General features: G+C 55.8%; 55 protein-coding genes and 1 riboswitch (2 of these 56 running past the window's edge). Of the genes, 31 read left to right on the forward strand and 24 right to left on the reverse strand.

What is annotated here, in order from left to right; translation table 11 throughout:
• From ACXAIA_RS02175 to iadA, 10 genes are all read right to left on the reverse strand, one after another.
• On the reverse strand, window positions 1–1,755 hold the 5' portion of the coding sequence (locus ACXAIA_RS02175) for an acyl-CoA dehydrogenase C-terminal domain-containing protein (RefSeq protein ID WP_475347898.1). 30 nt of this gene lie to the left of the window's left edge; 1,755 of the gene's 1,785 nt are visible here — the first part of the coding sequence; the start codon lies at window positions 1,753–1,755; the stop codon falls past the left edge of the window.
• Window positions 1,756–1,777: 22 nt separating this feature from the next.
• Window positions 1,778–4,114 carry a 3-hydroxyacyl-CoA dehydrogenase/enoyl-CoA hydratase family protein gene (locus ACXAIA_RS02180; RefSeq protein WP_475347899.1) on the reverse strand — a complete coding sequence of 779 codons (2,337 nt, stop codon included), beginning with the start codon at window positions 4,112–4,114 and terminating at the stop codon, window positions 1,778–1,780.
• Window positions 4,114–5,250, reverse strand: coding sequence for a thiolase family protein (locus ACXAIA_RS02185; RefSeq protein WP_475347900.1), 1,137 nt, complete (start codon window positions 5,248–5,250; stop codon window positions 4,114–4,116). The genes ACXAIA_RS02180 and ACXAIA_RS02185 overlap by 1 nt, the downstream gene beginning before the upstream one ends.
• Before the next feature lie 45 nt (window positions 5,251–5,295).
• Complete coding sequence (locus ACXAIA_RS02190) at window positions 5,296–5,700, reverse strand: MerR family transcriptional regulator (protein ID WP_475342912.1); 405 nt, start codon at window positions 5,698–5,700, stop codon at window positions 5,296–5,298.
• Between the two features lie 104 nt (window positions 5,701–5,804).
• Window positions 5,805–7,496: a long-chain-fatty-acid--CoA ligase gene (locus tag ACXAIA_RS02195; RefSeq protein ID WP_475347901.1), complete on the reverse strand. Its 1,692-nt coding sequence runs from the start codon at window positions 7,494–7,496 to the stop codon at window positions 5,805–5,807.
• Between the two features lie 96 nt (window positions 7,497–7,592).
• Window positions 7,593–8,903 (reverse strand): OmpP1/FadL family transporter, encoded by a 1,311-nt coding sequence (locus ACXAIA_RS02200; protein ID WP_475347902.1) that lies wholly within the window; start codon window positions 8,901–8,903, stop codon window positions 7,593–7,595.
• A gap of 55 nt (window positions 8,904–8,958) precedes the next feature.
• Window positions 8,959–9,627 (reverse strand): DUF6134 family protein, encoded by a 669-nt coding sequence (locus ACXAIA_RS02205; RefSeq protein WP_475347903.1) that lies wholly within the window; start codon window positions 9,625–9,627, stop codon window positions 8,959–8,961.
• Between the two features lie 33 nt (window positions 9,628–9,660).
• On the reverse strand, window positions 9,661–9,957 hold the full coding sequence (locus ACXAIA_RS02210) for an SCP2 sterol-binding domain-containing protein (protein ID WP_475342908.1): 297 nt from the start codon (window positions 9,955–9,957) through the stop codon (window positions 9,661–9,663).
• Window positions 9,958–10,337: 380 nt separating this feature from the next.
• Window positions 10,338–10,571 carry a hypothetical protein gene (locus tag ACXAIA_RS02215; RefSeq protein WP_475347904.1) on the reverse strand — a complete coding sequence of 78 codons (234 nt, stop codon included), beginning with the start codon at window positions 10,569–10,571 and terminating at the stop codon, window positions 10,338–10,340.
• 204 nt (window positions 10,572–10,775) lie between these two features.
• Entirely contained in the window at window positions 10,776–11,945 is a 1,170-nt protein-coding gene (iadA, locus tag ACXAIA_RS02220) for a beta-aspartyl-peptidase (protein WP_475347905.1), read from the reverse strand.
• A gap of 160 nt (window positions 11,946–12,105) precedes the next feature.
• Between iadA and ACXAIA_RS02225 the strand changes: the two genes are divergently transcribed.
• The 8 genes from ACXAIA_RS02225 to ACXAIA_RS02260 all read left to right on the forward strand — a co-directional run bounded on the left by ACXAIA_RS02225 (window position 12,106) and on the right by ACXAIA_RS02260 (window position 20,517).
• The gene (locus ACXAIA_RS02225) at window positions 12,106–12,741 is read left to right on the forward strand and encodes a LysE family translocator (protein WP_475347906.1); all 636 of its coding nucleotides are present in this window, start codon (window positions 12,106–12,108) and stop codon (window positions 12,739–12,741) included.
• A 79-nt stretch (window positions 12,742–12,820) separates the two neighbouring features.
• Window positions 12,821–14,077 carry a CynX/NimT family MFS transporter gene (locus tag ACXAIA_RS02230; RefSeq protein ID WP_475347907.1) on the forward strand — a complete coding sequence of 419 codons (1,257 nt, stop codon included), beginning with the start codon at window positions 12,821–12,823 and terminating at the stop codon, window positions 14,075–14,077.
• Between the two features lie 194 nt (window positions 14,078–14,271).
• On the forward strand, window positions 14,272–14,439 hold the full coding sequence (gene hemP / locus ACXAIA_RS02235; protein ID WP_475342903.1) for a hemin uptake protein HemP: 168 nt from the start codon (window positions 14,272–14,274) through the stop codon (window positions 14,437–14,439).
• Window positions 14,440–14,560: 121 nt separating this feature from the next.
• Window positions 14,561–16,612, forward strand: a complete 2,052-nt coding sequence (locus ACXAIA_RS02240) for a TonB-dependent hemoglobin/transferrin/lactoferrin family receptor (RefSeq protein WP_475347908.1) — start codon at window positions 14,561–14,563, stop codon at window positions 16,610–16,612.
• Window positions 16,613–16,672: 60 nt separating this feature from the next.
• Window positions 16,673–17,746 carry a hemin-degrading factor gene (locus ACXAIA_RS02245; RefSeq protein WP_475347909.1) on the forward strand — a complete coding sequence of 358 codons (1,074 nt, stop codon included), beginning with the start codon at window positions 16,673–16,675 and terminating at the stop codon, window positions 17,744–17,746.
• Between the two features lie 7 nt (window positions 17,747–17,753).
• Window positions 17,754–18,611, forward strand: a complete 858-nt coding sequence (locus ACXAIA_RS02250) for a heme/hemin ABC transporter substrate-binding protein (RefSeq protein WP_475347910.1) — start codon at window positions 17,754–17,756, stop codon at window positions 18,609–18,611.
• 5 nt (window positions 18,612–18,616) lie between these two features.
• Window positions 18,617–19,693 (forward strand): FecCD family ABC transporter permease, encoded by a 1,077-nt coding sequence (locus tag ACXAIA_RS02255; RefSeq protein ID WP_475347911.1) that lies wholly within the window; start codon window positions 18,617–18,619, stop codon window positions 19,691–19,693.
• The gene (locus tag ACXAIA_RS02260) at window positions 19,690–20,517 is read left to right on the forward strand and encodes a heme ABC transporter ATP-binding protein (protein ID WP_475347912.1); all 828 of its coding nucleotides are present in this window, start codon (window positions 19,690–19,692) and stop codon (window positions 20,515–20,517) included. The genes ACXAIA_RS02255 and ACXAIA_RS02260 overlap by 4 nt, the downstream gene beginning before the upstream one ends.
• A 13-nt stretch (window positions 20,518–20,530) precedes the next feature.
• Here ACXAIA_RS02260 and gcvA read toward each other — a convergent pair whose 3' ends face one another.
• Window positions 20,531–21,463 (reverse strand): transcriptional regulator GcvA, encoded by a 933-nt coding sequence (gcvA, locus tag ACXAIA_RS02265; RefSeq protein ID WP_475342897.1) that lies wholly within the window; start codon window positions 21,461–21,463, stop codon window positions 20,531–20,533.
• 278 nt (window positions 21,464–21,741) lie between these two features.
• Between gcvA and ACXAIA_RS02270 the strand changes: the two genes are divergently transcribed.
• From ACXAIA_RS02270 to ACXAIA_RS02290, 5 genes are all read left to right on the forward strand, one after another.
• Window positions 21,742–22,929 carry an NAD(P)/FAD-dependent oxidoreductase gene (locus tag ACXAIA_RS02270; RefSeq protein WP_475347913.1) on the forward strand — a complete coding sequence of 396 codons (1,188 nt, stop codon included), beginning with the start codon at window positions 21,742–21,744 and terminating at the stop codon, window positions 22,927–22,929.
• 31 nt (window positions 22,930–22,960) lie between these two features.
• Window positions 22,961–24,277, forward strand: coding sequence for an aspartate aminotransferase family protein (locus ACXAIA_RS02275; RefSeq protein ID WP_475347914.1), 1,317 nt, complete (start codon window positions 22,961–22,963; stop codon window positions 24,275–24,277).
• 60 nt (window positions 24,278–24,337) lie between these two features.
• Complete coding sequence (gene amaB / locus ACXAIA_RS02280) at window positions 24,338–25,837, forward strand: L-piperidine-6-carboxylate dehydrogenase (protein WP_475347915.1); 1,500 nt, start codon at window positions 24,338–24,340, stop codon at window positions 25,835–25,837.
• A gap of 124 nt (window positions 25,838–25,961) precedes the next feature.
• Entirely contained in the window at window positions 25,962–26,219 is a 258-nt protein-coding gene (locus tag ACXAIA_RS02285; protein ID WP_475347916.1) for a CopG family ribbon-helix-helix protein, read from the forward strand.
• Window positions 26,216–26,494 carry a type II toxin-antitoxin system RelE/ParE family toxin gene (locus tag ACXAIA_RS02290; protein ID WP_475347917.1) on the forward strand — a complete coding sequence of 93 codons (279 nt, stop codon included), beginning with the start codon at window positions 26,216–26,218 and terminating at the stop codon, window positions 26,492–26,494. Before ACXAIA_RS02285 ends, ACXAIA_RS02290 begins: the two co-directional genes overlap by 4 nt.
• A gap of 69 nt (window positions 26,495–26,563) precedes the next feature.
• On the opposite strand, the gene ACXAIA_RS02295 is transcribed toward ACXAIA_RS02290, so the two are convergent.
• The 5 genes from ACXAIA_RS02295 to ACXAIA_RS02315 all read right to left on the reverse strand — a co-directional run bounded on the left by ACXAIA_RS02295 (window position 26,564) and on the right by ACXAIA_RS02315 (window position 32,043).
• Window positions 26,564–27,169: a superoxide dismutase gene (locus ACXAIA_RS02295; RefSeq protein WP_475347918.1), complete on the reverse strand. Its 606-nt coding sequence runs from the start codon at window positions 27,167–27,169 to the stop codon at window positions 26,564–26,566.
• 297 nt (window positions 27,170–27,466) lie between these two features.
• Complete coding sequence (locus ACXAIA_RS02300; protein WP_475347919.1) at window positions 27,467–27,805, reverse strand: hypothetical protein; 339 nt, start codon at window positions 27,803–27,805, stop codon at window positions 27,467–27,469.
• A gap of 118 nt (window positions 27,806–27,923) precedes the next feature.
• Complete coding sequence (thiE, locus tag ACXAIA_RS02305) at window positions 27,924–28,568, reverse strand: thiamine phosphate synthase (RefSeq protein ID WP_475347920.1); 645 nt, start codon at window positions 28,566–28,568, stop codon at window positions 27,924–27,926.
• Window positions 28,565–29,374 carry a hydroxyethylthiazole kinase gene (gene thiM, locus ACXAIA_RS02310; protein WP_475347921.1) on the reverse strand — a complete coding sequence of 270 codons (810 nt, stop codon included), beginning with the start codon at window positions 29,372–29,374 and terminating at the stop codon, window positions 28,565–28,567. Before thiM ends, thiE begins: the two co-directional genes overlap by 4 nt.
• A gap of 70 nt (window positions 29,375–29,444) precedes the next feature.
• A riboswitch (TPP riboswitch) is annotated at window positions 29,445–29,550 on the reverse strand.
• Window positions 29,551–29,673: 123 nt separating this feature from the next.
• A complete protein-coding gene (locus tag ACXAIA_RS02315; RefSeq protein WP_475347922.1) occupies window positions 29,674–32,043 on the reverse strand; it encodes a Tex family protein in 2,370 nt (789 codons plus the stop codon).
• Window positions 32,044–32,289: 246 nt separating this feature from the next.
• Here ACXAIA_RS02315 and ACXAIA_RS02320 point away from each other — a divergent pair, with 246 nt between their 5' ends.
• Entirely contained in the window at window positions 32,290–32,553 is a 264-nt protein-coding gene (locus ACXAIA_RS02320; protein WP_475347923.1) for a DUF1674 domain-containing protein, read from the forward strand.
• An 86-nt stretch (window positions 32,554–32,639) separates the two neighbouring features.
• Here the strand turns inward: ACXAIA_RS02320 and rpe are convergent, their stop codons facing one another.
• Window positions 32,640–33,305, reverse strand: coding sequence for a ribulose-phosphate 3-epimerase (rpe, locus tag ACXAIA_RS02325; protein ID WP_475347924.1), 666 nt, complete (start codon window positions 33,303–33,305; stop codon window positions 32,640–32,642).
• 132 nt (window positions 33,306–33,437) lie between these two features.
• On the reverse strand, window positions 33,438–34,784 hold the full coding sequence (locus ACXAIA_RS02330; RefSeq protein WP_475347925.1) for an RsmB/NOP family class I SAM-dependent RNA methyltransferase: 1,347 nt from the start codon (window positions 34,782–34,784) through the stop codon (window positions 33,438–33,440).
• Window positions 34,785–34,989: 205 nt separating this feature from the next.
• Between ACXAIA_RS02330 and ACXAIA_RS02335 the strand changes: the two genes are divergently transcribed.
• From ACXAIA_RS02335 to purH, 4 genes are all read left to right on the forward strand, one after another.
• Window positions 34,990–36,000 carry an MraY family glycosyltransferase gene (locus ACXAIA_RS02335; RefSeq protein WP_475347926.1) on the forward strand — a complete coding sequence of 337 codons (1,011 nt, stop codon included), beginning with the start codon at window positions 34,990–34,992 and terminating at the stop codon, window positions 35,998–36,000.
• Window positions 36,001–36,127: 127 nt separating this feature from the next.
• The gene (locus tag ACXAIA_RS02340) at window positions 36,128–38,077 is read left to right on the forward strand and encodes a polysaccharide biosynthesis protein (RefSeq protein ID WP_475347927.1); all 1,950 of its coding nucleotides are present in this window, start codon (window positions 36,128–36,130) and stop codon (window positions 38,075–38,077) included.
• A gap of 222 nt (window positions 38,078–38,299) precedes the next feature.
• Window positions 38,300–39,712 carry a 2-oxoadipate dioxygenase/decarboxylase HglS gene (gene hglS / locus ACXAIA_RS02345; protein WP_475347928.1) on the forward strand — a complete coding sequence of 471 codons (1,413 nt, stop codon included), beginning with the start codon at window positions 38,300–38,302 and terminating at the stop codon, window positions 39,710–39,712.
• A gap of 342 nt (window positions 39,713–40,054) precedes the next feature.
• A complete protein-coding gene (purH, locus tag ACXAIA_RS02350) occupies window positions 40,055–41,632 on the forward strand; it encodes a bifunctional phosphoribosylaminoimidazolecarboxamide formyltransferase/IMP cyclohydrolase (RefSeq protein WP_475347929.1) in 1,578 nt (525 codons plus the stop codon).
• A gap of 76 nt (window positions 41,633–41,708) precedes the next feature.
• Here the strand turns inward: purH and ACXAIA_RS02355 are convergent, their stop codons facing one another.
• Both ACXAIA_RS02355 and ACXAIA_RS02360 read right to left on the reverse strand, forming a co-directional pair.
• Window positions 41,709–43,160, reverse strand: coding sequence for a heme biosynthesis HemY N-terminal domain-containing protein (locus ACXAIA_RS02355; protein ID WP_475347930.1), 1,452 nt, complete (start codon window positions 43,158–43,160; stop codon window positions 41,709–41,711).
• Complete coding sequence (locus ACXAIA_RS02360) at window positions 43,157–44,434, reverse strand: COG4223 family protein (RefSeq protein ID WP_475347931.1); 1,278 nt, start codon at window positions 44,432–44,434, stop codon at window positions 43,157–43,159. Before ACXAIA_RS02360 ends, ACXAIA_RS02355 begins: the two co-directional genes overlap by 4 nt.
• Between ACXAIA_RS02360 and ACXAIA_RS02365 the strand changes: the two genes are divergently transcribed.
• A complete protein-coding gene (locus ACXAIA_RS02365; protein ID WP_475347932.1) occupies window positions 44,433–44,762 on the forward strand; it encodes a hypothetical protein in 330 nt (109 codons plus the stop codon). The two genes, ACXAIA_RS02360 and ACXAIA_RS02365, sit on opposite strands and share 2 nt — an antisense overlap.
• Here the strand turns inward: ACXAIA_RS02365 and ACXAIA_RS02370 are convergent.
• Window positions 44,738–45,457, reverse strand: a complete 720-nt coding sequence (locus ACXAIA_RS02370) for a uroporphyrinogen-III synthase (RefSeq protein WP_475347933.1) — start codon at window positions 45,455–45,457, stop codon at window positions 44,738–44,740. The genes ACXAIA_RS02365 and ACXAIA_RS02370 overlap by 25 nt on opposite strands.
• Window positions 45,458–45,494: 37 nt before the next feature.
• Window positions 45,495–46,439: a hydroxymethylbilane synthase gene (gene hemC, locus ACXAIA_RS02375; RefSeq protein ID WP_475347934.1), complete on the reverse strand. Its 945-nt coding sequence runs from the start codon at window positions 46,437–46,439 to the stop codon at window positions 45,495–45,497.
• 289 nt (window positions 46,440–46,728) lie between these two features.
• Between hemC and tsaD the strand changes: the two genes are divergently transcribed.
• From tsaD to ACXAIA_RS02400, 5 genes are all read left to right on the forward strand, one after another.
• On the forward strand, window positions 46,729–47,787 hold the full coding sequence (gene tsaD, locus ACXAIA_RS02380) for a tRNA (adenosine(37)-N6)-threonylcarbamoyltransferase complex transferase subunit TsaD (protein ID WP_475347935.1): 1,059 nt from the start codon (window positions 46,729–46,731) through the stop codon (window positions 47,785–47,787).
• Between the two features lie 51 nt (window positions 47,788–47,838).
• Window positions 47,839–48,843, forward strand: coding sequence for an NAD(P)H-dependent glycerol-3-phosphate dehydrogenase (locus ACXAIA_RS02385; protein WP_475347936.1), 1,005 nt, complete (start codon window positions 47,839–47,841; stop codon window positions 48,841–48,843).
• Window positions 48,844–48,945: 102 nt separating this feature from the next.
• Window positions 48,946–49,224 (forward strand): YciI family protein, encoded by a 279-nt coding sequence (locus ACXAIA_RS02390; RefSeq protein WP_008888584.1) that lies wholly within the window; start codon window positions 48,946–48,948, stop codon window positions 49,222–49,224.
• 3 nt (window positions 49,225–49,227) lie between these two features.
• Complete coding sequence (locus ACXAIA_RS02395; protein ID WP_475347937.1) at window positions 49,228–49,641, forward strand: EVE domain-containing protein; 414 nt, start codon at window positions 49,228–49,230, stop codon at window positions 49,639–49,641.
• On the forward strand, window positions 49,638–49,973 hold the full coding sequence (locus ACXAIA_RS02400; RefSeq protein WP_475347938.1) for a Rieske (2Fe-2S) protein: 336 nt from the start codon (window positions 49,638–49,640) through the stop codon (window positions 49,971–49,973). The genes ACXAIA_RS02395 and ACXAIA_RS02400 overlap by 4 nt, the downstream gene beginning before the upstream one ends.
• 38 nt (window positions 49,974–50,011) lie before the next feature.
• On the opposite strand, the gene ACXAIA_RS02405 is transcribed toward ACXAIA_RS02400, so the two are convergent.
• Window positions 50,012–50,821 carry an alpha/beta hydrolase gene (locus tag ACXAIA_RS02405; protein WP_475347939.1) on the reverse strand — a complete coding sequence of 270 codons (810 nt, stop codon included), beginning with the start codon at window positions 50,819–50,821 and terminating at the stop codon, window positions 50,012–50,014.
• A 56-nt stretch (window positions 50,822–50,877) separates the two neighbouring features.
• Here ACXAIA_RS02405 and ACXAIA_RS02410 point away from each other — a divergent pair, with 56 nt between their 5' ends.
• The 4 genes from ACXAIA_RS02410 (at window position 50,878) to ACXAIA_RS02425 (ending at window position 54,289) form a co-directional block, all read left to right on the forward strand.
• Window positions 50,878–52,092, forward strand: coding sequence for a glycosyltransferase family 4 protein (locus ACXAIA_RS02410; protein ID WP_475347940.1), 1,215 nt, complete (start codon window positions 50,878–50,880; stop codon window positions 52,090–52,092).
• Window positions 52,089–53,087 carry a glycosyltransferase family 9 protein gene (locus ACXAIA_RS02415; protein ID WP_475347941.1) on the forward strand — a complete coding sequence of 333 codons (999 nt, stop codon included), beginning with the start codon at window positions 52,089–52,091 and terminating at the stop codon, window positions 53,085–53,087. Before ACXAIA_RS02410 ends, ACXAIA_RS02415 begins: the two co-directional genes overlap by 4 nt.
• 229 nt (window positions 53,088–53,316) lie before the next feature.
• Window positions 53,317–53,832 (forward strand): translation initiation factor IF-3, encoded by a 516-nt coding sequence (gene infC, locus ACXAIA_RS02420; RefSeq protein ID WP_062956905.1) that lies wholly within the window; start codon window positions 53,317–53,319, stop codon window positions 53,830–53,832.
• A 52-nt stretch (window positions 53,833–53,884) separates the two neighbouring features.
• Window positions 53,885–54,289, forward strand: a complete 405-nt coding sequence (locus ACXAIA_RS02425) for a response regulator (protein ID WP_475347942.1) — start codon at window positions 53,885–53,887, stop codon at window positions 54,287–54,289.
• 65 nt (window positions 54,290–54,354) lie between these two features.
• Here the strand turns inward: ACXAIA_RS02425 and ACXAIA_RS02430 are convergent, their stop codons facing one another.
• A complete protein-coding gene (locus ACXAIA_RS02430) occupies window positions 54,355–55,305 on the reverse strand; it encodes an AEC family transporter (RefSeq protein ID WP_475347943.1) in 951 nt (316 codons plus the stop codon).
• 253 nt (window positions 55,306–55,558) lie between these two features.
• Here ACXAIA_RS02430 and rpmI point away from each other — a divergent pair, with 253 nt between their 5' ends.
• From rpmI to pheS, 3 genes are all read left to right on the forward strand, one after another.
• On the forward strand, window positions 55,559–55,756 hold the full coding sequence (gene rpmI / locus ACXAIA_RS02435; RefSeq protein WP_008888575.1) for a 50S ribosomal protein L35: 198 nt from the start codon (window positions 55,559–55,561) through the stop codon (window positions 55,754–55,756).
• 17 nt (window positions 55,757–55,773) lie between these two features.
• Window positions 55,774–56,130, forward strand: a complete 357-nt coding sequence (rplT, locus tag ACXAIA_RS02440; protein WP_008888574.1) for a 50S ribosomal protein L20 — start codon at window positions 55,774–55,776, stop codon at window positions 56,128–56,130.
• A 114-nt stretch (window positions 56,131–56,244) separates the two neighbouring features.
• A protein-coding gene (gene pheS, locus ACXAIA_RS02445; RefSeq protein WP_475342866.1) for a phenylalanine--tRNA ligase subunit alpha crosses the window boundary here: on the forward strand, window positions 56,245–56,572 show its start. Its footprint extends 743 nt past the window's final position; only the first 328 of its 1,071 coding nucleotides appear in the window; it begins with the start codon at window positions 56,245–56,247; the stop codon falls past the right edge of the window.

The raw sequence follows: 56,572 nt of genomic DNA on the forward strand, positions 1-56,572 counted from the left end.
GGTCGAAGAGCCCGACATGATCTGGCTAAACAGGGCACCCGACTGCGGCAGAACCCGTTCCATATAGAACTTGGCCGTCACCAGCTTGCCCTTATAGAAGCCGTCTTCGTCATCACCCTGTTTGGCCAGTGCGATTTCCGCCATCCGCGCCCACATGAAACCAACGGCCACCAGACCAAACAGACGCAGGAATTCGGTTGCGGCTGCCCCGGCTTCATCGGGGTTTTTCATGCCGCGCTGGGCCAGTTCGCCGGTCGCCTGTTGCAGGCGCATGAAGGCCTTCGCCAGTGGCTGGACATATTCGCCAAGCTCGCCGTTTGAAACATTGGCTTCGATATATTCCTGCACAGGATGGAAGAAACGGCGCAAATAACGCCCGGCCTTGGTCGGCATTTTACGGCCGACAAGGTCAAGTGCCTGAATGCCGTTGGTGCCTTCATAAATCTGGGCGATACGGGCATCACGGACATACTGTTCCATGCCCCATTCGCGGATATAGCCATGTCCGCCAAAGACCTGCACACCCAGGTTGGTGTTATCAAAGCCCCAGTCGGTGAACAGTGCCTTGACGATCGGGGTCATCAGCTGAACGAACTCGTCGGCTTCTTCGCGTTTGACCGGGTCTGCGTGATGCTTGGCAGTATCAAGCGCACGCGCAACCCACATGCCCATTGCCCGGCAACCTTCATTGGTTGCCTTGGCAGTCAGCAGCATGCGCCGCACATCGGGGTGGACGATGATGGAGTCGGCTGGCTGATTGGGGGATTTCGCACCCGTAAGGGCGCGCCCCTGCAGGCGGTCCTTGGCATAGGCGCGCGCGCCCTGATAGGCCGCTTCGCCCAAACCAAGACCCTGAATCCCGACCGACAGACGTTCCTGGTTCATCATGGTGAACATGGCGGGCATGCCCTGATGGGGTTCACCAACCAGATAGCCGACCGCACCATCAAAGTTCATCACACAGGTTGAAGATGCCTTGATGCCCATCTTGTGTTCGATGGACCCGCATTTGACCGCATTGCGATCGCCAAGTGATCCGTCATCACCGACCATGAATTTCGGCACAAGGAAAAGCGAAATGCCCTTGGTGCCGCTTGGAGCGTCAGGCAATTTGGCCAGAACCAGATGGATGATGTTTTCCGTCAGGTCATGTTCGCCCGCCGAGATAAAAATCTTGGTGCCGGAAAGCGCATAGGATCCGTCGCCAAGCGGTTCTGCCTTGGTCTTGATGATGCCAAGATCAGTACCGCAATGCGGTTCGGTCAGGCACATGGTGCCCGACCAGGTGCCTTCGACCATCTTGGGCAGGTATTTGTCTTTCAGTTCGTCCGATGCATGGGCATGCATGGCGGCATAGGCGCCAAAGGACAGACCCGGATACATGCCAAAGGACAGGTTAGTCGAACAAATCATTTCCTCGACCAGGGCATTGAGTGATTTCGGTGCGCCCTGACCGCCATATTTCGGGTCACAGGCAATGCCAGTCCAGCCGCCTTCAGCAAAGATCTGATAGGCTTCCTTGAAACCTTTGGGGGTTGTGACAACCCCGTCATCCCAGGTGCAGCCTTCTTCATCACCCGACCGGTTGATCGGATACAGGACTTCTTCGCAGACCTTGGCAGCCTCTTCGAGGACCGCATCGACCACATCGGGGGTGAAATCCTCGCAACCGGGCATCTGATTGATATCGTCGTAATCAAACAGCTCAGTCAGGACGAAGCGCATGTCGCGCAGGGGTGCTTTATATTCAGCCATTTTATGTTTCCTCCCGGACCGGTCAGTTGCGCAACGGCTTGCCGGTCAGCAGCATATGCTCGACCCGGGCCATGGTGCCTTCGTTGCGGACCAGACGCATGAAGCCTTCGCGTTCCAGTTCAAGAATATCGTCTTCGGAAAGTTCCTCGGTCACGTCGGTGTCACCACCGGCCAGAACCTTGGCCAGTTCACCGGCAACCACGCGGTCATAATCGGTGGCCTTGCCCAAACGGTGGAAGCCATCGACCGCCATTTCAAAGGCAACCCGGGCGGCTTCGCCCGGCAGACGATAGGTGAATTCTTCGGGTGCTTCGTAGCCATCAACCATGGAAAGCGCGCGTTCCTTGGCATCAGTCAGCAAACGGTTGCGGTTCATGGTGATGCCGTCACCCTCGCGGAAGAACAGGTTTTCCTTGGCCTCCATTGCCGATTTGGCAACGGTCGCGACCGAGATGATCTCGAACGCCTTCGCACTCGGGGCCATCGGGCCTTTAACAAACTTCGGATTTTCCGACCAGCGACGGATCATTTCCTTACACCCGCCCCAGGCCGGGATCAGGCCGACACCGGGCTCAACCAGCCCGATATAGGTTTCGCCGTGTGCCTGAACCGCATCGCAATGAAGCAGAACTTCACACCCGCCACCCAAGGCAAGGCCGCTCGGCGCACCGACGACCGGGAAGGGCGAATATTTCAGCGCCTTGTAAGTTTCCTGACCGGTTTCAACGAGGTTTTCGATCTCTGGCCAGGCGGCGATATTGGCGGCAAACAGGGCCAGGCCAAGGTTTGCGCCTGCCGAGAAATTGCTGCCCTCGTTATAAATCACCATCGCCTTGAACTGCTTTTTGACAGTCCGGATCGATGTCTTGATTGCGCCAAGCACATCGGAATCAAGGGCATTCATCTTGGTATGGAATTCAAGGCAGGCAACGCCATCGCCGATATCCCAAAGCGATGCAGCGCGGTTGCCAGCAACCCGTTCGGATTTGCGTTTGATGTCTTCAAGCAGGATGACGCCATCCGGGCGGGTGACCTTGGCGTAGGTGCCATCAAAGCCGAGATAGTAAAGGTCACCATCCTCGATCTTGTAGAACGACTTTCCAGCCGCCTTTTTCAGCAAGGCCGGGACTTCAACACCGTCTTCTTCAAGCATCGAAATCAGCGCATCAACGCCGATGGCATCCATCAGCTCAAACGGCCCGGTTTTCCAAGCGTAACCCAGCTTCATCGCATCATCGACATCGACGATGGAGTTGGCTGCGGCCTCGGCAATGAAGGCGGCATAGGCAAGGGTCTTGCCCATGACAGCGCGGCCATACTGGCCACCCTTGTCAGACGCTTCCATCATCTTGCGCGGGTCTTTGCCAGCAGCCCGGACACTGCCCAGACGGGCTTTTTCGGATTTGGCAAATTCACCGGTTTGCAGATCAACCGACTCTTTGACCTTCTGACCACCTTCGCGGTTCAGGCGGTAAAAGCCACCCTTGCCCTTACGACCGGTATAGCCATCGGCAATCAGTTTGCTGACCAGATCGCTTTCGCGGTAAATCGCGTGGAACGGATCGGATTTGTCGAGAAGGCCGGCCATGCTTGATTGCACATGGGGCATCAGATCAAGACCAACCAGATCCATCAGGCCGAATACCCCGGTTTTGGGAATGCCAAACGGGCGGCCAATGACGCTGTCGGCTTCTTCGACGGTCAGTTTGCGGTCCATGGCCTCGACCATGGCGGCCTGAATCCAGTAGACACCCAGACGGTTGGCGATAAAGCCCGGTTCGTCATGGCAGGTCACACAGGTCTTGCCCAGTTTGCGATCGGCAAAATCGGCAACGGTATCAATCACACCATCACGGGTAACACCCGATCCAACCAGCTCCAGCAAACGCATATAGCGCGGCGGGTTGAAGAAGTGGGTAATGATGAAGTCCTGTGCGAAGCTCTCATCCATCCCGTCAATCAGGGTGGCGAGCGGAATGGTCGATGTGTTTGACGACACCACCGATCCCTTGGCACGCACCGCATCAATCTTGCGATAGAGATTCTGCTTGATATCAAGGCGTTCAATGACGGCCTCAATCACCCAGTCACATTTGGCGATCTTATCAAGGTCATCCTCGATATTGCCGCACGTGATCAGTTTGGCGACCCGTTTGGACATGAACGGTGCCGGATCGGTTTTCAGCATCTTGGCGACCGCGCCCTCGGCAACCGCATTACGGTTTTTCGCACCCTCTGGCACGATATCAAGCAGCAGGACAGGCGTCCCGGAGTTGGCGATATGGGCAGCGATCCCCGCCCCCATAACACCGGCGCCAATGACGGCGACCTGTTTGATGTCTTTGGCTACCTTGGGCATTACATCGCCTCCAGAATGGTCGCGATCCCCTGACCCCCGCCAATGCACTGGGATGCCAGCGCATATTTGCCGCCATCACGTTTGAGGATTGCGGCCGCCTTGCCAACAATACGCGCACCGGTCGCACCCAGCGGGTGGCCAATTGCCAGTGCACCGCCATCGATATTGACCTTGGCCGCGTCCAGACCGAGATCGGAAATGCTTGCCATGGCCTGTGACGAAAACGCTTCGTTCAGTTCGGTCACATCAATATCGGCTGAACTCAGGCCTGCACGTGACAGCGCCTTTTTCGAGGCGCCAATCGGGCCGATGCCCATGATTTCCGGCAGGCAGCCATCAACCGCAACCGATTTGACGCGTGCAATCGGGGTCAGGCCGTTCTTGGCGGCATATTCTTCGGAACACACCAGAACCGCCGAGGCCCCATCGGTCAGCGGTGATGAGGTGCCTGCAGTAACAACGCCATCTGCCTTGAAGGCGGGTTTGAGATCGGCCAGGCCTTCGGCGGTGGTTTCGCCGCGAATGCAGCCATCCTCAGACACAACGCCGCCTCTGGTCTGGATCGGGATGATTTCATCGACGAACTTGCCAGCCGCCTGTGCCGCTGCGGCACGTTTGTGGCTTTCGACCGCAAAGGCTTCCTGATCGGCACGGGTCAGGCTGTATTTGGCGGCAACATTTTCGGCTGTATCGCCCATGCCCATATAGGCTTCGGGCATGGCTTTATAAAGTTCCGGGTTGGGCAGCGGGTTAAAGCCCATCATCGGAACCCGCGTCATGCTTTCAACACCGGCACAGATAAATACATCACCCGCGCCGATTGCAATTGCGCCAGCCGCCTGATGGATCGACTGCATGGATGAACCGCAGAACCGGTTGACCGTCACACCCGCGACAGAGCGCGGCAGATCGGCAAGGAATGTGATCAGACGGGCGACATTGAAGCCCTGCTCACCCTCCGGGAAGGCGCAGCCAAGGATCAGATCCTCGATCGCGTTGGGATCAATACCGGTCTTTTCGACCAGACCTTTGACGACCTGTGCCGCAAGGTCGTCAGGACGGACCTTGGCAAGGGCCCCTTTGCGGGCCGGGGTAAAGGGTGACCGGACATATCCGGCAATTACGGCGTTGGTCATGGTTTTGTCTTCCTTCCTGAGCTTTCCTCGGATCCGGTGTTTTTGTTACGGGGCCGGATCGATTCCTTTTTCTTCAAGCGCATCAACCGATTGCTGTTCGATTTCGCGCAGTTCATCCAGTGTGACGTCCAGTGCCTGACGCTGTTCTTCCAGATCAGAAATCCGTTCCCGAACGCGTTCCAGAAGCATCTTTATCTGCTCTGCCTGGGTGGGGTCCGCGCCATAAAGATCGAGATAATCGGCGATCTCTTTCAGGCTGAAACCCAGTCGCTTGCCCCGCAAAATGAGGAGCAGTTTGGCGCGATCCTGTCGGGTATAGACCCGGGTTGTGCCGGCACGCTGCGGGTTCAGGAGCCCCTTTTGCTCATAAAACCGGATGGTGCGCGGTGTGATGCCAAGATCGTCGGCCAGTTCGGGAACGGTGTAAAACCGTTCGTCAATTTTGGTCATTATTCGCCCCTTATGGTATCGATTTTTCACTATACGTCAATTAGTTTACGTTAACGTTACTTAGATTTTTTCAGTGTGTGTATCGTGACGCTAACGCGTTGTAACTAAACCGTATTTTCCTCTCTCTTTTGGCGTTCTTCCTCGACCAGTTCCTTTTTCGACAGTTTGCCGACCATGGTTTTGGGAAGTTCTTCACGAATTTCGATTTCACGCGGCATTTCGATTCTCGAGATCTTGTCATCAAGGAATGCCCGCAGATCCTCGGCCGTGACATCGGTCACGCCGTCTTTCAGGCGGACAAATGCCTTGGGCGCCTGGCCGCGATATTGATCGGGCACGCCGATGCAGGTGACTTCGGCGATCTGATCATGGAGATAAAGTGCCTCCTCAATCGCGCGTGGATAGACGTTGTAACCGCTGCACAGGATCACGTCCTTGAGGCGATCGACCAGAAATGTGTAGCCATCCTCATCCTGATAGCCGACATCGCCGGTGCGCAGCCAACCATCGACAAAGGTCTCCTCGGTGGCGGCTTCATTTTGCCAATAGCCGGGCATGACTTGCGGGCCGCGAATGCAAACCTCGCCCTTCTCGCCAAGCGGCATGGGGTTTTCGGGACGATCCAGGGATCGGACTTCGATTTCGGTACCGGGCAAGGGTCGGCCAATCGAGCCTTCCTTGTTCTCACCCTTAAGCGGGTTACAGGTGCAAACCGGGCTTGCTTCTGACAGGCCGTATCCTTCGACGACCTTGGAGCCGGTGATTTCCTCAAAACGGTGTTTGACCTCGACCGGCAGCGGTGCGCCGCCCGAAATGCAGCATCGGATGTGCGACAGATCGTATTTGAGCGTTTCCGGCGAATTGTTGATCGCTGTATAGATCGTTGGAACACCCGGGAAAATGGTGGCCTTTTTCTTGTCCAGTGCCTTGATCAGGGAACTGAGCTCAAAGCGTGGCTGCAACACCATTTCCGCACCCAGATTGACCGATGTGTTGAGTGCCACCGTCATGGCAAAGACATGGAAGAACGGCAAAACACACAAGGTGACTTCCTGTCCCGGCTTGGCGTCAGGCATCCAGCGGGTCAGTTGATCAACATTGGCACTCAGATTGGCATGCGTCAGCATGGCACCCTTGGGCCGCCCGGTCGTGCCGCCGGTATATTGCAGAACCGCCAGATCATGGACATCGATATCGATCACGCGATCAATCGGTTTGCATCCGATCACCCGTGAATAGGGGATATGGCGCAGATCGGTCGGGACATCGGCCAGTTCGCTGCGCTTGAACAGCGAAAACAGAACGCTTTTGACCGGCGGCAGGATGTTGCTCATTTCGCACACAACAATCCGCTTCAGACAGGTCTCATCCAGACAGGCCGCGACCTTGGGATAGATCTGTTTCAGGTTCAGCGTCACCATCAGGCGACAACCGGAATCCTCGATCTGATAGGCGATCTCGCGCTTGGCATAGAGCGGGTTGAAGTTCACAACCACACCGCCGCATTTCAGGATCGCGTAATAGCAGACAACGTAATAGGGGGTATTGGGCAGGCACAGCCCGACCTTGTCACCCTTGCGCACGCCAAGCTGTTTGAAGCCTTCTGCAGCACGATCAATCTGTTCCGCGATGGTCTTGTAATCATAAATCCGACCGAGGAAATCCAGACACGGGCGCAGCGGGAACCGGGCGGCCGCAGTATCAAAGATTTCATGCACGGGGCGCGTTTTAACCGGTGAGCTAATATCAACGCCGTCGCGCAGGATCGGGGATTCTTGAACGTTTACTTTGTTCACTTGCGTTAACTCCATTACGTTAACGTCACTTTGCGGGCAAAAAAAGGGAGCCCGATGCGGCGCGACTAAGCACCCCGCACCGGACAGTATAGCAGATCAAAACTTGAATTTCGCCTGCAGCGCGATGATGTCGACCTTGGCTTCGTAGTCGGCAGAGTAATTGCCAACGAGCGAAGAGGCGTGATCGACCCGTGCTTCATCGGCAAAAATGTGGGTGTAGCCCAATGTTACATCCGCCCAGTCAGCTGCTTTGTATGTCGCACCAAGCGATACCCAATAGCGATCAGAATCCGGCAGACGCACATTGCGGTTACGGGTTTTGATCGGGGTTTCGTCATAGGCAACACCACCGGTGAAGGACCAGTTATCATCGTGTTGGTAACGTGCACCAAGGGCGCCAAACCACGAGGTTCCCCACTGATAATTTTCGGTTGTGCTGCCCGTTGTGGACGAAGCGCTGTTAATCAGACCGCTATAGTTAAAGACAAGATCGCTAACCGAATTCCAGTTGGTCCATTGCATGTCACCCATGACGGTCCATTGATCCGAAAGATCGTGCGAAAGACCAAACGCAATGGATTCCGGCGTGGTGATCTTGGCCGTTGTCTTGCGATCCGTCCATGGGGTGGCCAAACTCTTCGCGGCATTATCGAAGGTGATGTCGCCTTTGAGTTTGTGTTCAACCTCGGAAATATAGGAAAGACCAACACGGGTGGTGTTCGTGATTTCCCAGTTCATCCCGGCGGTCCAGCCGTAGCCGATATCGTCGCCTTCAACCGTTGAGTTGCCCTCTGCCACTGCGCCGCCGAGTGACGGAACTGCTTTGCTAAGGGCGGCTTCAAACCGCTGAACTTGCGGACCAGCGCCGATGCTGAGGCCATTGTCAAAGCGATAAGCGACCACGGGCTTGATATTTACGGTTTTGATTTTGGATGTTGTGCCAAAGAAACGCCCTGCGAAGTCGGAATCGTTATCGGTAACAAGGCCCCAAGGTGCTGTAATCGAAACACCAAGGTTGATCTGGTCGTTCAATTTCCAGACGGCATGTGCGTTAGGCACTGCAGCATCCTGAGCCATATCCTTGTAGCCGCCACCGGTTTGAGCAATCACCGTTCGTGAGCCGTTGGTTGCGACTGTATTGGTTGCGTTCGCAACCGGTCGAATGACAGTGATACCCGCGCTATAGCTGGTTTCCTTGTATTGACCAACCGTGCCTGGGTTATAGGACATGGTGGATGCATCGGTTGACAGGGTGGTCATGCCGGCAAAGCTTGAGCCCTGCAGGGTGCCGCTGGTTTCGCGGACCTGAAAGCCCGATGCGTGTGCGGTGCCAACGCTGGCAAGTGCGCACAGAAGTGCAGTACCTGAAGCTGCCCCCCAAAGGCAGCCCTTTTTGAAGTAGGACATCTGTTTCTCCCTTAATCTTATAACGTTTCAAATCTATGATTTAAAACGCCCGCTTTTATTGTTGAAGGTCTATCGCATCGACCCTGATAAAATCGATGTCGTAGCCTTTTCTTTTAAAGCTCGTTTTGAGCAATTTTCCATCGGTGCCGTACCAGAGATCCCGGTCGACATCGCCAGACATTTCGTAATGGACTGCCGGTGTTTCCCGGCTTTCGACCATGACGGTTTCTTTACCGACCCTGTGTGTGTCGACGTTATAGGGTTCGGCATTGATGACGCTTAAAAGGTTGGCTTTGCCGGTAACGTCCTCGTGCCACAAACTCAGTGGCCAGGCCCCGTCACAGGCATCACGTTTCCCGACACCCTTGCCAGAAAGCGCATAACAATCAGCGTCATAGCTTGCCTGCCAGGTGTAGTGTGTGCCGTCATCATTGGTGGTGGTTTCGACCGAGACCAGCTCGCCGTTCTGCCATTGTTCGGTGCGCTGGTGGTCGTAGTGGAACTTTAAAAACAGCACCCGAACATCCGTCAGGGTCTTAACCTTGACGGTCTGGCCGGTGGTGGTCGGGATGATTTCGACCTTTTCATAGCCGATCGGTTCCCCGTCCTTGAGGACGCGAAAGTTCAGTATCTCCGACCCAAACGCCAAGGACGGTGCGGCAAACTGGATCGCAAATCCGGCAATCAGGGCCGATATGCTGCCAATTTTGATGCGACTGCGCATGTTTCCCCCATAAAACGGATCTTCCCGACAGAGTTAGTCGAGCATGGATGACAGCTTGGCTGCCACACCCATCGAACCCTTGATCTTCAGTTTGCCCATGGTGAAGGCAAGCATCGGATCAAGCTTTCCGGCGATCAGTTTTTCGAGGTTGGCTTTCTTGATCTTGAGAATGCAATCGGCATCAGACAGGTCATCATCGCTGATTTCCGGTTCATCGCCGGTGGCATCAACAACGATTTGTCCGTCATCGCCGCAATCAAAGGCGACGACAGCATTCAGGCCGCGGAGTTGCGGCAGTTTTTCTTTTACGGTTTCGAGGATGTCATCCACGAACGCCTCCCTCAGTCAGCTGGTATTCTTGTTTTGATTATGTCAGGACTGTAATACAAAGTGACGTTAACGTAAAACAAATAACGAATGCGAAAAACATACAACCAATAAGGCATTGAATTTTAAAAGGTTCAATGTTTTGAACAGTGCCAAATTGGCATAAAAAATGCCCGGGCGTGCCGGGCATTTAACGTTTTATGGTCTGTCCGAAATACCGAAGACAGAACAATCTGAGGTGGTGGCGTCAGGTTGGTACGTGCTGTGACAATCACGTCGAAACCTCGGGAAATCGGTCATTTGAGCGTATTCAGGGTCATTGAGCTCTGATCAAAACCACCTTGAACGTGGAAGCGTGTACAAAACCCGGGCCGAATCCGGGTTTATTTCCGGGCTTCCTCGTTTTCATGCATGATGTAACCAGCACCGGTACCAACTGCACCACCAATCACGGCGCCGCAGGTTACGCAGCCTCCGGTGATCACGGTTCCAACCGCGCCGACACCGGCACCAATGGCGCCACCGCTCAGCATTTTCTGGTCTCGGTCATTCAATCCACTGCAGGCGGACAGTCCCAACGCACCGGCAACGGCAAGAATTGTGGCTGTCTTTTGCATCTCTTGGATCCCTTCGTGGTTGCTCTCATTGCTTGGTCATTCAAGGACCTTTTTAAGGAACACGAGCATGGACAAGAAAACGGGAAGCAGTTTGACCATAATAGGGGCTGTTTGGGGCAGTTATGTCGATAAAAAGGCAACTCGCACGGCTATCCAGCGCGAAAAGCCGTTTTTTCGAGTGGTATTTGGGTGTTTCAAGCCGGTTTAGTCTTCAAAAGTGCCGCGAAGGAGACGTTCCTTGGCAATCATGGCCGGTTTTCCGCGGGCAATAACGCTATCGGGGGCCAAAGCATCATCCAGAACAAGGATATCGGCGTCATATCCGACCTTGATATGGCCTTTGTGTGCCGAAAGGCCCAGCATCCGGGCCGGGTTCGTCGTGATCGGGGCCAGTGCCGTTGGAATATCAAGCTTTTCGACGGCAATCATATTGGCAAATTCGCGTGGCACCGTTTCAAAACCGGCCACCGAAAGCCCAATCATATTGCCATCGCCATCAAAGTCCGGAAGTGACCCATTGCCATCCGATGTCATGGAAATGCGATCAAGCGGGACGCCATCCGCCAGGCATTCGGCAATGCTGGTTGATGTTTTGACCGCGCCCTTGGGGTCAGGTTCGGCGTCAATTCCGGTGGTGAAATCGATATTGCCACCACGCTTGGCCCAGAGTTTTGCCGCATCAAGCAAGGCGCGCTTGCGGTTTACATGGGTCGGGATGAACTGGCTTATCGGGATCTCGGTCTGGTCAATCACCGCAAGCAACGGATCAAAATGCCTGTCACCGTCCCCCAGATGCACGACGACAGACCCGGCCTTGCCCGATGTCATGCCGCCAATGCGCGATTGGGATGCGATGCGGGCCAGTTCATCGACCGTGCTTTGACTGCTGCGATGATCGGAAATTGCGGTTTTCAGGCCAATACAGGCATCCAGAAACGTCACGTCATCGCCGATATTGCCCGTCAGGGTCGGGGACGGCACGCGATAGCCGCCGGTGAAAAACCAGGCCGAAATGCCTTCGGTTCGAAGGGCTTTGGTCTTGGCATAAAGTGATGCGATGTGGCGGGTGGCGGCATCGGTGCCGAGCAAGCCGCAAACGGATGTAATGCCAGCCTCAATCAGTTTGCCAACCGCGACTTCGGGTGTGCGGGTGGCAAAGCCGCCTTCGCCCCCACCGCCAATTAGATGCACATGCCCGTCGATAAAGCCCGGTACGGTCATATTGCCGCCAAGGTCGATGGTTTTGATATCAGCGGGAACCGAAACAACCAGATCCGGGGCAATGGCGACGATTTTCTCGTCGCAGACCAGGATATCATTGATGCCAAGCGGGGTCGGGGCGAAGACGTTGGCATTCTTGAGAAGCAGAAACATGTTTTAAAACCGTATTTTACGAAAAGCAGCTTTCAGGTGGCGGGATGGTGCGGATGCGCATCATAACGATAGTTCATTTCCGTTGAAACGGTTCTGGCAAGCAGATAGCTTTCGATAAAACCGAGCGGGAAATAAACCTGCGTCACCCAAAGGAAACGTCATGAGCTTCGCCGCCTGGTTGTCGGTTGCAACCATTTGTGTTCTTGGCGCAATGACACCGGGCCCCAGCCTGGCTGTTGTGTTGCGCTACTCCGTCGGTCATTCGCGCCAGGCAGGCTTTGCCTGTGCCTGGGCGCATGCGCTTGGGATCGGCTTTTATGCCGTCATCACCATGACCGGGCTTGGCATTCTGTTTCAAACCGTGCCGGTCTTTCACAATGCGGTTAGTATTCTTGGTGCGCTTTATCTGATCTGGCTTGCGATCAAGGAGTGGCGCGGAGCCAAGGCAGGTGCGAAGTTTGATGTTGATGAAACCGGAAAGGTATCAGGATCAGTCCTGCAGGCCGCACGCGACGGGTTTATGATCGCGTTTCTCAATCCCAAGATTGCGCTGTTTTTCCTCGCCCTTTTCAGCCAGTTTGTATCCCCCGAATTCGAATGGGCTAGTAAGTTCCTGTTGGCCTTTACCGCAGCGGCGATTGACGGGGCATGGTATTGCCTTGTCGCTGTCGGTCTCTCGCACGGGGCCGTTTTGCCGTGGTTGCGTGATCGTGCAGCCTGGATTGAACGCATCATTGCAGTTCTGTTCGTCCTGATTGCCTTGCGCGTATTGTGGGGTGTTGTTGTTACGCTTTAGCCCGCGCGATTTCTGAATTTGAGAAGCCCCGATATTCTGATCGCGCCACCACCATCGCGACATAACACGGATCATCCTGATGACTGAAAAGACCGCCCCGAAAATGACCACCGCCGACGCAGCATCAGCGGAAAAAGGTACCGCGACGGATGCCGGGCGTGGCTTCCATCATCTGGGGGCGCATATCGGCTTTCTCCTCGCGATCCTGCTTCTGGCCGCCAATATGCGCGGCAGCATTGTCGGGCTGGGACCGCTGGCGGAAATCATTGGCACCGACCTGTCTTTGTCGGGAACGCAGCTCGGTTTGTTGACGACGCTCCCGGTGCTGAGCTTCGGCGTACTGTCGATGTTTGCCCCGCGTCTGGGACAGAAATTCGGTCTTGAAGCGACACTTTTGACCATGTTGCTGTTCATTGCCATCGGGCAGGGGCTTCGCGCCAGTGGAGCCTATGACATCATGGTGGTCGGCACCATCATTCTGGGTGCGGCGATTGCGGTTTTGAACGTACTGACCCCGTCACTCGTTCGGCGCAGTTTCCCGACCCATGTGGCGCTGGTGACCGCCCTTTATACCTTTACCATGTCGAGCGGTGCGACGATTGCCGCATTTGTTTCGATCCCGATCCGAAATGCAGCTGATGGCGATTGGCGCTGGTCATTGGGTGTTTGGGCGGTGTTTGCCGCGATTGCCTTTGTATGTTGGCTGCCGATGCTGCGCTATCGCCATGTCGGGGCGGCACCCACCCCGGTTGCGCGTATTTCGCTTTGGAATAATGTTGAAGCCTGGTGGCTGGCGCTGTTTTTCGGGTGCCAGTCACTGATGTTCTATACCGGCACCGCCTGGGTCGCCAAAGTCTTCATCGACCACGGCATTTCCGAGGCCGAAGCCGCCACCTTGCTCACCCTGTTTAATGTGTTTGGCATTCCGGCAGCCTTTGGTGCGCCCCTGATCTATTCGAAAATCGCTAACAAGAAACTGGCGATGCTGGTGTTGCATATTCCGTTGATCATCGCCATTCCGGGCTTTGTCTTTGCCACCACCGAACTGCCCTATGTCTGGGCGGTATGCATGGGGCTTGGACAGGGCAGCATGATCAGCATTGCCCTGACCCTTGTTGGCATGCGCGGGGCCGATCCGCAGACCTCCGCCCGTTTGTCGGGCATGGCGCAATCGGTAGGTTATCTGTTTGCCGCCATCGGCCCGGTTTTGTTCGGGGCGCTGCATGACCTTCTGGGCGACTGGCAGGTTGCACTTTACTTCCTGTTTGTCGTGGTCGCGGTGCAGCTTTGTGCGGCAATGCGCGCCGGATCCTCCAAAAAGATTGGCGCAGATTAGGAAAAATCGTCGAGAATTCAATATCTTGAAACACTTCTAAAGGCACCCCGATAACCACAGGGTGCCTTTTTCGTTGGGTGAACTTGATCACCATAACCTGCGCAAGTTCCGAAATGAACTTGACTTGCATTCGCAACAACCCTATAGAGCCGCAAATCATTATTAATAACATTTCATTCAGCAAGGAGTTTGCGATGCCCGACATCGCAGAAGACAAGGGGCATGCAGGAAAGTCCGAAACAGTGAAGCAGATGCAAGTGCAAGATCTGATGGGTGATGATCGCGAAATCATCATTGTCCATCAGGGAGAAGAATACAGATTGCGCCTGACATCGAATAACAAACTGATCCTGACCAAATAGGCGTTTAAACGCCTGTCCAATCAAACAATCCGTTTGCCAGCCAGCGCGCCAGTGCCCTGCACAAGCCAGCCAGCCAGCCGAAATCGGTACAAAGCTAAAGCTGCCTTACAGGGGAATCATCATGGCTCGAACCACTTCTGTGCGCCTTCTTCTGGCGACAGTTTCCACACTCGCACTTGGTCCTGTTGCACATGCCCAGGAAGGGGCATCACAACCTGAAAACGGTGCCGAAGTCACCGAAACAAACGTGCTCGAAACGGCTGTTGTTCTTGACGCTATCACTGTGACAGCAAGCAAAGTCGAAACCACGGCAATTGATGCGCCCGCATCTATCTCCATTGTGGATGACGAAGAGCTTGATCGTTATCAACCTGAAAATCTTGGAGATATCCTGCGTAGCCTGCCGGGTGTGGATACATCCGGGGGGCCGCGCAGCACAGTTCAGATGCCGACCATTCGCGGTTTGACCGATGACCGTGTTGTGATCCGCGTGGATGGTGCGCGTTCTAATTTCAATTCTGGCCACAAAGGCGGGCTTTTCCTTGACCCCGAGGTTCTAAAGCAGGTGGAGGTTTTCCGTGGTCCGGCATCGACCATGCAGGGTACCGGTGCTCTTGGCGGGGTGCTGGCACTTGAAACCGTGACGGCCGAGGACATGCTGGAAGATGGGGAACGTGTCGGGGGACGTGTTAAATCGGGTTATGCGTCGGTTGATAGTGCAGTGACGCTTAATTCCATGGCCTATGCCAAGCCGACAAACGGATCAGATGTTCTTGTATCGGTGTCACACAAGAACAGTGGCAACTATGAAACTGGTGACGGCCTGAAAGAAGAATATACCGATGACAATTACATCAACGGTTTATTCAAGGGATCCATTGATGTAGGTGAAACCGGTAATTTGCATTTGTCGTTGCAACGCTATGCGGATCACCACGTGATACCGGCATCGCCGGATAGTGCCATCGGCTCCAATACGGTGATCGTCAAACGCAAGACACGTCAAACCGCTGGTGTTCTAGGTTATGATTACTATTCTGCTGGCAATGATCTGGTTGATGCCAAGGTCAATCTGTATGGCACTCATACAAATTTGCGCGAAAGTGCTTTAAGCGAAACACGGCTGGACGAGCGTGACCTTGTCACCCTTGGTGCAGAAGGCAGCAATACTTCACGCTTTGAACTTGGTTCGACGAACCTTGCGGTAACGCTGGGCGGCGAAGTGTTTGAAGACAGTCAGGAAGGGCGCCGCAACGGGGAACCGACAACAGGATTCTACCCAGATGCAGAGATGCTGATTTCAGGTGTTTATCTGGACAACCAGTTTGATCTGACGGATGCGCTGCAGCTTACTGCCGGTGTTCGCTATGACAGTTTTGATTTGTCATCAAGCTCGGGCAATAGCAGGACTGACTCTGCACTGTCTCCGCGTTTCTCTGCGAGTTACCGAGTGACAAACTGGTTGCAGCCATATGTTAGCTACGCGGAAGCTTTCAACGCTCCGTCGCTTAGCCAGCTTTATAATGATGGTGTGCACTTTGGCCTGAATAACTTTGTACCAAACCCCAACCTTGAGGCCGAAAAGGCACAAACCTGGGAATTCGGGACCAATTTCAAGGCAGATCAACTCTTTACCAACCGTGATAGCCTGCGTGCAAAGGTTGCTGTCTTCCGCAATGAAATTACTGACTATATTGAGCAGTCTGTTGAGGGTGGCGGCGGACCCGGCGGTACAACGACCAGCAGTAACCTGCCGGAAGCCGAAATCAAGGGTTTTGAGGCAGACATCAATTACGACACTGGTGTGGTCTTTGCCGGGTTAGCAACATCCATACTGCGTGGTGAAAACAGCGAGACCGGTGAAAACCTGTCCAACATTCAGGGTGACAAGCTGAGCCTTTCGGGCGGTTATCGCCTGATGGATTACGGGCTTGAGCTCGGTGGTCGTGCAACCATGGTCGCCAAGCAGGACCGTATGCCCGACGATACCGCAGATCGCGGTGGCTATACCCGTCTTGATCTCTTCGCGCGTTGGGATGCCAGCAATTATGTCGACGGCCTGCAGGTCAATGCAGGTATCGACAACCTGCTCGATCAGACCTACCGCACCAGTGATGCGATCATTTACGAGCCGGGTCGCAACTTCAAAATTTCCGCAAGCATGAAATTCTAAGCCAAAGAATCAGACGAAGCAGCTTCTGCTTCGTCTGATCTTGCAGGAGGTACAAACGCCATGAGTGAAAACAATTTCAAGAATGCTGCCGAAGCCTGGGCGGCCTTTGCCGCAGGTGAGGCCAAGGGATATGCCGTCGATATCGCAGCCGAGCTGGACCTAAGCGAAGGTGAGCTGGTTGCAGCAGGCATCGGCACCAACGTCGTGCGTCTTGATGCCGATTGGGGTGATTTCGTTCCCCGGCTGGAAGAACTGGGCCAGGTCAAGATCCTGACGCGCAATCCAAGTGTTGTGCATGAAAAGATCGGAACGTTCGGCAAGGTCAGCATCAATGGTGAGATGGGCCTGGTGCTTAATCACGATGTTGATTTGCGCCTGTTCCTTGGTCATTGGGGGCATGCGTTTGCGGTTGAAACCAACAATCCGCGTGCTGGGCGCCGCCGCAGCCTCCAGATCTTCGATCATGACGGGCGCGCCGTTCACAAGATTTTCCTGACCGGGCAGTCCAGTGAGACCGCCTATGACCAGTTGATCAGTGATTTCAAGGCGGACAACCAGTCGCCGGGCATCGAGGTCCTGCCGCCCTTGCCAAAGGCCGTCACACTTCCGGATCAGGATGTCGATGTTGAAAACCTGCGGGCCCACTGGCGCCGCATGACGGACGTCCATCAGTATCACGGGATGCTCAAGGACTTTAATGTTGGCCGACAGCAAGGCATGCGTCTGGCGGGGCACGAATTTGCCGAACGGTTAAGTCGCGACGCGCTGAAAACCCTGCTTGAAAAGGCCTCGGAAAGCGGCATTTCGATCATGGTCTTTGTTGGCAACAGCGGTGCCATTCAGATCCATACCGGTCCGATCAAGACCATTCGCGAAATGGGGGACTGGATCAACATCATGGATCCGACATTCACCCTGCATTTGCGCATGGATCAGATTTTCGAAGCATGGATTGTGCGCAAACCGATCCGCGAAGGCGTTGTCACCACAGTTGAGCTTTATGACGCCGATCTGAACAATTTCGCGATCTTCTGTGGGGAGCGCAAACGCAAGGATCCGGAAAATCCCGACTGGCAGAAACTGGCCGAAAGCCTGCCGCGTCTGGAGAACAATGTGGCAGCTGTGGCGGAGTAACCAATCGATGCGTCATTTCACCGGATTTATTTTCGCGATCATCGGCTTTGTCGGCCTTTGTATGCCTGCCTTCGCCGATGAAACGCCCCAGCGTGTCATCACTGTCGGGGCGCCCGCGACCGAGATCGTCTTTGCCCTTGGCGCTGGCGATCGCGTGATTGCGACCGATACCACAAGTACGCGCCCCGAGCCGGTGCCAAGCCTGCCAAAGGTTGGCTATATGCGCCATCTGGCGGCCGAGGGCATCATTGGCCTGAAACCGGACTTGATTGTCGCGGTTGAGAAATCAGGCCCGGATGTTGTGCTTTCTGAACTGACTGATCTGGGTATTCCGATTGTCATCCTGCCGTCCTTGGCAAAGATGGAAAATCTTCCGGGTGCCATTGCGCAGGTGGGCGATGCTTTGGGGCGCACGGATGCAGCGCAGGCGCTTTCTGATCGGGTAGAAGCCGATCTTGCCGAACTAAAGGGCGATGATGGCACGGATCGGCCAAGCATCGTGTTTCTGATGGCGGTTGGTCACGGCAAGCCGATGTCGGCTGGGCAGGAAACCACGGCAGATGAAATCATCACTATGATCGGCGGGGCCAACAGTATGGCGGGCTTTGATGGGTTCAAACCCGTCTCGCCCGAGGTGATTGCATCGGATGCATCGGATTATGTGCTGGTCACCCAGTCGACCCTTGATCAGTTGGACGGGCTTGAGGGGCTTCAGGCCCATCCGATCCTTGGCCTGAACAAGGCGGTGGCGAACGGTCGGGTTCTTGCCATTTCGGCCTCAACCATTCTTGGTTTTGGTCCGGCATCCGCCAAGGAAATTCGCGATCTTGCGGCCCATCTTCACAGCATCGAACAGGGGGCGTGATCACGGTGAAGCAAAGGGTCGCCGCACTGCAGACGCAGCTGCCGGTCAATCGATCGGGGCTGTTTCTGGTGCTTTTGATGATCGGGCTATGTGTCGCCACCGTGATGTCACTTGGCATGGGTGGGGTGGAGATTTCTGTTGGTGATGTGTTTGTCCATTTGGCACAGCGTGTCGGCGTTGCCGAGGGTGGCATTGATGCATTTGATGCCCGCATTCTTGATAGCCTGCGCCTGCCAAGGATCCTGCGCGCAATCATCATCGGGGGCGGTCTGGGCCTTGCCGGGGCGGTGATGCAAAGCCTGTTTCGCAATCCGATTGCCGATCCGGGAATCATTGGTGTTTCGGCCAGTGCGGCCTTCGGGGCGGTGAGTATGATTGTTGCAGGCCACCTGATACTGGGCAGCTATTACGCGATCATTGGACCTTACGGTGTTCCGGTTGCGGCCTTTGGCGGGGCGGTTCTGGCAACGGTCGTGATCAGTATCCTGTCACGTCAGGATGGGCGCACCGATGCGGCGATCATGTTGCTGATCGGTGTTGCGATCAATGCCATCGCCTTTGCCGGGGTTGGTGTCTTTACCTATATGGCCGATGATGCCCAGTTGCGCAGCCTGACCTTTTGGCAGATGGGGGCACTTTCGGGTAATGGTCCGACCGATATGCCAGCCCTGATCGTGATGGTATTGGGCATTGCCTATCTGATCCGGCTGGGTACGCCGCTTAATCTGTTTTTGCTGGGCGAGGCCGAGGCGCGCCATCTGGGGGTTGAGGTCGAGGATCTTAAACGTCGCGCCACTGTTGTTACCGCGCTCGTGGTTGGCGCAGCGGTGGCGGTTTCGGGCATTATCGGGTTTGTCGGGCTGGTGGCCCCGCATCTGGTGCGGCTGGCGACGGGGCCTGATAACCGGTATGTCCTGCCCGCATCGACCATGGGCGGGGCGATCATTCTGACGGCGGCTGACGCGGTGGCACGCATCATTGTGCTTCCGGCCGAACTGCCCATCGGGCTTGTCACCGGCATTGTTGGTGGACCGTTTTTCCTGGGATTGTTGATCGTTGAGAAGAAAAGGCGCCGCCTATGACCCTGATGGCGCATAAGGCAGATTTCAAGGCGCGTGGGCGTTACCTGCTGCGTGATGTGTCAATCACCGTTGAGCCGGGCGAGGTTCTGGCCATCCTTGGGCCGAACGGGGCGGGAAAGTCCACCTTGCTGAAGGTTCTGGCAGGTGAACTTGCGCCAAGTGGCGGCAAGGTTTTCCAGAATGGCCGCCCTCTTTCGAGCATTTCGGCGCTTGATTTGGCGCAGGAACGCGCGGTGATGCCGCAGGCCGCCTCGATGACTTTCCCATTCACCGTGTTTGATGTTGTCGCACTGGGTCGTGCGCCCTATCGCAAGGTGTCCACCCGCCAGTTTGATCAGAAACAGGTGCGCCGTGCGATAGAGCTTGCCGATATCACCCATCTTGCAGATCGGGCCTATCCGGCCCTGTCAGGTGGGGAGAAGCAGCGTGTGCACCTGGCACGTGCGCTGGTGCAGCTTTGGGGCATGAAGGATGCCAGTCAGAACAGCGCAACAAGCAGCGAGGGCGCCGAATCTGCTGCGCGTTTTCTTCTGCTTGATGAACCGACCGCCGGTCTGGATGTGTCCCATCAACATGCGGTTTTGGACCTTGCCCGGCGGGAGGCAAAGGAATGCGGTGTCGGGGTTCTGATGATCCTGCATGATTTCAATCAGGTCCTGACCTATGCCGATCAGGTTGCCGTTCTGAGTTCCGGTGAAGTCGTTGCCAAGGGATCGGTACCAGATGTCATGACACCAGACTTGTTGTCATCGGTGTTCAAAAGCCCGATCCGGGCCATCAATGACCCGGCCGGCGGTGTGGTGCTGGTTAGTCAGTCAGCCTGATATCCCCCCGATATCAGGCGGCTGTGCCGGACGGGATGGTGCGACCATCCTGTTCGGTCCGGCACGTGGCAATCAGCCAGTCGCGAAACGCGCGGACCGCAAAGTTGTTTTCCTTTTCTTTGGGATACACAACGTAATAGGCGTGCTGATTGGGAATCGCGACATCAAACGGTGCCACCAGACGCCCGCTTTCAAGTTCTTCGCGCACCAGAAATTCCGGCAAAAGCGCCAGCCCAAGCCCCGCCACAGCGGCCTGAATGACCATGTGGAAATGCTCGAACCGGGGGCCGGCCAGTTCATCGACCACGCCAACGCCCGTCGCCGCCAGCCAATCCTGCCAGGCGCGCGGGCGGGTGGAATGCTGTAATAGGGTACAGTTGCGCACCCGTTCGCGGGCAATCGGCAGGTCGTCATTTTCCTTAAGCAGCTTGGGCGCACAAACCGCAATCAGGGTTTCCCCCATCAAACGATGCGTCACACAGCCGGGCAAGTTGTCTTCGCCAAAGTGAATGGCGATATCAATACCCTCACGGTCGAAATTGAATTCCCGTGTCTGGGTAATGAGATTGAGCTGAATATCAGGCCAGGTCGCCTTGAAATCACCAAGGCGCGGCACGAGCCAGCGGGCGCCAAAGGTCGGTAGCGTTCCGACATTGAGCATCCCGCCCGCATCGGAATAGGCCATGACCTGCAAGGTGGCGGCTTCTGCCCGATCCAGAAGATCGCGCACCTGGGCGGCATAAGCTTCACCGGCGGCGGTCAATTTCAGGCGTTTCTTCACGCGGCGAAAAAGATCACGTCCGAGATATTCCTCAAGCGCACGGATCTGCCGGCTGATCGCGCTTTGTGTGACATTGAGTTCCTCGGCCGCCCGGGTAAAGGACAGATGGCGGGCCGAACTTTCAAAGAATTGCAGGGCGGTAAGGGATGGTAGGACGCGGCGCATGGCAAAACCAGTTCATAACAAAAAGGAATGATATGGTGCGAATATATCGTTTGTTTGCTTTTCATCCAAGACATAGGATTTTAACTGGTTCTACGCCCCCTCGCGCCACCCCGTGAAGCGTTTGGGCCGAAAGCCAGCCGCGCTGGAATACTGTTACTTTGGAATGTTTTGGAAGGATAGCTCCCCATTCATTCAGTAACGGTATCTGGCGCAATCGTGCAAAACACCGGACCATCAAGGGCCGGACGACAACAAATTGCATCGGGTAGAAGGCAAGAATGGGTTCTGTTGACGAAAATTATGATGTGATCATCGTCGGTGGTGCGGTTGTTGGTAGTTCCATCGCATGGCATCTGACAGGCCGCGATGATTTCAAGGGCCGGGTTCTGGTGATTGAAAAGGACTCGACCTATGAGTTCTGTTCGACTGCCCTTTCAGCCGCGTCGATCCGCCAGCAATTCTCGACCCCGATCAATATCGAAATGTCGGCCTATGGCATTCAGTTCCTGCACAACCTGAAACGCGATCTTGATCCGGACGTCGACATTGCCCTGCATGAAAAGGGCTATCTCATTCTCGCAACTGATCAGGGCCGCGATATCCTGCGTCAGAACCATGCGACGCAAACCGAATTTGGCGGTGACATCGTCTGGATGGAACCCGATGATTTGGCTGCGAAATACCCGTGGATGAACACATCCGATCTGGCAGCCGGTTGCTGGGGCCGCAGCGGGGAGGGCTGGTTTGATGCCTATTCCCTGATGCAGTCATTCCGCAAACAGGCGCGCCGTCGCGGTGCCGATTACATTGACGGCGAAGTGGTCGAAGTCCTGCGCGATGGTGATCAGGTCACGGGCGTGGTTCTGAAAGACGGTCGTCGTTTCGGCTGTGGCCAGCTTGTGAATGCCGCGGGCACCGGTGGATCAAAGGTCGCCCGGATGGCGGGCCTTGAAATCCCGGTTGAGCCGCGCAAACGCTGCATCTTTGTCTTTAATTGTCGGGACGCCGAAGACATCAACGCGTCCTGCCCGATGCTGATTGACCCAAGTGGTCTTTATGTCCGCCCGGAAGGTGAGTTTTTCATCACCGGCATTGCCCCGCCCAAGGATCGCGATCCGGAATGCTGGGATTTCGATGTCGATCATAGCCTGTTTGACGAAATCATCTGGCCCGGCCTGTATGAACGTTGTGAGCGGTTCGAAGCCATCAAGGTCGTTAATGCCTGGGCGGGTCATTATTCCTATAACCTGCTTGATCAGAACGCGATTCTGGGCCGTCACACGGATGTTAAAAACTTCATCTTCGCCAACGGGTTCTCGGGCCATGGCCTGCAACAAAGTCCGGCGGTCGGTCGTGGCATTGCCGAGCTGATCACGACAGGCGGCTATGAAACACTGGACCTGTCGGTGTTTGGCTATGAACGCATTCGCTATCACGCGCCGGTGCTTGAACTGAACGTTATCTAATTCATCAACAAAAAGGTCGGAGCAGCCCCACATGCCCCGTGACGAAAACACCAAACCGGCCCAGGACAGCACGCAGATGCGCGATCGCGCCAGCAGTGCGGTGTCGGCTGGCGTACGCAATGTGCACCCGGTCTATCTGGACCGCGCCCTGAATGCCGAGGCCTGGGATGTCGAAGGCAAACGCTATATCGATTTCATTGGCGGGATCGGTGTTTTGAATGTCGGGCATCGCAACCCGGTTGTGATGGACCGCGTTGCCACCCAGTGTGAACGCTTTACCCACAGCTGCTATAACGCGCTGCCACATGAACCTTATGTCGCGGTGACCGAATGGCTGGCGGCAAACTGCCCGATTGAAGGCCCGGCAAAATCCATGCTGACCAATTCCGGGGCAGAGGCGATGGAAAATGCGCTGAAGCTTGCGCGCGCCTTTACCGGCCGCACCGGCGTGATTGCGTTTGAGGGCGGCTTTCATGGTCGAACCCTTGCCACCTTGGCACTGACGGGCAAAACCAAACCCTATAAGACCGGGCTTGGTCCGTTGCCGGGACCGGTTTGGCATCTGCCATATCCTTGCCCGGAAACGGGTGTATCGGTTGATGATGCGATGGCTGCCATCGCCAAGCTGTTTGCCGTTTCCGCAGATCCGGCATCGGTGGGGGCTGTGGTGATTGAACCGGTGCAGGGCGAAGGCGGTTTTCGGGCCGCCGATGGTGAATTCCTGATAGCCCTGCGTCGCCTGTGTGATGAAAACGGCATGGTTCTGATTGCTGATGAAATCCAGTCGGGATTTGCCCGAACCGGCAAGATGTTTGCCATTGAGCATGCCGGGGTGTCGCCCGATATCCTTGTTATGGGCAAGGGCATTGGCGGGGGGTTCCCGCTGGCAGCCATCACCGGTGCCGAGGATGTCATGAATGCGCTGGCCCCGGGCGGGCTTGGCGGTACCTATTCGGGCAACCCGGTGGCCTGCGCGGCGGCAACAGGTGTGTTTGAGGTTCTGGAAGCCGACAAGCTTCCGGCGCGCGCCAAACAGCTTGGTGAAAAATACGCGACCCACATTGCATGGTTGCGCGATCTGCCCGGTGGGCATGTGATCGGCAATATGCGCGGGATCGGCGCGATGCGGGCTTTTGAGTTGATTGCAGATGACGGCAAACCGTCACCCAAACGTCTGCAAACCTTGTTGCAACTGGCCCGGGACAACGGGCTATTGTTAATGCCAAGTGGTGAGCACGCCAATGTGGTGCGCCTGCTGGCACCTTTGACCATTCCGTTTGATCAGGTTGATGAGGCCTTTGCCATCATCGCCAAGCTGCTGCCCAAAGTAGCTGACATCAAGGATTGAACAGAGATCGAATTTGCCGGTGATCCGCGCCGGAAAGTTTAAAACAAAGGGAGTTTTACTGTGAGCTACAAATCCATTCTGACCGAACTTGGTCTGTCCGAAGCCGAGATTGCCAATGGCACGCTCAGTGTTCAGACCCCGGTCGACGGTTCGGAATTCGCAAGTGTTACCGAAACCACTCCGGCCGAGATGACCGATGTGATCGGCAATGCCAAAAAGGCATTCGGCGCATGGCGTCAGATGCCGGGCCCGCGTCGCGGCGAGCTGGTGCGTCTTCTGGGTGATGAACTGCGTGCCGCCAAGGAACCGCTGGGCCGTCTGGTGTCGCTTGAATGCGGCAAGATCTATCAGGAAGGTCTTGGCGAAGTTCAGGAAATGATCGATATCTGCGACTTTGCCCTTGGCCTGTCGCGTCAGCTTTATGGCCTGACCATCGCGTCCGAACGTCCGGGCCACAAAATGATGGAAAACTGGCATCCGTTGGGTGTTGTTGGCCTGATCACCGCGTTCAACTTCCCGGTTGCACCGTGGGCCTGGAACACCGCCCTTGCACTGGCTTGCGGCAATGCCGTGATCTGGAAGCCGTCGGAAAAGACACCGGTCACCGCCATGGCGTGTCAGAAGATCCTCGAAAAGGCGATTGCCAAATTCGGTGATGCCCCGGCCAATCTGCACCAGGTCGTTGTCGGTGATCGCGAAATCGGTGAAATCATGACCGACAGCCGTGACGTCGCGCTGATTTCGGCAACCGGTTCGACCCGCATGGGCCGTGAAGTTGCCCCGCGCGTTGCCGAGCGTTTTGGCCGTACCATTCTTGAACTTGGCGGCAACAACGCCATGATCGTGACCCCGTCGGCCGATCTCGACATGACCGTGCGTGCGGTTGTGTTCTCTGCTGTTGGCACCTGCGGTCAGCGTTGCACCAGCTTGCGTCGTCTGATTGTCCACAAGGACGTCAAGGATCAGCTGCTGCCGAAAATCATTGCCGCGTACAAGTCGGTTTCGATTGGCGATCCGTTGGCTGATGGTACCCTTGTTGGTCCGCTGATCGACGAAGAAGCCTACACCAGCATGCAGACCGCCCTTGGCAATGCCAAGAAGGATGGTGGCACCGTACATGGTGGCGAGCGTACCCTGGAATCGGAATACCCGAACGCGTTCTATGTCACCCCGTCGGTTGTTGAAATGCCGGGTCAGACCGACACCGTGAAGCACGAAACCTTCGCACCGATCCTCTATGTCATGACCTACGAGACCCTTGAAGAAGCCATTGCGCTTCAGAATGACGTCCCGCAGGGTCTGTCGTCGTGCATCTTCTCGACCGATCTGCGCGAAACCGAACTGTTCCTGTCCTCGGTTGGTTCCGATTGCGGTATCGCCAACGTCAATATCGGCCCGTCCGGTGCGGAAATCGGTGGTGCCTTCGGCGGTGAAAAAGAAACCGGTGGTGGTCGTGAGTCCGGTTCGGACGCGTGGAAAGGCTACATGCGCCGCGCAACCAACACCATCAACTATTCCCGCGAGCTGCCGCTGGCTCAGGGCATCAAATTCGATATCTGATCAGACAATCAATCTGGTTTGATCCAAACCCCGCCGGTTCGCTGGCGGGGTTTTTCTTTGCGCTATTTTGCAGTAGAATACGTTGTATTACCTTGCAAACATTTTCCAGTCGGAAGGAACGATCATGAGCAAGGATACCTTGGCAGTCCGGGTTGATCCTGCGTTGCGCGAACGTCTCGACAAGTTGGCCGATGCCTTTGGTCAAACACGGTCCAGTATCATCAATGATGCGCTAAGACAGTTTGCCGATCATCAAGAATGGCAAGTGGAACTGATTGCCGAACGTGCCCAAAGTATCGCTTCTGGTAATGCGACGCTTGTTGATCATGAGGATGTGCTGGCCGAATTTGACGAACGGTTTGCTGGCAAGAAGGCACGATGAGAATTGTCTGGGACAGCAGGGCTGTCGAAGACCTGAAAGCCATTCTTGATTATATTGATGACCGCAATCCGACTGCGGCGCTCAAGACCTATCAGTTGATCTCAGGATCGGTTTCACAGCTGGCAACCCATCCTTTTATTGGGCGGGTTGGCCGGGTTGCCGAGACGCGCGAAATGATTGTAAACGGCACACCTTATCTGGTTGCTTATGCAATTGATGATGGGGCGATCACCGTCATCGCGGTGTTGCATGCTTCGCGCCGGTGGCCTGAATAATTCTGAAAATAAAAAAGCGGCCCCCTGAAGGGACCGCTTTCTTTAATCTCGTCACAAAGCTTGGGCAGATTAGCCAGCTTTGGAGAAGCGCTCTGCGACATATTCCCAGTTTACCAGGCTGTCGAGGAAGGCTTTGACATAATCCGGGCGCGCGTTGCGGTAGTCGATGTAGTAGGAGTGTTCCCAAACATCGCAACCGAGCAGCGGGGTCTGACCGTGAACAAGCGGGTTTTCCGCGTTCGGGGTTTTGGTCACGACCAGCTTGCCGGATTTATCCATTGCCAGCCAGCACCAGCCCGAACCGAACTGGGTGACGCCAGCCTGAATGAAGGCTTCTTTGAAGGCATCGACAGAGCCGAAATCTTCAACGATTTTCTTTTCGAGTTCACCCGGGATGGCGCCGCCGCCATTGCCCTTCATCATCTGCCAGAACTCGATATGATTCCAGTGCTGGGCCGCGTTGTTGAACAGGCCTTCTTTGGAAGCGTCGCCATAAGAAGCAACAACGATTTCCTCAAGCGACTTGCCTTCAAGGCCCGAACCTTCGAGCAGCTTGTTGCCGTTCACAACATAGGCGTTGTGGTGTTTGTCATGGTGAAACTCGAGAGTTTCAGACGACATGACCGGTGCAAGCGCGTCATATGCATACGGAAGTGCTGGGAGTTCAAATGCCATGATACAGTTCCTCGACTTTCATTATTAATCTGTGCGGTAACGCAACATATCCCTTTTTGCGCCTTTGATAAAAGTGAAAATCCCGTGCAACATGTTGGCAAGCTTTGTTGCAGGCGTGATCGGTGCATCAGGCGCGTTACCTGCGATCTTTTATCTAGCGCGCATTGGCGTTTATGCAATGCGGGGCTGCGTTACCTTTTGATAGATCGATATATGATGAACATTCCTGTGCCAAAAACGTTCCCGTAAATCGCGGAAATTTTTGACAAGGCCGGACATGGAAACAGGCAGTTCTGCCTATTCCTTATAGAGTCCGACCATCTTCTGGCTTTCGTCGCCATTTGTAAGGGTAACGTCATATTCTCCACGCTTGAGCGCGGAGATGTCGATCTTGCACGGGAAACGGACGCAATCGCGTTTGATCGCAACAGTGCCGTCTTCCTGATGGCTGAGTGTCACTTCACCCTTGGCCATTTCAGAATGAATGGTGACGCTGTCCGTGGTTGGTTTCGGTGCAGATTTGATTGCAGCCAGCGCGGCTGTCGTGATCGTCATAAGACCAATCAAGGCAATGGCAACCGGCTTGCTGCGCAGAGATCTAAGCATGTCTTCCTCGCGCGGTTGTGCTTGGTTCATGCGTAGTAATCTGAACTGCGAAGCCGAAAAATTAACGGCGCAAATGGGGCATTTCCGTGCCGATAGCATCACTTGGGGCGTGGCAGCCATGCGTCTGGCGCGCACAAGTTTCCGCCCGCTAGGCCAGATGCCCCCGCGCTGATCTAAGCTTTTCTGCGATATCTGCGGTGGCCTTTTGCGGATCAGCCTGCCCACAGATGGCGGACACAACCGCCAGCCCATCCGCACCGCTTTCAAGGACGGCCAGGACATGCTCCCCTTTAAGCCCACCAATCGCGACCGAGGGCAGGCCAACCATCCGCGCCAGCCTTTCCAGCCCGTCAAACCCGATGGCCGGTTTGTGGTCTGGCTTGGTTGGTGTAGCAAATACCGGGCCGATGCCGACATAATCGACAATGGTGCGGTCAACCTTTTGCGCGACCTCTTCGCTTTCGATCGACAGGCCGATGATCTTGTCCGGGCCAAGGCGTTCGCGCGCGATTTGCGATGGCATGTCATCCTGCCCGACATGCAACCCATGCGCGCCAATCGCAATGGCGGCGTCGATATCGTCATTGACGATCAGTGGCACATTTGTGCCTTCCATCGCCTGCATCAATTCCCGGCCAACGCGAATGAGGCCGTCAGTTCCGGCCTCCTTGTCGCGCAGCTGAATGATGGTGGCCCCGCCGGCAATCGCGGCCATGGTGGTTTCCACCATCGAATGGTCCCGGCACAGATCAGGATCAAGCACAAGATAGAGCGACAGATCAAAGGACGTCATTGCGGATCGATCCGAAGGTTCTTGGCGTAGGTTTCACCGTCAAGATTGTGCAGGCCATCAATAAAGGCAGTCATGAAGGATGCCGGGCCGTTTGCCGTCTTCGCCGCGATCTCGCCGGCCACGGCAAAGTTGCCAAGGGCCGCAATGGTGGCTTCAAACGCCTGATCGGGGGCAACGGCGACATAGGCACCGACAAGGGCGGTCAGCGAGCACCCGGTAGCGGTGATTTTCGGCATCAGGCCCGAACCGCCGGCAATGCGCACCGAACGCGCGCCATCGGTGACGAAATCGACCTCGCCCGTAACCGCAACAACGCAACCTTGTGCACTCGCAAGGCTGCGTGCGGCTTCTTCTGCCTGTTCGACCGGATCACCACTATCAACGCCCTGACCGGCACTTTGACCGCCACCAAGGGCGATGATTTCCGATGCGTTGCCACGAATGACGGTGGGTTTGAGTTTCAAAAGTTCTGCCACAGTGCCGCGGCGATAACCGGTGGCAAAATGGGCCACCGGATCAAGCACCCATGGCTTGCTGGCCTGATTGGCCGATTTGGCAGCCGCAATCATGCCATCGACCCAGTTGGGTGACAGGGTGCCGATATTGACGGTAAGCGCACCGGCAATGGCGGCAAATTCACCGGATTCTTCAGGTGTGTGGACCATGGCGGGCGAGGCACCGGCTGCCAACAGGACATTGGCGGCATAATTCATCGCGACATAGTTGGTGATGCATTGCACTAACGGATTGATCGCACGCATGCGCTCAAACAGATCAGTCGCGGTCTGGGAAATTACGGTCGTCATGTCGAGGCTCCAATGCAGAACTTTTGCGGTTGGAGACCCAGTTCGAAGTCGGAAAGATGGAGAACGTCGTGGTCCGCGTTCGCACCGTCCCTACGCCAGTATGAACTGGATCAGGTTCAAAGGGTCACTGCGCGGCAGTTTCTCAGCCCCCTGTCGGGGCTCCCCTTGGTGAGTGCTCAACATGGGTTTTATTGCGCATTCTGTCAATTCATCCGATGGCACGCGCCCGGCAAATCAGAAACGGCGGAATGGCATCTGCCCATCCCGCCGTTTCCATCGTTTCAATTTCGTGGGCCAGCCTACTTGCGACGTTCCATCGCGGCCTTGAGTGCCGCTGCCATCGCACCCCCGTCTCCGCCGGAATTGCCCCCGGAATTGCCGCGGCCCTGTCCACCGCCTTGAGGGCGATTACCCGATGAATGCTGCGGCCGGTTGCCGCCACGCGGTGCCGCACCGCGATTATCCGCGCGCTTTTCACGCGTCCCTTCGTAATCGGGGGCTGATTTCATCGAAAGCCCGATGCGTTTGCGCGGTGCATCGACTTCCATGACGGTGACCGAGACAATCTGACCGGCCTTGACCACCTGACGAGGGTCTTCGACAAACTTGTCGGCCAGCTGCGAGATATGAACAAGGCCATCCTGATGCACGCCGATATCCACGAACGCGCCAAAGTTTGTCACGTTGGTGACCGTGCCTTCAAGCTTCATACCGGTGCGCAGGTCCTTGATCTCATTGACACCCTCGGTGAATTTGGCGGTCTTGAATTCCGGGCGCGGATCACGGCCGGGCTTATCGAGTTCGGCGATGATGTCGCGGATGGTCGGCACGCCAAATATGTCATCGGCGAAATCTTCGGCCCGAAGTGTTTTGATAAAGCCCGAATCCCCGATGAGATCGGCCAGTGGCTTGGCGGCCTTGGTACTGATCTTTTCGACCAGCGGATAGGCTTCCGGGTGTACGGCCGATGCATCCAGCGGGTTGGTCGCCCCGCGAATACGCAAGAAACCCGCACACTGCTCAAACGCCTTTGGCCCGAGACGCTCGACCTTTTTAAGGTCGGTACGCGACTGGAACGCGCCATTGGAGTCGCGATAGCCGACAATATTACGTGCCAGCGTCTCTGTCAGGCCAGCGACACGGGTCAGAAGCGGGATGGAGGCGGTATTAAGGTCAACACCCACACCGTTCACGCAATCCTCAACCACCGCATCAAGTGATCTGGCCAGTTTGGTTTCCGATACGTCATGCTGATACTGCCCGACACCGATCGACTTCGGTTCGATCTTGACCAGTTCTGCCAGTGGATCCTGCAGACGGCGGGCAATCGATGCCGCCCCGCGCAGTGACACGTCAAGATCGGGGAATTCTTCAGCTGCGAACTGGGATGCGGAATAAACCGACGCGCCGGCCTCATTGACGATGACTTTGGTGGCCTTAAGGGCCGGAAAGCGTTTCAGAAGCTGACCGGCAAGCTCGTCGGTTTCACGTGAAAAGGTGCCATTGCCAATCGCGATCAGTTCGATCTGATGACGGGATGCCAGGGCGGCAAGGGTATTAAGTGCCCCTTCAACGTCATTGCGCGGCTGGAAGGGATAAACCGTTGCGGTATCGACCAGCTTGCCGGTGGCATCCACCACCGCAACCTTGACCCCGGTGCGCACACCCGGATCAAGCCCCATGGTGGCCTTTTGCCCGGCAGGTGCGGCCAGCAACAGGTCCTTGAGGTTGTCGGCAAACACCTTGATCGCACCTTCTTCGGCGGAATCGCGCAACGTGCCAAACAGATCAAGCTCAATCGACAGCGACAGTTTGACGCGCCATGTCCAGCGCACGGTATCCATCAGCCACTTGTCAGCCGCACGTCCCTTGTCCGCAATGCCGACATGGGCGGCGATCATGATTTCGGCCCGGCCCGGCTGGCTACGCGGACGGTCTTCGTCTTCTTTGCCAAGGGTCAGTTTCAACTGCAGGATGTCTTCATTGCGCCCGCGGAAAAGGGCCAGTGCGCGGTGCGACGGGCAGGTTTTGATTTTTTCGGAATGCTCGAAATAGTCCGAGAATTTCGCTCCTTCGGCCTGTTTACCTTCGATGACAGACGCGGTGATTTCACCCTCATTCCACAAATGGTCACGCAGCTTGGCAACAAGGTCGGCGTCCTCGGCAAAGCGTTCCATCAGAATCTGGCGCGCGCTATCAAGGGCGGCCTTGGTGTCTTCCACGCCCTTTTCGGCATCGACAAACTTGGTTGCCTCGGTTTCCGGATCAAGGGTTGGTTCGTTGAACAGGCTATCGGCCAACGGCTGCAGCCCGGCTTCGCGGGCGATCTGGGCCTTGGTGCGGCGCTTTTTCTTGTAGGGCAGATACAAATCTTCAAGACGGGTCTTGGTATCGGCCTCGTTGATCTGGGCTTCAAGTTCCGGGGTGAGCTTTTCCTGTTCGCGAATGCTTTCGAGCACCGATGCGCGGCGTTCTTCAAGCTCGGTCAGATAGCGCAGGCGGTCTTCCAGCGTACGAAGTTGGGTATCATCAAGCCCGCCGGTTTTCTCTTTGCGGTAACGGGCGATGAACGGAACGGTGGAGCCTTCATTGAGCATCTCGATGGTGGCAATGACCTGTTCCGGACGAACCGAAAGTTCTTCGGCGATACGCTGGGGAATTGGACGCATGGTTTCTCCTTGTTTTGCTCGTATGCTTGGAATAGCGGCTTTGCGCGTCCTCGAAAAGAGTCTGTTTTTCTCAATTTTTCGGACGCACTCACATCAGGATTCCCTGTTTGATTCCAAAGGCCTGAAATCACATGGGTTTGTCCGTGCTTTTGCCCATGGCCCAGCGGACTTGCTGATCGGGATTACGCAGGTTATTTCTTTGGCAAATGTGATTTATCGGGCCAAGCCCACAGCAGGAGAAGCCGAATGGCCGGAAAGTTCCGCGAAACCGTCATTCACGAAGTTCCCAAGGAAAAGGCAGAACCGCAGGCCGATACCAATTCGGTAGCTGACGAGATCGCCGGGGCAGAGGAAGCACCCAAGCTGTCTCAGGATGCGATCAATGCGTTGAATGAGGCCAAGGCCGCCAAGGAAGCCGCCGCCAAAGCGCGCGAAATCGGTGGGCCCAAAGGCCCCGAACCGACCCGCTTCGGGGATTGGGAAAACAAGGGCCGCTGCATCGATTTCTGATCGCAGCGTTTGAACCCAGATACGAAAAAGGCCGAAGCAAAATGCTCCGGCCTTTTGTCTTTTCAGGGCATCAAAGCGTCTGCGAACTAGGCACCGCGGATAGCCTTGATGTTGTTGGCATATTCACCCGGACCACCTTTGAAGGTGGCGGAGCCTGCAACCAGAACATTGGCACCGGCTTCGATCACCTGAGGCGCGATTTCCGGGTTTACGCCACCATCGACTTCAAGGTCGATGTCGCGGCCGGTGGCTTCGATCATCTTGCGGATGCGTTTGATCTTTTCAAGCTGGCTTGGAATGAATTTCTGACCGCCAAAGCCCGGGTTCACGGTCATGACCAGAACCAGGTCGACCATGTCCATGACATATTCAATCACACTTTCCGGGGTCGACGGATTCAGTGACACGCCGGCTTTTTTGCCCAGCGACTTGATCAGCTGCAGCGAGCGATGCAGGTGCGGACCGGCTTCGGCATGGATGGTGATGATATCGGAACCGGCATTGGCAAATGCTTCGATATACGGATCGACCGGTGCAATCATCAGATGTACGTCAAACACCTTGTCGCTGTGTGGGCGCAGCGCCTTGACCACATCCGGGCCAATGGTGATGTTCGGTACATAGTGACCATCCATCACATCAATGTGGATATAGTCGGCACCGGCTTCATCAACAGCGCGGACATCAACGCCAAGCTGGGCGAAATCGGCCGAAAGGATCGAAGGTGCGATTTTAATGTTCGACGTGGTCATGCGTCACAGGTCCTGAAGCGATATGGGATACGGGAAATTCGCGGCCTTCATACCCCAGAATGCCCCCCATGTCACCCGAATGGGACTCATGGCTGCCTTGTGTGCGCAAAAGCCTGATCTTGTGGTCGAAAATCAGGACTTTTTGACAAGTCGGGCGCAGAAAAAGCCATCCATGCCGCCAAAATCGGCCATGTGGATCGGCAGAATGCGCAATTCACCGGCATCGTTGATCGCCTCATCCCAACCACCAAGTTCATCGGTGGTGATGGCTTTGCGTTCATAATTCGGATGATCGGCAAGGAAGGATTTTACCTGATACTCGCCCTCTTCGGGTTGTAGCGAACAGGTGCAATAGATGAGCTCTCCACCAACATTCAAAAGCTTGTCGGCTTGACGCAGAAGTTTGCTTTGGATCGGCAGAAGCGATTGCAGCAGCTTGTCATTCTGACGCAGCAGGATGTCCGGGTGGCGGCGAATGGTGCCGGTAGCCGAGCAGGGTGCATCAAGCAATACCGCATCAGCGCGCGGCGTATCGGGCGCCAGGTCGGTGGCATCGCCGGTGACAACCGCGGCACCCAGCGAGACACGTTCAAGGTTCTCGAAAACACGCTTAAGACGGCCTTCGGATTTATCCACGGCAATCGCGCTGGCGCCAAGGGAAGCCAACTGCATGGTCTTGCCACCCGGCGCGGCGCAAAGGTCATAGATGGTTTTGTCTTTGTACGCCGAAAACAGGGTTGCCGGGATGGCCGCGGCCGCATCCTGAACCCACCATTCACCATCCTTGTAGCCGGGGAGATCGCGAATGCGTCGGCCTGGTTCGAGCCGTACCGATCCGGTCGGCAGGACCAAGCCGTCCATTTTTTCAGCCCAATCGGCCGATTGCGTGCGATCCTTGATCGACAGATCGAGCATCGCGTGACCAAGGCAGGATTCGGCGATGCCCTGCGCGGTTTCCGCGCCATAGGCCTTTTTCCAGGATCCGCGTAGCCAGGCCGGGATATTGAGCTGCCAGTCTTCGACACCTTCTGGCCATTCAAAGCCATCGCGTTGCAAGCCGCGCAGAACGGCATTGATCAGTTTGGTGTATTTATGCAAACCCGCATCACGCGCGAGATTGACCGTACTATCGACTGCGCCGTAATCGGACGTATCCATAAAGAAAAGCTGCGCGACACCCAGACGCAGAATGTTGGTCAGGCGTGCGGCAACCCGATCCTGCGGCGGTTGATAGCGCGGGGCAAGCACCGCATCAATTTCACCCAGATGGCGTAGCGTGGTGCCAAGCAACTGACGCAGGAAATTGCGATCAAGCGACGGCAGGCCATAACCATGCTTTGACAGAAGTTCATCCAGTGTCACTTCACCGCCGCGCAATTCCTGCAGGGTCTTGAGCGCAAGCATGCGCGGATCCGGGGCCTCGACCGCCTGTTTGCGGGGGGCGTTGCGCTGGGATGGACGGGAACGACGTTCTGCCAAAGGATATCTCCGGTTTCGGTTTATGTGCTGTAGTTAAGCCCAGCATGGCAAACTGTAAAGCATCAAGCTTGGTTTTGCGCGACATGGCTGCGTTGTGAGCTTGGGCATAAGGCATTCATCGGGTGAAAAGCCTTGCGATGGGCAATCGGTCCGGCTAATCCAGACGGATCAATCTGGCGGGGACAGGGACAAGGGCGACCCAACGATGACTTTTGCTGGACTTGCGACCTTTGCAAGTATCTTTCTGATCGGCTCGATGTTGCTGACATGGGGGGTGCTGAACTATCTGCGGCGCAAGGCCATCCTTGATATGCCCAACCACCGTTCCAGTCACGTTGTGCCCACTCCGCGCGGTGGCGGGCTTGCCGTAACGCCGCTTCTGATTGTGCTGGTTGCCGGTGTTTTTGCCATGACCGGTGTGACGGGAATTGGTGAATGGCTGATGCTGGCTGCCTGTGCCGGGCTTGGATTGCTCAGCTGGCTTGATGATCGCCATGATTTGTCTGCCGCCAAGCGTTTTGCCCTGCAATTTCTTGCCGTCATCATTGGCATGTTTGCGCTTGATAAACCGGTTCTGGGCGGGCTGGTGCCGGTCTGGCTGGATCATGTGTTGGTGTTGTTGGCCTGGGTCTGGTTCATCAATCTGTTCAATTTCATGGACGGGATTGATGGCATTACCGGGGTCGAGGCCGGATCGATCGGTCTTGGGATTTTTATCCTCGCCCTTTTTGTGCCGCTGCCGCAATTCATCGGGCTCGGCTATATCGGGCTTGGTATCCTTGCGATCATGATCGGTTTCCTGATCTGGAACTGGCATCCGGCGAAGCTGTTTCTTGGTGATGTCGGATCAATCCCGCTGGGTTTTGTTCTGGGCTGGCTGTTGTTAAAGGTCGCGTCCGAGGGGGCCTGGGCCATCGCGCTTATCCTGCCGTCCTATTACCTGTTTGACGCGACACTTACTCTGATCAAGCGGGCCTTGCGGCGTGAGAAAATCTGGCAGGCCCATCGTGAGCATTTCTATCAAAAGGCCACCCAGCGCGGTTTTTCGCATGCCCGGGTGTCGGTCATGATCCTGATCAGCAACCTTGTTCTGATTGGTGTTTGTTTTGCCCAGAGCGACACACCCGACTGGATGCGGGTGATTGCCGCACTGATTGTTGTGCTTGGATTGGTCGGTATGATGCTGCGTATGCCGGTGCGCGGGAGCGCGGGGTAATATCCGATCTTCCGATGCGTGCACTGCTTGACTTGATCGGGGCAGGGCGCGAAAAGAAAGCCTTATCCGCCAGTCGCAAAGCGGGTATATCCTTATAAAAACAGAAACCTTGCGAATAAGGGACCGCATGCTGCGATCGTTTCAGCGAAGCCACATCGCCTTTGCCCATGACATCTTCATGGCGGCAATCTCCTTCCCGCTGGCATTGTACCTGCGGGTGGGTGACGGCGTGGTTTACTATGCGCCGCATAATATTCTGTTTTCGGCAGGTATCTTTACGCTGATTGCGGCTGTGTCCTTCTGGTATTTCGGGCTGTATCGCGGCATCTGGCGGTATGCGTCGCTTAATGACGTGATCCGGATTGCCAAGGCGGTCTCGGTTGCGGTGGCTGTTCTTTTCCTTGTTCTGTTTCTGACCACACGCCTGGACTGGATGCCGCGTTCGGCACCGATCATTCAGTGGTTTTTGCTGATGGCGCTTTTGGGTGGGTCGCGTCTGACCTATCGAATTGCCAAGGATAAATCGACGGCCCGTGCACTGGTGCGCCAGGGCACGTCACGCTTGCCGGTTCTGTTGATCGGGGCCGGGGATGAGGCCGAAGCCTTCATCCGCGAAACCGAACGATCTGCAGATACCCCATTCAGGGTGATTGGCATCGTTTCCCTGACAAAAGGCCGCGTCGGGCGGAATATGCACGGTGTTGATGTTCTGGCGACCGTCGATCAGCTCGAAGACGTCATTCAGAAACTGCAAAAGGGCAGATATGGCCTGCCGCGCCGATTGGTTTTGAGCGGCGATGCGCTCCGCCATGAAGACAACGCCAAGTGGGTCGAGATTGCAGATCGTTACGGCATGACTTTGGCCCGCCTGCCAAAGCTCGGTGATTTGCGCGAAGGGCTTGCTGATCCGCTGCAAATTCGCCCGGTCGCAATTGAAGATTTGCTCGGCCGCCCGCAAGCGCGACTGGATCGGGATCGCGTGCGTGAAATGATTGTCGGCAAACGGGTTCTGGTCACCGGTGCCGGTGGCTCAATCGGCTCGGAACTGGTGCGTCAGATCGCATCTTATGGCCCAAGAAGCCTGACCTTGCTTGATGCCGGGGAGTTTCAGCTTTACGCCATCGATATGGAAATGGCGGAAAAATATCCCGATCTGCCGCGTGACAGCATTCTTGGCGATGTTCGTGATCAAACCCGGATCGGGCAGGTGTTTGAACGCTACAAACCCGAAATCGTCTTCCATGCGGCGGCCTACAAACATGTGCCGCTGGTCGAACACAATCCCAATGAAGGCATTCTGACCAACACGCTTGGCACACGTAATGTGGCCGAGGCATGTCGTGCTGCAGGTGTCGCGACGATGGTCCTGATCTCGACCGACAAGGCGGTCAATCCGGCCAATGTCATGGGGGCCTCAAAACGACTGGCGGAATGCTATTGTCAGGCGCTGGAGACCTTGCCGCTTGATCAGCGTGGATCGACCCGCTTTGTTACTGTGCGCTTTGGCAATGTTCTGGGCTCGACCGGATCTGTAGTGCCGTTGTTCAAGCGCCAGCTGGAGGCCGGTGGGCCGCTGACGGTCACCCACGAAGGCATCACGCGTTACTTCATGACCATCGCCGAGGCGGTGGAGCTTGTTCTGCAATCAGCCGAACTCGGGCGCCATGGGGTGACTGAAGGTGGCAAGATTTTCGTTCTTGATATGGGCCGTCCGGTCAAGATCGTTGATCTGGCCCGCCAGATGATCCTGCTATCGGGTCTGCAGCCCGACAAGGATGTGGAAATCAAGGTTACCGGCTTGCGCCCGGGTGAGAAGCTTTATGAAGAGCTTTTCCATGATTCCGAACCCCCGGTGCCGACCGAAACAGACGGGGTGCTTTTGGCAGCCCCGCGTGTGGTGGATTATGCTCTGATCAAGCAGGTGTTTGATGCGCTCGAAGACAGTGCGACCAACCGCAACACAACAAAAACGCTGGAACTGATCAGCCAGCTGGTGCCGGAATTTCAGCCGCCAGAGATCGGGGTGAAGTCGATCTTTGCCGATAACAAGGGCAGCGAAACCGAGACGGCGTCCTAAGACTGCTCCACACGTTCAGCTCTCAAATATGTCTGAACTCATTTCCGACTTTTGTTTCAGCGATCTGCACATTCATTCTTTTATGGAATGAATTCGTGCCAAATTGTCGTTTGTCATGCCCGAAAGCGGGTCATATTTTGCCATTCTGATGATGAATGGGAATGATCTTGCCTGGCAAGGTCATTCCGCTGGCTCAATATGATCCCGTCTTTTGGAGGCCCCATGTCGACAGACGCCTTTGTCCATCCTGATGAAATCCGTTCGATGTTTTCCAGCGCGATGTCTGACATGTATCGCAGCGAAGTGCCGCAATATGGCACCCTGATGGAGCTGGTCTCCGAGATCAATCAGACCAAGCTCGACGCCGATCCCAAGCTTGCCGAAAGCCTGGAACACAATGGCGAGCTTGAGCGGATTGATCTGGAGCGCCACGGCGCGATCCGGCTTGGCAAACCCGAAGAGCTTTTCAATATGCGCCGCCTGTTTGCCGTCATGGGCATGCATCCGGTGGGGTATTACGATCTGTCTGTTGCCGGTGTGCCGGTGCATTCAACCGCATTTCGCCCGATTGACGAGGAAGCGCTCAAACGCAATCCGTTTCGTGTCTTTACCTCGCTCCTGCGTCTTGAACTGATCGAAGACGAAGACCTGCGCAGTCAGGCTGAGAGCATCCTCGCCAAGCGCGAGATCTTTACCCCGGATGCCATCAAGCTGATTTATCTGGCAGAGAAAAATGGCGGTCTGACCCGTAATCAGGCCGAGCAGTTCGTTGCCGAGGCATTGGAAACCTTCCGCTGGCATAGTGATGCGACCGTAACGCTGGAAACCTATCAGAAGCTTCATGATGCCCATCGTCTGATTGCCGATGTTGTCTGTTTCAAAGGTCCGCATATCAACCACCTGACCCCGCGCACCCTTGATATCGACGCCGTGCAGCAGGACATGCCAAAACGTGGCATTACGCCAAAGGCAATCGTCGAAGGCCCGCCTGCGCGGTCCTGCCCGATCCTGCTGCGCCAGACCAGCTTCAAGGCACTTGAAGAACGGGTGAATTTCATTGGCGATGACCGTGATGAAACCGTGGGCACCCACACTGCGCGCTTTGGCGAGATCGAGCAGCGCGGCATTGCCCTGACGGCTGAGGGTCGCAAGCTTTATGACACGCTATTGGCCACGACCCGCCAAGCCGTGCAGATCAATGCCGGTGGGTCTAATGCACGGGATTACGAAACCGAATTGGCCGAACGTTTTCTGGCTTTTCCCGATGATTATGAGACGCTTCGTGTCGAGAAGCTGGCCTTCTTCCGCTATCGCCCGACCAAGGCGGGTTTGAATACGGCCAAAAAGGGTGACCTTGATCCGGCTACCCCGGTCAATGAACTGGTGGATCAGGGCTATCTGCGCGCCGATCCGATCATTTATGAGGATTTCCTGCCGGTCAGTGCCGCCGGAATTTTCCAGTCCAACCTCGGCAGTGATGAGCAGAAGAACTATTCCGAACAGTCCAATCAGGATGTGTTCGAGGAATGCCTTGGGGCAGCGGTTGGTGATGAACTCGCCCTGTATGCGGGGCTGGAGCAAGACTCACTAAACGCAGCACTTGAAGCACTTGGTGTACGCAAAAACGTAGCCTGATCTATAACTGGGCCAAATATAAGCGGGGTGGCATGATGCTGCCCCGTTTTGGGTTGCCTGTAAAGTTGCTTCAACGCGCCGAGAAAGCCGCCATGCAAGAATTCGGGGTCCACATTTTGCGCCGCACATGCTAAAGCTCCGCGCGAAACATGGTTCGGACTCATTGATCATGTGTCGGCCCGGATCGGAGACGTTGTTTTTCGATCCCGTTTGAAGGCCGGTTTGCCCGCAACACTGTCATTTCGCATGCACGAGCAGCCATGCGCATTCCTGATTTTGTGGGCCGATATATCATCAATGGGTCCGCAACCTTCATCACATTGATGCATGAAAGCGAACCCAATGACTGCTCGTATTGCGCGCGCGCTTATTTCCGTTTCCGACAAGACCGGTCTGGTCGAATTTGCCAAATCCCTCCACGCTCAGGGTGTTGAAATCCTGTCGACTGGCGGCTCTGCCAAGGCGATTGAAGCCGCTGGCGTGCCGGTCAAGGAAGTTGCCGATCACACCGGCTTCCCCGAAATCATGGACGGTCGTGTCAAGACTCTTCATCCGAAGATTCACGGCGGCCTTCTGGGCCGCCGTTCTCTTTCCAGGCATATGCAGGCGATGGAAGATAACGACATTTCCCCGATCGATCTGGTTTGTGTGAACCTCTATCCGTTCGAAGAAACCGTTGCCAAGGGTGCCGATTTCGACACCTGCATCGAAAACATCGATATCGGCGGGCCGAGCATGATCCGTTCTGCGGCCAAGAACCATGAATCGGTTACCGTAATTGTCGATCCGTCCGATTACGACCGCGTCGTTGCCGAGATGAATGATAATGCGGGTGCCACAACTGCTGAGACCCGCCGCGTTCTTGCCGCCAAGGCGTTCGCCCGTACTGGCGCCTATGACTCAGCGATTTCAAGCTGGTTTGCCGGTGAACTTGGTGAAACCTTCCCGCAGCGTCTGAATGTTTCTGCCGAACTGAAACAGACACTGCGTTACGGCGAAAACCCGCATCAGCAGGCCGCGTTCTACACCAATGGCAAAAACCGCCCGGGTGTCTCCACCGCGACTCAGCTGCAGGGCAAGGAACTGTCATTCAATAACCTCAATGACACCGATGCTGCGTTCGAACTTGTTTCCGAATTCGATGAAAAGCCGGCGGTTGCGATCATCAAGCACGCCAACCCGTGCGGCGTTGCCGAGGGCGAAAGCCTGATTGATGCCTATCACAAGGCGCTGTCTTGTGACCCGGTATCGGCCTTTGGCGGCATCATCGCGGTCAACCGCACCCTTGATAAGCAAACCGCCGAAGAAATCGCCAAACTGTTTGCCGAAGTCGTGATCTGCCCGGATGCAGATGACGCCGCCAAGGAAGTTCTGGCAGCGAAGAAAAACCTGCGTCTTCTGGTCACCGGCGGCATGGCCGATCCGGAAGGTGAAGACATGACCTTGCGCTCGCTTGCGGGTGGTTACCTGCTTCAGAACCGTGATGCGGGTCGTGTCAAACGTGAAGAGCTGAAGATTGTTACCAAGCGCAAGCCGTCCGAGGACGAACTTGATGACCTTCTGTTTGCCTTCCGCGTTGGCAAGCACGTCAAATCGAATGCCATCGTTTATGTCAAAGATGGCAAAACCGTTGGCATCGGCGCCGGTCAGATGAGCCGTGTGGATAGCTCGCGCATCGCAGCATGGAAAGCCGAAGAAGCTGGCAAAAATGCTGGTGAAGGTGATCTGCGTACCCAGGGTTCGGTCGTGTCTTCTGACGCGTTCTTCCCGTTTGCCGATGGCCTTCTGGCCGCGGTCAAGGCGGGTGCCACGGCAGTGATCCAGCCGGGCGGTTCCATGCGTGACGAGGAAGTCATCGCAGCAGCCGATGAAAATGACATCGCCATGGTCTTTACCGGCATGCGTCATTTCCGCCACTAGGCGGTTCGGACTTTCAAAGCAAAACCCCGCAAGGATGCCTTGCGGGGTTTTTTATTGGTCGGATCAGAATGGAAAATCAGGCTTGAACGGTTGCTTTGCTGTCTTTGCTGTCACCAGCTGGTGACGAGTCTTTGGGGTCATCCCCGTCATTTTCCTGATCAATCACGGTGCCGGTTGATGCAATCGCAGACGGCTTTGTGGTTTCCGGTTTTGCCTCAGCCTTGGTGCTTTCGTCCTGATGGACACGAAGCGGGGCACGCCATTCAACACTGCCAAAGGAATGGCAGGACGGGCAGGAAACAACCCAGCGATCGGTCTCAGCCCCGCAGGCGCCGCAACGCCAATCCGGATCCGGGTTGGCATGGCTTGCCTTGATCAGCAATTCACGCGCCTTCGCACCGTCCTGGTTTTCGCGCAATTCAAGATCAGCCAGCAGGCGGTAATGGCGTGCTTCGGCCTTGGTCGCCATGGCCTTTTCGATGTTGCTGCGTGCAATGCCCCAAAGATCGGCTTCAAGGGCGGCTTCGGCCAAAACGATCTGGCTTTCGACATGGGTGGGGTTGTTGGCAACCAGCTTTTCAACCGATTTGACCTTTGCCAACGGATCACCGGTCAGCGTTTCACGGAAAATCGCCCCCAACGCGGCAGATGGGGCTGTTCGCCAGCTTTGGGTAACGACGTCACGTGCCTTGCCATCCTGCTTCAGATCACGATACAGGCCAGCCAGAAGCACGGCGGCACCGGTGAAGTCAGCAGCAGAGTTAAGCGCCTTGCGTAGAAGTTTGATCGCCTCGGTATTTTCGCCAGCCGCAATGGCGTCTTCGGCCTTTGCCGTAATCAAAAGGGCGCGACGATGGGTCAGTTCTTCTTCGCTGAAGACCGATGCCTTTTGGGCATCAACCAACAGACCAAGCGCCCGATCCCAGCGTTTGGATGTGAGCAGCAAGTCAAACAGCGTCACGATCACAGCCGGGTTGCGCGGGCGTAGACGATGTGCGCGTTCAGCGTAATCAAGGGCAGCTTCGCGATCATCTGCTTTCAGGGAAAGCTGTAACAAACCACGCAGCCCGAAAAAGGCAGAGTCGGGTTTTTCCAGCATGGCTTCGAACTGACGTTTGGCGGCGTCATTGTTGCCATCAAGCTCTGCTGCCTGCGCGGTCAGAAGCCTTGTTAGGGTGTCATATTCAAGATAGCGGTCGACTGCCCTTGTATGACGGAGGGCCTGACGCACATCACCCGATGCCAGCTCAAGCAAGCCCATCGTCAGGGCCTGCTGGCCTTTCTTGCGGCGACGACTGCCCAGAAGGCGGCCAAGCGAGCCCGGTGAATTGGCAATGATCGTCCAACCGCGCCATAGCAATACCAGAACAGCGGTCAGCGCCAGCAATCCAAGCGCGACCATGCCAATCGATCCGTCAAAGCGATAGCCCAGCCAGACGATCGTCATGCGACCCGGATTGTCGGCAAACCAGACGGTACAGAAAACCAGTGCAGCGGTGATCAGGATAAAGGTCAGAAGGCGGATCATTGGCTGCCCTCCGGACCCGTACTGGTCAGAATGCCAATTGCATGCGCGCTCAGCGTTGCAATCGATTCATTCAGGGTTTGGCGGTTTTCAGCCGCACGCAGCCAGTCACTGACGGCAGCGGCCGCATGATCGCCTTCAACCCCCTGAAGGGCGGTGACAGCAGCATCAAGATCATCCTGTGCAAGGGCGTTTTCGGCCAAAACCAGACGCCCCTCAAGCGATTCCTCGCCGGCGGCATCAACACGTCGGATCGGAACCAGTTTCTTGATATTTGCCCAGGTCGCATCAAGCACACTGCCCGAATGATCATCGGTGGCAGCAGCAACAGCTTCCTGTGCCATGACCGGGAAGGACTGACGCAGTTTTTCAAGCGTCGGTGCACCTTGTTCGGCCAGCGGTTTCAGGATTTCGATTTGTTCTGCGATCACTTCGTCATCACCAGCACTGCGTTCAAGCTGGTTCAGCGCAATGACAAAGGGCCCACCACGTTGAAGGGCATCACGCAGGATGGTGACGGCCATGGCAATTGCCTGACCACGACTTTCGACGCGCAGGCCACTGGTCGCACGGATTTCTTCTTCCATGGTCGACAGGCGGGCAGACAATTCACGCATTTCATTGGCGACACCGGCCAGTTCGCTTTCAACCCGTGCCAGTTCCTCGATCGGGGCGGTGCGGGTTTCGATCTCGGCCATGCGGCGTGCAACCGTGTTATTCAGCGTATCGCCACGTTCGCTGTTCAGGCGTTCGCGAAGGGCGTCAATCGTGCCTTCCAGACGTGACAGGCGTTCGGTCAGGTCCGGGTCAATCACAACCGACCCGTCCGGGATCGGCTCGGCATTTGCGGTGGATGCGCTGTCTTCGCCGGCGCTTGGCAGCATTTCTTCGGTTGCGAGTGCGCCGTCATCCGCCTCGGCCATGCCGGCATCTTCGCTGGGTTCGGGAAGGGTTGCACTATCCGAAGAACCGCTATCGGTCGGCGTATTGTTGGCAGTGATTTCGCTGCCGGATGTCGTATCCAGACCAAGGCCCTCTGGCGTGATTTCAGCAAGGATGTCGCTTGGGACATATTGTGCCAGGACCGGCTGGGCGTCGCGCCACCAGATTGCGCGTGTCAGCCAACCTGCTGCAAGGGCACCAACAATAATGATCACAAACAGGAACAGGGCTTTGCCGCCACCGCTGCTTTTGCGTTTTGGTGAAGCTGCCGGCTTGGCTGCAGCAGTCTTTGCACTATCAGCGGACTTGGAATCCTTGGGATCCGCCTTTGCCATGCTGCTGGTTGCGCCACTGGCGGGACCTGTTTTGTTGGCAGCGCTGCTGCCCTTTGACGTGTCGTTGTTTCCAGACTTGGTCGTTCCGGCGTTTGACACGCTGGACTTCGACGCAGTGCTGGTCTCGGCCTTTTTCGTGGTCGAGTCCGCATTGCCTTTGCTATCGACGGAAATGGTATCGGACGATTTTTTGGTATCGGCCGATTTTGCGGAAGCATTGGTTTTTGGCGTTTTTGGTGTTTTCACGATCAGACCATTGCAGTTTGCGGTTATTCCCAAAACGGCGTCAGGCGCAGGAAGCCATCACGACAGGGACCCTAGCTCGTAAAGAAGGTATTCTTGTGTCGGTTGTGATGCAACGCGCGTTCTATGCCATGTAAGATCGGATATCTTCGATTGCACCGCCGGACTCAGGCAAATCGCGCTCGTTCCCGACAAGTCTCTCTCAAGCTTATAGCTGCGGACAAGCTTAACAAAGGTTTCCGCAGTGCGGGGAGAGAAAAATAAAACAGCTTCAACATGATGCCCGCGAAGGGCCTCAATAACCTCTTCTGGAAGCGCGCTGCTTTCCCTTGCTTCATAGACGGTTTGCCGATCAACGCTGTATCCATCAGCCAACAGCATCTGACCCAGATCACCTGCCGTTTTGCGGGCCGCCGGATGGAAAAGCGGTCCGCGCGTGGGATCAACCATTTTGCGAATCAGCGCGGCCAAATCATGGATATCGCCATTGGCCGAATGGACATTGTCAAAGCCATATGCTCGGCTTTCGCGCGCTGTGGCATCGCCAACACAATAGGCCGGAAGCGACCGGTCATCGCTCAGTTTGGAAAAGGCCCGTACGCCGTTGGCCGATGTGAAAATCACAGCCTGATAGGCGGTAATATCAAGCGGGGCGACCGGTGTCGGGAGAGTAATATTGAGCATCGGCGCAGACAGGTGGCGGAAGCCGCGCCTATCAAGCGCGGCCAAAAGGTCGGCAGAGTCGGTATCGGGCCGGGTATTTAGTACCAAGGGTCCCATCTGCGTCCCTGTCTGTTGCCAAGGGTCCTGATCCTACTCAGGCGGAAATGAAATCCGGTCCGCCGCGTTGCTTAAGCTCTTCACCTGCGTCCGTGCCCGCCGCACTTGCCGTTACCATGTCTGGCTTGGCAATCATGCGTTCGGTATCAAGGCGTTCGCTGCCATCCGGGCGGACGATCGATACGCGCAGGCGCAGGCTGCCATCATCCTGAAATTCGGCCAGGGCCGCAATCGGGGTGCGGCATGATCCATCAAGCGCCTTAAGGGCTGCACGCTCTGCCGTCACCCGAACGGCGGATGTTTCGCAATGAAGGACAGAGATCCAATTTTTGCTCTGCGTATCGTTTTCGCGGATGGTGATGCCGATGGCACCCTGTGCAACGGCGGGCAGCATTTCGTCTTCGGAAATCGGCGCCGTGGCGATGTCGGGCTGTCCCAGTCGGTTCAGACCGGCCATGGCCAGAAGCGTTGCATCAACCTGTTCTTCGCCCAGTTTGCGCAGGCGGGTCTGAACGTTGCCGCGGAAGGTCACGACCTTGAGGTCGGGGAACTTGTTTAAGATCATCGCCTGACGACGCAGGGACGCCGATCCGATCACGGAGCCCGCCGGCATTTCGGCAAAGCTTTTATATTTCAGCGAAATAAACGCATCGCGGACATCTTCGCGCGGCAAAATGGTCGGCAGGATCATGCCATCGGGCAGAACCGTTGGCACATCCTTCATGCTGTGGACAGCAAGGTCAATCTCGCCCCCCAGAAGCGCGTCATCGATTTCCTTGGTAAACAGGCCTTTGCCGCCAATTTCCGACAGGGCACGATCAAGGATCTTGTCGCCGGTGGTGGTGATCACGGTAATGGCAATCGCGCCTTCTTCGGCAAGTTCCGGATGGGTATTTGCCAGTCTGTCACGGACCTCATGTGCCTGCGCCAGAGCGAGGGGCGAACCACGGGTGCCGATGCGAAGTTTTGCTGTATCTGTCATGGATGAAGTCTTAGTCTTAAAAATGTTTAAAAACAAGGTCTGCGGGACGCCGGGTGACCCCGACAAATGGTGTGAATTTTCGCTGATTGTAATTGCTCGAAATTCAGCTGCATTGATTTAGGTCGCGGGTCAAAAACTTCGCAAAGCTTGCGAAACGCGATAACTGCATATGGCCGTTGCACAGCACGGGGGTGGAAAGCGCAGAAACTTTCCGCTACATCATCGGCACGCCTGTAATAGGATTCCGATTGTCGCGCATGTCGGCAGAGTTGGTAAACGGATCAGGATCATGATCGTTCTGGGTATCGAAACAAGCTGTGATGAAACAGCCGCTGCTGTTGTGAATGACAAGCGCGAAATTCTGGCAAACCGTGTTTTGTCCCAGCTTGATGATCATCGCCCCTATGGCGGGGTTGTGCCTGAGATCGCCGCGCGCGCCCATCTTGAACATCTTGACCGTCTGGTGGCCGAGGCCATGGATGACGCCGGTGTCGATTTTGATGATCTTGATGCTGTGGCCTGCACCGGTGGGCCAGGGCTGATTGGGGGTGTCATGGTCGGCACCATGACCGCCAAGGCGATTGCCTTTGCGGCGCAAAAGCCATTCCTTGCCGTTAATCACCTCGAAGGCCACGCATTGACCGTCCGTCTGACTGATGATGTGGCTTTTCCCTATTTACTGTTGCTGGTGTCTGGCGGCCATTGTCAGGTGCTGATTGTCGAGGGTGTCGGCAAGTACAAGCGTATCGGCACGACCATTGATGACGCGGTTGGTGAGGCGTTTGATAAAACCGCCAAGATGATGGGGCTTGGTTATCCCGGTGGCCCGGCACTTGAAAAAATTGCCGCCAAGGGCGACCCGAACCGCTTCGGGTTGCCGCGCCCGCTGCGTGGGCGGCCGGGCTGTGATTTTTCCTTCTCGGGCCTCAAGACCGCAGTTCGGACCTATCTCGACAGTTTCCCGGTCGAACAACAGACCGGGGAAGTTAAAGCCGATCTTGCCGCATCTTTCCAGCGGGCAGTGGGCGATACCCTGATTGATCGGGCGCGTAATGCCGTGTTTGAATTCATGCGCGATTATCCTGGTGGCAAGACGCTGGTGCTTGCGGGCGGTGTTGCAGCAAACAAATATCTGCGCGGACGTCTGGTGGAACTGACCGATCAGGCGGGTATGGAGCTGGTCGCGCCGCCGCTTAATCTGTGTACCGATAATGCCGCAATGATTGCCTGGGCCGGGCTTGAACGTTTCCGTCTGGGGGAATGCGATGATCTTGATTTCAAGCCGCGTCCGCGCTGGCCACTTGATCCCGAAGCGCCCAAACGTCCGGGGGCCGGGGTTAAGGCGTAAAGCTTCCATCCGAATTACTGCACGACTTCATCTTTTGCCGGAATTTTGATCATGAAAAAGCGCATTACAGTTGTGGGTGGCGGTGCCTGGGGAACGGCCCTGGCCGTGCAAGCTGTGCGGGCCGGCGAAGATGTCGAACTGATCCTGCGCAATGAAGAACTTGCAGACCAGATCAATACCACGGGGGAGAACGATCTATACCTGCCCGGTATCGAATTGCCGGGCGCACTTCGTGCAACCACCCACGTTGAGGGCTTGCGCGACTCCGAGGCGGTCTTGCTGGTCACTCCCGCACAGCATTTGCGCGAAACCCTGACCAAATTGTCGACCCATTGGCCAGATCAGCTCCCGGCGGTGATTTGCTGCAAGGGCATTGAAAAGGAAACCGGAGCCCTAATGGCGCAGGTGGTTTCCGAAACGCTTGGCGATGTGCCGGTTGCGGTTTTATCTGGTCCGACCTTTGCGCAGGAAGTTGCAGTTGGCTTGCCGGCGGCGATTACGCTTGCCTGCGAAGATCGCGCGCTTGGCAAACGGCTGGTCGAGTTGATCGGAACGCCGGAATTCCGACCCTATTTCAGCACCGATGTGGCTGGTGTTGAAGTGGCAGGTGCCATCAAGAACGTTCTGGCGATTGCCAGTGGCGTGGTGGCCGGCTTGAAGCTGGGAGATAATGCGCGCGCGGCCCTGATTACGCGCGGGATTGCCGAAATGTCACGCCTGGCAGCAGCCATGGGCGGTCGGGTTGAAACCATGCTGGGGCTTGCGGGGCTTGGGGATTTGACCCTGACCTGTACCGGGACGCTGTCACGTAACTACACCTTTGGCGTTGCCCTGGGCGAAGGCCGCAAGGCGCAAGACATTCTGGCTGAACGTCGATCTGTGACGGAAGGTGTTCATACCGCAGCATCCATCACAGCGGTTGCCAGCAAATATGGTGTGGAAATGCCGATCTGTGCGGCGGTTGATCAGGTGGCCAATCACGATGCCGATCTGCGCAGCACGATCAATGCCCTGTTGCAGCGCCCCTTCCGTGACGAGCTTGAAAACGCCGACTAAATCCCGTCATCACGGTTTTGTGTGACGCGGTTCGGCTTGAGAATACACGGGGCTTCTGGCAGTTTACGGACATTGATCCCATAAAGAAGCAGGAAACCGTTCATGCATTTCTATATCCGTTGCGTTGACAAGCCCGGCCACCTTGATGTGCGTAAGGCCAATCGCGAAGACCACCTGGCCTATATCAAGGGCGGTTTTGCTGATCGTATCGTTGCCGCGGGTCCGACCCTTGATCCTGATATGGAAGGCATGAATGGCTCGGTCTTTATCATCGAGTTTGATGCCATCGAAGATGCGCGCGAATTTGCCGCCAACGACCCCTATGCCAAGGCGGGACTGTTCGAATCCGTTGTCATCCGTCCGTTCAAAAAGGTCTTCTGATCCATGGCATACTGGCTGGTCAAAACCGAACCGGGAAGCTGGTCGTGGGACGACCAGGTCAAGAAGGGTGTCGAAGGCTGGGATGGTGTGCGTAACCATCAGGCCGCCAAGAACCTGCGTGCGATGAAGATTGGCGACAAGGCGTTCTTTTACCATTCGGTGAATGAAAAACGCATTGTCGGAATTGTCGAAGTGGTGCGCGAATATTACCCGGACCCGACCGATGAAAAGGGCAAGTTTGTCCAGGTGGATTTCGAAACGGTCAAGCCGTTGAAAACGCCGGTGACCCTTGCCGATATCAAGGCCGATCCGCGCTTTGCCAATCTTGCCTTGCTCAAACAATCGCGTTTGTCGGTGATGCCGATTGACGGCGTGTCATGGGCTGCGATCTGTGAAATGGGCGGGGTCGATCCATGAGTGATTTGCCGTCGGCCGGCACAGTACTTTGCATGCTTAGCGATCTTGATGCCACGGGTGCCAAGGGTCTTAATCTTGGCGGCACCGGCATCTTTGTTGTGCGCAGTGGCGATGACGTCTTTGGCTATATCAACAGCTGCCCGCATATCGGCGTGCCACTGGATATGGAGCCGGATGAATTTATCAGCGATTTTGGCGATGAAATCATCTGTTCGACCCATGGCGCACGTTTTCGCATCGAAGATGGCGAATGCGTATCCGGTCCATGCACGGGCGATATGCTTGAACCGGTTGCGGTGAAAATAAAAGACGATCAGGTCGTTCTGGCCTGATCGTCAGTCATATCCATCCGTAATACAAAGGCTTTGAGTTACCCCGCCATCTTTGCGATCACTTCATCAATATGATTGGTGATCACGTCCAGCTGATCGGGCTCTGACAGGCGGTGGTCGCCGGTCTTGATCAGGTCTACCCGAACATCATCGGTAACCAGTGCCTCTGTCAGGCGGATCGCCGTTTGCCAAGGCACATCCGGGTCCTGCATACCCTGAACCAGCCGGACCGGGCATGTCAGATCAATCGGCTGGCGCATCAAAAGCTGGTTGCGGCCATCCTCGATCAGATCCCGGGTGATGGTATAGGGATCATCGCCATATTCGGTCGGCTCGATCAGCGCACCTTCATCCATGATGGTCTTTTTCTGGTCTTCGCTGAACTGCGCCCACATCAGGTCTTCGGTAAAATCGGGGGCGGCGGCGATGCCGACCAGACCGGCGACCCGTTCCTTACGAGCAAGAGCTGCCAGAAGCATGATCCAGCCGCCCATCGAGGAACCGACAAGAATCTGCGGACCAGTGGTGATTTCATCAAGCACAGCAATGGCATCACGGGCCCATTGCCCGATGGTGCCATCGGCGAATTTCCCCGACGATTGTCCGTGACCGGAATAGTCAAAGCGGGTATAAGCCACCCCCTGCCGAATGCAGTGCGCCTCAAGGTGGGTGGCCTTGGTGCCGGTCATGTCCGACATGAAACCGCCAAGAAACGTCACGCCGGGTGTCTTGGGTACCTGTACGTCAGATTGCTTGCCCGGTACGTGATGGTATGCGATTTTTAAACCATCCGGCCGGTTGAGATATTCGGGCTTTGCAGGCTGTTGCGTCGGCAAGTCATGTGTCATCCGGGGCTGGGTCCTTGGGTGTTGATGGTTGGAGTTGCATGAGCGCGTCAGAAGTAATGACAGAGACAGTCTATCGATCAGAGCCCCAAGCGCAAGGCGGGGACTATCGACCTGCCGTTATTTTACAGGTCCTGCCGGAACTTGATGCCGGTGGTGTCGAGCGCGGTACAGTTGATATCGCGCGTGCCATCGTTGATGGCGGTGGCAAGGCGCTTGTTGCATCCCAAGGCGGTCGTCTGGAGCGCGAACTTGATCGCTTTGGCGCCAAGCACATTACCCTGCCGCTCAAATCAAAAAACATCCTGACGATGCGCAAGAATATCGATGCGCTCGTCAAGCTGATCCGTGAAGAGGGTGTCGATATCATTCACGCCCGCTCGCGCGCGCCAGCCTGGAGTGCCTATTTTGCTGCGCGCAAGACCGGCATTCCGTTTGTGACGACCTTCCATGGGACTTATTCTGGCTATAACAACCCGTTCAAGCGTCGCTACAATGCGATCATGACCATGGGTGATCAGGTGATTGCGATCTCCAAGCACATCGCCAATCACATCAACAAATATTACAAGGTTGAGCCGGACCGCCTGAATATCGTGCCACGCGGCACGAATGTGGATCTGTTCAACCCGGAAAATGTCAGTCAGGAACGCCTGATCGCGCTTTCAAACCAGTGGCGCCTTGATGGCGAGGAATATGTCATCATGCTGCCGGGTCGGATCACACGCTGGAAGGGGCACGGCTTCCTGATCCGCGCGCTCCCTGCAGTTCTTGAAGAACTCGGCCATCGCAAAGTGCGTTGTCTTATCGTCGGGTCAGATCAGGGCCGCACCGGATATCGCGAGGAAGTTCTGCAGATCACGCGCAAGCTCGGTCTGGAAGATGTCGTTCACATCGTTGATCACTGCAACGATATGCCAGCTGCCTATATGCTGGCAGATGTTGTCGCGTGTCCTTCCATTCAGCCAGAGGCCTTCGGCCGAATTCCTTCTGAAGCACAGGCGATGGGGCGCCCGGTTGTTTCGACGGCACATGGTGGAGCTATGGAGACAGTTCTGCCTGGTGAAACAGGCTGGTTGGTGAGCCCCGACGCAGTTGACCAGCTCTCTCGTGCGCTTATCCAGGTTTTGCAGCTAACACCGGAAAAACGTGCCAAGCTGGCGGCCAAGGGGCGCAACCACGTAATTGCCGAGTATTCCTTGGCGCAAATGGCTGAACGGACCTTGAATGTCTATGCCAAGGCGTTGCACCGTGTCGTCAGGAACGCTGCATGATTGATCAAAAACCCGAAGCCGTGGCAGCAGATTCCCATGAGTCTGCTGCGCGAGAGCGCATCCTTGTGATCAAACTCTCGGCCCTTGGTGATGTTGTTCTGGCCATGGGGCCGTTTGCCGCCATTCGGGCAGCCCATCCTGATGCGCACATTACAGTGCTGACCACACGGCCATATGTCGATCTGATGAAGGCCAGTGGATTTTTCGATTCAATCGCTATCGACCGCCGCCCGAAACTCAGTCAACCTCGCGAAGTTTTCGCGCTTCGCCGTTTCCTGAAGAACGGCAACTTTGATCGGGTTTATGACCTGCAAACATCGGATCGGACCGGTTTCTATTTCAAGCTGTTCTGGCCGGGACCAAAGCCTGAATGGTCCGGCATTGCAAGAGGATGTTCACATCCGCATGCCAATCCGGCGCGCGACAATATGCATACGATTGATCGTGTGGCTGAACAGCTTGCCGATGCAGGTATCAAGGAAGTTCCGACTCCGTTCATTTCCGGGCCGGATATCGATCTGGATCGCTTTGGAATTCGAAGCCCGTTTGTACTGATCTGCCCGGGCGGTGCACCCCATCGTCCGGCGAAACGGTGGCCTGCCGAACGATTTGGATTGCTGGCAAAGAAGCTCGCGGACTATCGATTGACCCCGGTTCTGATCGGGACGGATAGTGAAGCTGATGTTTTGAACCGGATTGATCAGATGTGCCCCAAGGCGCGGAATCTGATGGCGAGAACAGGATTTCTCGATATTGCATCGCTGGCTGAGCGTTCGGTTCTCGCGATTGGCAATGATACCGGACCAATGCATATTGCCGCAGCAGCCGGGGCGCCATCAGTCGTTCTGTTTTCCCGCGAGTCTGATCCCAAACTCAGTGCGCCGCGTGGCCATGGCCCGAATGCGGTCAGTATTGTGCGCGAAAGTGATCTGCGTGAGTTGACTGTCAATCGGGTGATGGATGTCATTCGCCAGCGCCTTGATCTGGTCGACTAGGATTTGCCGCATTTACCCGATTTCGCGCTGTAAAACAAAAGCGCGGAAAATGGCGCTTTGAGGCCGCTATAGGTGCCTAAAATCATTGCTTTCTGAACGCACGTGGATATGCTAGGTGAGGTCTTGCAGAAAACACCTGTGAACGTGTCCATATGTTTTCCTGTTTCTGTTTCTGACCGATTTGTTTGATGACCATAGGAGATTATCCATAGCACGACCACGCAAACCGATGCAGCCGACCAAGGAAGGTCCGCGCGTCAATGAGGATATCAAAGCCCGTTCCATCTGTGTCGTTGACGCTGAAGGCAATATGTCCGACCCGATAACGGTGCGTGAAGGCATTGAAATGGCAGCGGAAGTTGGACTCGACCTCGTCGAAGTCGCTCCGAATGCCGAGCCGCCAGTGTGCAAGCTGATTGATTACGGCAAGTTCAAATACGAACAAAGCAAGAAGCAGAACGAGGCCAAAAAGAAACAGAAGGTTATCGAGGTCAAGGAGATCAAACTCCGTCCGAACATCGATATCCACGACTACAACGTCAAACTGCGTGCCGCGCAGAAGTTTCTTGGCGGTGGTGACAAGGTGAAAGTCACGTTGCGCTTCCGCGGACGTGAGATGGCTCATCAGGACCTTGGTCTTGGCATGCTCCAGCGCTTTTCGGGGGATCTTGAAGAACTCGCAAAGCCGGAAATGATGCCAAAGATGGAAGGCCGTGTTATGATTATGGTGCTGGCGCCGCGTTAAGACGCGGCGTTTTGCCTTTCTACCCCAAGGTTCAAGCCAAAGAGGGAATGCCATGCCAGCTGGAAATGATCTGCTGATCGTTGGTGTCGACGACGACCCCAAGAGCCTGGTTCTTCTGAAACGAATCGTCGAAAGCGGCGGGTTCACGTTTCAGGGCGTTTCCTCTGGCAAGGAACTTCTCAAACTTCTCAAGACCAAGCGTCCGCGCATCATCTTGATGGATATCATGATGCCCGATATGAACGGGTTTGAAACAGCGATTAATGTCCGGACGCATTTCCCTGATCTGGCGTGTGCCATCATTTATGTCACCGCACGGCACGGCGAAGAAGACCTGCGCGGCGGTGTGGCAGCCGGCGGGAATGATTTCGTCCTCAAGCCGATCAACCGCGAAAAGCTGATGAGCCGAATCGAAAAGTGGATCGGCCGGGCACATACCATCAAGACCGCCATCTGATCTGCGGTCTTTAGCGCCCACCAAACCTCAATCCTCATTGATGCGTGAACAGGTTCGCCCGATATTTAGGGTGCGAGCCAGCCCACAATCGTGTCGATATAGACCGAGAATGCGGAAAAGCTGATCACACCAAGGGCTGTTGTCACCAGCACGATCGATGAACTGCGCACAATATAGCGGTCATAGGTCGTCGCGATAACGAAGACGTTCCCGGCAGTCGGCAAAGCTGCGAGCAACAGAACGGCTTTTGCCTCAAGCCCGCTTGCCGACCCGACAAGCCAGAAGCCGATAAACACAGCAATTGGGTGCGCAATCAGCTTGGCAATAGACATGGTGGCAAGTTCGGCGCGCTTTTCGGCGATTGGTCGGCCGACAAGGGCCACACCGATTGCAAACAGCGCTGCCGGTCCTGCACTTTGACCCAAAAGATCAAGCAGGTAATCAACGCCATCTGGCCAATCAAGATCAAGCAAGCTTGCAGCCACACCAACGATAATGGCCAGTACCACCGGGTTTGTAACCGTCCCGCGAATGATCTTGCCTGCCGGATTGCTGCCCTTGGCATGCTTTGCACTTTCCAGGAGGAAAAGCGAAAGCGGTAGCATCACAATCAGATCGACAGCCAATGCCACAATCAGGGGCACTGTCGCCTCAGGGCTAAGTAACCCGATGATCAGCGGCAGCCCCATGAAGCCGACATTGCCCATGGTCGCGGCAAACGAGAACAAGGTCTGACTGGTCGGGTCGAGATCAAAGAGTTTTGCGGCGATCAGGCGTGCGGTGCCATAAACCACAAGGGTGCCACCGCCATAGGCCAGCATGATGTCAGGTTGCCAGATTTCAGAAGGGCTTCTGGTCGCCAGTGCCTTGAACAAAAGGGCGGGCAAGGCAAAATAGAACACGAACCCATTAATGCCGCGCATGCCATCAGGTGAGACAATCCTGAACTTGCCGCCGATCCAGCCAAGGCCGATCAGGGCAAAGAACGGCAAAATGATTGATGTGATTTGCGACATTTAGTCAGTCAGATGGCGAAATGTGCGATGGCGGATTGGCGTGCAAAATGCAGTGCATTGGCACAATGGCGGCGCAATGCCGCAAAAAGCAAGGGGAAAGGGCTGAATTGGCCCTTGAAAAAGGTAAAGTCGGAGTCTATAACCACCCGTCCCCAAAACAGGTGGTGAGGCTGGAAGGACTGTATTGGTTCTTCAGGGCATGCCCAGCCGCCGTAGGGGATTTCGTTTTCATTGCTTTTGCAAGGATAGAAAAATGCCCAAGATGAAGACCAAAGCGAGCGCGAAAAAACGCTTTCGCCTGACCGCCAGCGGAAAAGTCCGTCACAACGTGGCTAACAAACGCCACCTTCTGACTGCGAAACCGACCAAGATGAAGCGCCAGGCTCGTGGCACGGAGATCCTCTGTGACGCAGATGCCCGCATCGTCAAAAAATTCCTGCCGTACGGTTAAGGTTGAAGGAGAGTTAAATGGCTCGTGTAAAAGGGGGCGTGTCTTCACACGCTCGTCACCGCAAGGTTATTAAGGCTGCCAAGGGTTACCGCGGTCGCCGCAACAACACTTTCCGCACCGCCGTCCAGGCTGTGGAAAAAGGTCTGCAGTATGCATACCGCGATCGTCGCGTTAAGAAACGCCAGTTCCGCTCGCTCTGGATCCAGCGTATCAACGCTGGCGCACGTGAGAACGGTCTGAGCTACTCCCAGTTCATGAACGGCCTCAAAAAGGCTGGTGTTGAGCTGGACCGTAAAGTTCTTGCCGACATCGCAGTGCGTGAGCCGGAAGCTTTCAAAGCTCTGGTCACCCAGGCGCAGGCTGCACTGGACTGATAAACCTTTGTAAAAAGGTTTCATCGGCACTTGCCTGATTTGATCAGGGGCGGCCATATTGGCCGTCCCTTTTCTTTTTGTGATTTTTAAACCCAAGCCAAAGCGTCGGAAGTTATGGAAAACATCGAAGCATTGCGCGAAGAGGTTCTGGCGGAAGTCGAAAAGGCAGCGGATCTGACCGCGCTTGAAGACGTCCGCATCAGCGCCCTTGGCAAGAAAGGCCGCATTACCGGCCTGATGAAAAACCTTGGCAAGATGGACCCGGACCAGCGTCGTGAATTTGGTCAGACGCTTAATGCCGTCAAGGACCAGGTCGCTGGCGCAATCGAAACCCGCAAAACAGCCCTTGAAGATGCCGCTCTTGAGGCGCGTCTGTCGGGCGAGCGGATCGACGTCACCCTGTCCTCGCGTCCGGATGAAACCGCGGGTCGCGTCCATCCGA

The sequence above is a fragment of the Thalassospira sp. ABL2_045 genome (assembly GCF_056161285.1).

Bases quoted from the DNA above. Each gene is read 5' to 3' on its own strand.
- ACXAIA_RS02180 (WP_475347899.1), bottom strand. From the start codon at position 4,114: ATGCCCAAGGTAGCCAAAGACATCAAACAGGTCGCCGTCATTGGCGCC.
- ACXAIA_RS02185 (WP_475347900.1), bottom strand. From the start codon at position 5,250: ATGACCAACGCCGTAATTGCCGGATATGTCCGGTCACCCTTTACCCCG.
- ACXAIA_RS02190 (WP_475342912.1), bottom strand. From the start codon at position 5,700: ATGACCAAAATTGACGAACGGTTTTACACCGTTCCCGAACTGGCCGAC.
- ACXAIA_RS02200 (WP_475347902.1), bottom strand. From the start codon at position 8,903: ATGTCCTACTTCAAAAAGGGCTGCCTTTGGGGGGCAGCTTCAGGTACT.
- ACXAIA_RS02205 (WP_475347903.1), bottom strand. From the start codon at position 9,627: ATGCGCAGTCGCATCAAAATTGGCAGCATATCGGCCCTGATTGCCGGA.
- ACXAIA_RS02215 (WP_475347904.1), bottom strand. From the start codon at position 10,571: ATGCAAAAGACAGCCACAATTCTTGCCGTTGCCGGTGCGTTGGGACTG.
- iadA (WP_475347905.1), bottom strand. From the start codon at position 11,945: ATGTTTCTGCTTCTCAAGAATGCCAACGTCTTCGCCCCGACCCCGCTT.
- ACXAIA_RS02225 (WP_475347906.1), top strand. From the start codon at position 12,106: ATGAGCTTCGCCGCCTGGTTGTCGGTTGCAACCATTTGTGTTCTTGGC.
- ACXAIA_RS02230 (WP_475347907.1), top strand. From the start codon at position 12,821: ATGACTGAAAAGACCGCCCCGAAAATGACCACCGCCGACGCAGCATCA.
- hemP (WP_475342903.1), top strand. From the start codon at position 14,272: ATGCCCGACATCGCAGAAGACAAGGGGCATGCAGGAAAGTCCGAAACA.
- ACXAIA_RS02240 (WP_475347908.1), top strand. From the start codon at position 14,561: ATGGCTCGAACCACTTCTGTGCGCCTTCTTCTGGCGACAGTTTCCACA.
- ACXAIA_RS02245 (WP_475347909.1), top strand. From the start codon at position 16,673: ATGAGTGAAAACAATTTCAAGAATGCTGCCGAAGCCTGGGCGGCCTTT.
- ACXAIA_RS02250 (WP_475347910.1), top strand. From the start codon at position 17,754: ATGCGTCATTTCACCGGATTTATTTTCGCGATCATCGGCTTTGTCGGC.
- ACXAIA_RS02260 (WP_475347912.1), top strand. From the start codon at position 19,690: ATGACCCTGATGGCGCATAAGGCAGATTTCAAGGCGCGTGGGCGTTAC.
- gcvA (WP_475342897.1), bottom strand. From the start codon at position 21,463: ATGCGCCGCGTCCTACCATCCCTTACCGCCCTGCAATTCTTTGAAAGT.
- ACXAIA_RS02270 (WP_475347913.1), top strand. From the start codon at position 21,742: ATGGGTTCTGTTGACGAAAATTATGATGTGATCATCGTCGGTGGTGCG.
- ACXAIA_RS02275 (WP_475347914.1), top strand. From the start codon at position 22,961: ATGCCCCGTGACGAAAACACCAAACCGGCCCAGGACAGCACGCAGATG.
- ACXAIA_RS02285 (WP_475347916.1), top strand. From the start codon at position 25,962: ATGAGCAAGGATACCTTGGCAGTCCGGGTTGATCCTGCGTTGCGCGAA.
- ACXAIA_RS02290 (WP_475347917.1), top strand. From the start codon at position 26,216: ATGAGAATTGTCTGGGACAGCAGGGCTGTCGAAGACCTGAAAGCCATT.
- ACXAIA_RS02295 (WP_475347918.1), bottom strand. From the start codon at position 27,169: ATGGCATTTGAACTCCCAGCACTTCCGTATGCATATGACGCGCTTGCA.
- ACXAIA_RS02300 (WP_475347919.1), bottom strand. From the start codon at position 27,805: ATGAACCAAGCACAACCGCGCGAGGAAGACATGCTTAGATCTCTGCGC.
- thiE (WP_475347920.1), bottom strand. From the start codon at position 28,568: ATGACGTCCTTTGATCTGTCGCTCTATCTTGTGCTTGATCCTGATCTG.
- thiM (WP_475347921.1), bottom strand. From the start codon at position 29,374: ATGACGACCGTAATTTCCCAGACCGCGACTGATCTGTTTGAGCGCATG.
- ACXAIA_RS02315 (WP_475347922.1), bottom strand. From the start codon at position 32,043: ATGCGTCCAATTCCCCAGCGTATCGCCGAAGAACTTTCGGTTCGTCCG.
- ACXAIA_RS02320 (WP_475347923.1), top strand. From the start codon at position 32,290: ATGGCCGGAAAGTTCCGCGAAACCGTCATTCACGAAGTTCCCAAGGAA.
- rpe (WP_475347924.1), bottom strand. From the start codon at position 33,305: ATGACCACGTCGAACATTAAAATCGCACCTTCGATCCTTTCGGCCGAT.
- ACXAIA_RS02335 (WP_475347926.1), top strand. From the start codon at position 34,990: ATGACTTTTGCTGGACTTGCGACCTTTGCAAGTATCTTTCTGATCGGC.
- ACXAIA_RS02340 (WP_475347927.1), top strand. From the start codon at position 36,128: ATGCTGCGATCGTTTCAGCGAAGCCACATCGCCTTTGCCCATGACATC.
- hglS (WP_475347928.1), top strand. From the start codon at position 38,300: ATGTCGACAGACGCCTTTGTCCATCCTGATGAAATCCGTTCGATGTTT.
- purH (WP_475347929.1), top strand. From the start codon at position 40,055: ATGACTGCTCGTATTGCGCGCGCGCTTATTTCCGTTTCCGACAAGACC.
- ACXAIA_RS02355 (WP_475347930.1), bottom strand. From the start codon at position 43,160: ATGATCCGCCTTCTGACCTTTATCCTGATCACCGCTGCACTGGTTTTC.
- ACXAIA_RS02365 (WP_475347932.1), top strand. From the start codon at position 44,433: ATGCTGCTGGTTGCGCCACTGGCGGGACCTGTTTTGTTGGCAGCGCTG.
- ACXAIA_RS02360 (WP_475347931.1), bottom strand. From the start codon at position 44,434: ATGGCAAAGGCGGATCCCAAGGATTCCAAGTCCGCTGATAGTGCAAAG.
- ACXAIA_RS02370 (WP_475347933.1), bottom strand. From the start codon at position 45,457: ATGGGACCCTTGGTACTAAATACCCGGCCCGATACCGACTCTGCCGAC.
- hemC (WP_475347934.1), bottom strand. From the start codon at position 46,439: ATGACAGATACAGCAAAACTTCGCATCGGCACCCGTGGTTCGCCCCTC.
- tsaD (WP_475347935.1), top strand. From the start codon at position 46,729: ATGATCGTTCTGGGTATCGAAACAAGCTGTGATGAAACAGCCGCTGCT.
- ACXAIA_RS02385 (WP_475347936.1), top strand. From the start codon at position 47,839: ATGAAAAAGCGCATTACAGTTGTGGGTGGCGGTGCCTGGGGAACGGCC.
- ACXAIA_RS02390 (WP_008888584.1), top strand. From the start codon at position 48,946: ATGCATTTCTATATCCGTTGCGTTGACAAGCCCGGCCACCTTGATGTG.
- ACXAIA_RS02395 (WP_475347937.1), top strand. From the start codon at position 49,228: ATGGCATACTGGCTGGTCAAAACCGAACCGGGAAGCTGGTCGTGGGAC.
- ACXAIA_RS02400 (WP_475347938.1), top strand. From the start codon at position 49,638: ATGAGTGATTTGCCGTCGGCCGGCACAGTACTTTGCATGCTTAGCGAT.
- ACXAIA_RS02405 (WP_475347939.1), bottom strand. From the start codon at position 50,821: ATGACACATGACTTGCCGACGCAACAGCCTGCAAAGCCCGAATATCTC.
- ACXAIA_RS02410 (WP_475347940.1), top strand. From the start codon at position 50,878: ATGACAGAGACAGTCTATCGATCAGAGCCCCAAGCGCAAGGCGGGGAC.
- ACXAIA_RS02415 (WP_475347941.1), top strand. From the start codon at position 52,089: ATGATTGATCAAAAACCCGAAGCCGTGGCAGCAGATTCCCATGAGTCT.
- infC (WP_062956905.1), top strand. From the start codon at position 53,317: ATGCAGCCGACCAAGGAAGGTCCGCGCGTCAATGAGGATATCAAAGCC.
- ACXAIA_RS02425 (WP_475347942.1), top strand. From the start codon at position 53,885: ATGCCAGCTGGAAATGATCTGCTGATCGTTGGTGTCGACGACGACCCC.
- ACXAIA_RS02430 (WP_475347943.1), bottom strand. From the start codon at position 55,305: ATGTCGCAAATCACATCAATCATTTTGCCGTTCTTTGCCCTGATCGGC.
- rpmI (WP_008888575.1), top strand. From the start codon at position 55,559: ATGCCCAAGATGAAGACCAAAGCGAGCGCGAAAAAACGCTTTCGCCTG.
- rplT (WP_008888574.1), top strand. From the start codon at position 55,774: ATGGCTCGTGTAAAAGGGGGCGTGTCTTCACACGCTCGTCACCGCAAG.